This window comes from Segniliparus rotundus DSM 44985 (assembly GCF_000092825.1).
Classification (GTDB): Bacteria; Actinomycetota; Actinomycetes; order Mycobacteriales; family Mycobacteriaceae; genus Segniliparus; species Segniliparus rotundus.
Window position 1 is genome coordinate 667,774 of sequence record NC_014168.1, and the last position, 56,005, is coordinate 723,778.

The 56,005-nt window shown below is 64.1% G+C and carries 53 protein-coding genes, 1 tRNA gene, 3 rRNA genes and 1 pseudogene (2 of these 58 running past the window's edge); 36 read left to right on the plus strand and 22 right to left on the minus strand.

Annotation, left to right across the window (positions count from 1 at the left end):
* From SROT_RS03440 to rrf, 24 genes are all read left to right on the plus strand, one after another.
* Positions 1-658, plus strand: partial view of a homoserine dehydrogenase gene (locus SROT_RS03440; protein ID WP_013137620.1) — the final stretch only. Its footprint begins 758 nt before the window's first position; 658 of the gene's 1,416 nt are visible here — the last part of the coding sequence; its start codon lies beyond the left edge, outside the window; the stop codon is at positions 656-658.
* On the plus strand, positions 651-1,727 hold the full coding sequence (gene thrC / locus SROT_RS03445; RefSeq protein WP_013137621.1) for a threonine synthase: 1,077 nt from the start codon (positions 651-653) through the stop codon (positions 1,725-1,727). The genes SROT_RS03440 and thrC overlap by 8 nt, the downstream gene beginning before the upstream one ends.
* The gene (gene thrB, locus SROT_RS03450) at positions 1,720-2,655 is read left to right on the plus strand and encodes a homoserine kinase (protein WP_013137622.1); all 936 of its coding nucleotides are present in this window, start codon (positions 1,720-1,722) and stop codon (positions 2,653-2,655) included. The genes thrC and thrB overlap by 8 nt, the downstream gene beginning before the upstream one ends.
* 454 nt (positions 2,656-3,109) lie before the next feature.
* A complete protein-coding gene (rho, locus tag SROT_RS03455) occupies positions 3,110-4,954 on the plus strand; it encodes a transcription termination factor Rho (RefSeq protein WP_013137623.1) in 1,845 nt (614 codons plus the stop codon).
* Between the two features lie 187 nt (positions 4,955-5,141).
* Positions 5,142-5,354, plus strand: coding sequence for a 50S ribosomal protein L31 (gene rpmE / locus SROT_RS03460; protein ID WP_013137624.1), 213 nt, complete (start codon positions 5,142-5,144; stop codon positions 5,352-5,354).
* Between the two features lie 38 nt (positions 5,355-5,392).
* Positions 5,393-6,457: a peptide chain release factor 1 gene (prfA, locus tag SROT_RS03465; protein ID WP_013137625.1), complete on the plus strand. Its 1,065-nt coding sequence runs from the start codon at positions 5,393-5,395 to the stop codon at positions 6,455-6,457.
* Positions 6,458-6,471: 14 nt separating this feature from the next.
* A complete protein-coding gene (gene prmC / locus SROT_RS03470; protein WP_013137626.1) occupies positions 6,472-7,332 on the plus strand; it encodes a peptide chain release factor N(5)-glutamine methyltransferase in 861 nt (286 codons plus the stop codon).
* A complete protein-coding gene (locus SROT_RS03475; protein ID WP_013137627.1) occupies positions 7,329-7,973 on the plus strand; it encodes an L-threonylcarbamoyladenylate synthase in 645 nt (214 codons plus the stop codon). The genes prmC and SROT_RS03475 overlap by 4 nt, the downstream gene beginning before the upstream one ends.
* Before the next feature lie 129 nt (positions 7,974-8,102).
* Positions 8,103-9,236: an MraY family glycosyltransferase gene (locus SROT_RS03480; RefSeq protein ID WP_013137628.1), complete on the plus strand. Its 1,134-nt coding sequence runs from the start codon at positions 8,103-8,105 to the stop codon at positions 9,234-9,236.
* Positions 9,237-9,419: 183 nt separating this feature from the next.
* The gene (locus SROT_RS03485; protein WP_013137629.1) at positions 9,420-9,707 is read left to right on the plus strand and encodes an AtpZ/AtpI family protein; all 288 of its coding nucleotides are present in this window, start codon (positions 9,420-9,422) and stop codon (positions 9,705-9,707) included.
* Positions 9,704-10,150 (plus strand): ATP synthase subunit I, encoded by a 447-nt coding sequence (locus SROT_RS03490; RefSeq protein WP_013137630.1) that lies wholly within the window; start codon positions 9,704-9,706, stop codon positions 10,148-10,150. Before SROT_RS03485 ends, SROT_RS03490 begins: the two co-directional genes overlap by 4 nt.
* A complete protein-coding gene (gene atpB / locus SROT_RS03495; RefSeq protein WP_013137631.1) occupies positions 10,147-10,908 on the plus strand; it encodes a F0F1 ATP synthase subunit A in 762 nt (253 codons plus the stop codon). The genes SROT_RS03490 and atpB overlap by 4 nt, the downstream gene beginning before the upstream one ends.
* Before the next feature lie 106 nt (positions 10,909-11,014).
* Positions 11,015-11,290, plus strand: a complete 276-nt coding sequence (locus SROT_RS03500; RefSeq protein ID WP_013137632.1) for a F0F1 ATP synthase subunit C — start codon at positions 11,015-11,017, stop codon at positions 11,288-11,290.
* A 22-nt stretch (positions 11,291-11,312) separates the two neighbouring features.
* The gene (locus tag SROT_RS03505; protein ID WP_013137633.1) at positions 11,313-11,834 is read left to right on the plus strand and encodes a F0F1 ATP synthase subunit B; all 522 of its coding nucleotides are present in this window, start codon (positions 11,313-11,315) and stop codon (positions 11,832-11,834) included.
* 2 nt (positions 11,835-11,836) lie between these two features.
* A complete protein-coding gene (locus tag SROT_RS15490) occupies positions 11,837-12,361 on the plus strand; it encodes a F0F1 ATP synthase subunit B family protein (RefSeq protein WP_013137634.1) in 525 nt (174 codons plus the stop codon).
* Positions 12,358-13,206 (plus strand): F0F1 ATP synthase subunit delta, encoded by an 849-nt coding sequence (locus SROT_RS15495; protein WP_013137635.1) that lies wholly within the window; start codon positions 12,358-12,360, stop codon positions 13,204-13,206. The genes SROT_RS15490 and SROT_RS15495 overlap by 4 nt, the downstream gene beginning before the upstream one ends.
* Before the next feature lie 49 nt (positions 13,207-13,255).
* The gene (gene atpA, locus SROT_RS03515; RefSeq protein WP_013137636.1) at positions 13,256-14,887 is read left to right on the plus strand and encodes a F0F1 ATP synthase subunit alpha; all 1,632 of its coding nucleotides are present in this window, start codon (positions 13,256-13,258) and stop codon (positions 14,885-14,887) included.
* 3 nt (positions 14,888-14,890) lie between these two features.
* Positions 14,891-15,880 carry a F0F1 ATP synthase subunit gamma gene (locus SROT_RS03520; RefSeq protein ID WP_013137637.1) on the plus strand — a complete coding sequence of 330 codons (990 nt, stop codon included), beginning with the start codon at positions 14,891-14,893 and terminating at the stop codon, positions 15,878-15,880.
* Between the two features lie 6 nt (positions 15,881-15,886).
* Positions 15,887-17,335 carry a F0F1 ATP synthase subunit beta gene (gene atpD, locus SROT_RS03525; protein ID WP_013137638.1) on the plus strand — a complete coding sequence of 483 codons (1,449 nt, stop codon included), beginning with the start codon at positions 15,887-15,889 and terminating at the stop codon, positions 17,333-17,335.
* 6 nt (positions 17,336-17,341) lie between these two features.
* Positions 17,342-17,713: a F0F1 ATP synthase subunit epsilon gene (locus SROT_RS03530; protein WP_013137639.1), complete on the plus strand. Its 372-nt coding sequence runs from the start codon at positions 17,342-17,344 to the stop codon at positions 17,711-17,713.
* 38 nt (positions 17,714-17,751) lie between these two features.
* A complete protein-coding gene (murA, locus tag SROT_RS03535) occupies positions 17,752-19,023 on the plus strand; it encodes a UDP-N-acetylglucosamine 1-carboxyvinyltransferase (RefSeq protein ID WP_013137640.1) in 1,272 nt (423 codons plus the stop codon).
* A 491-nt stretch (positions 19,024-19,514) separates the two neighbouring features.
* Positions 19,515-21,030, plus strand: a 16S ribosomal RNA gene (locus SROT_RS03540).
* A gap of 374 nt (positions 21,031-21,404) precedes the next feature.
* Positions 21,405-24,479, plus strand: a 23S ribosomal RNA gene (locus tag SROT_RS03545).
* A 92-nt stretch (positions 24,480-24,571) separates the two neighbouring features.
* Positions 24,572-24,688: ribosomal RNA gene (gene rrf, locus SROT_RS03550) — 5S ribosomal RNA — on the plus strand.
* Together the 16S, 23S and 5S rRNA genes form the textbook arrangement of a ribosomal RNA operon.
* Positions 24,689-24,751: 63 nt before the next feature.
* Here rrf and SROT_RS03555 read toward each other — a convergent pair.
* Positions 24,752-25,378 carry a pyridoxamine 5'-phosphate oxidase family protein gene (locus tag SROT_RS03555; RefSeq protein WP_013137641.1) on the minus strand — a complete coding sequence of 209 codons (627 nt, stop codon included), beginning with the start codon at positions 25,376-25,378 and terminating at the stop codon, positions 24,752-24,754.
* 66 nt (positions 25,379-25,444) lie between these two features.
* Here SROT_RS03555 and SROT_RS03560 point away from each other — a divergent pair, with 66 nt between their 5' ends.
* Genes SROT_RS03560 through bsaP form a run of 4 tightly spaced genes read left to right on the plus strand, consistent with a single transcriptional unit; the run spans position 25,445 to position 28,666 of the window.
* Positions 25,445-26,596, plus strand: a complete 1,152-nt coding sequence (locus SROT_RS03560; RefSeq protein ID WP_013137642.1) for an 8-amino-7-oxononanoate synthase — start codon at positions 25,445-25,447, stop codon at positions 26,594-26,596.
* Entirely contained in the window at positions 26,584-27,321 is a 738-nt protein-coding gene (bioD, locus tag SROT_RS03565; protein ID WP_013137643.1) for a dethiobiotin synthase, read from the plus strand. Before SROT_RS03560 ends, bioD begins: the two co-directional genes overlap by 13 nt.
* Positions 27,318-28,343 carry a biotin synthase BioB gene (gene bioB / locus SROT_RS03570; RefSeq protein WP_013137644.1) on the plus strand — a complete coding sequence of 342 codons (1,026 nt, stop codon included), beginning with the start codon at positions 27,318-27,320 and terminating at the stop codon, positions 28,341-28,343. The genes bioD and bioB overlap by 4 nt, the downstream gene beginning before the upstream one ends.
* A gap of 47 nt (positions 28,344-28,390) precedes the next feature.
* Complete coding sequence (bsaP, locus tag SROT_RS03575) at positions 28,391-28,666, plus strand: biotin synthase auxiliary protein BsaP (protein WP_041407623.1); 276 nt, start codon at positions 28,391-28,393, stop codon at positions 28,664-28,666.
* Positions 28,667-29,172: 506 nt separating this feature from the next.
* Here bsaP and SROT_RS03580 read toward each other — a convergent pair.
* Positions 29,173-29,799: pseudogene (locus SROT_RS03580) on the minus strand (NUDIX hydrolase); the annotation flags it as partial.
* Positions 29,800-29,938: 139 nt separating this feature from the next.
* On the opposite strand from SROT_RS03580, the gene nadA reads away from it, so the two are divergent.
* Positions 29,939-31,012, plus strand: coding sequence for a quinolinate synthase NadA (gene nadA / locus SROT_RS03585; RefSeq protein ID WP_013137647.1), 1,074 nt, complete (start codon positions 29,939-29,941; stop codon positions 31,010-31,012).
* Positions 31,009-31,890, plus strand: coding sequence for a carboxylating nicotinate-nucleotide diphosphorylase (gene nadC / locus SROT_RS03590; RefSeq protein ID WP_013137648.1), 882 nt, complete (start codon positions 31,009-31,011; stop codon positions 31,888-31,890). Before nadA ends, nadC begins: the two co-directional genes overlap by 4 nt.
* A gap of 38 nt (positions 31,891-31,928) precedes the next feature.
* Here the strand turns inward: nadC and SROT_RS03595 are convergent, their stop codons facing one another.
* Both SROT_RS03595 and SROT_RS16360 read right to left on the minus strand, forming a co-directional pair.
* Positions 31,929-33,197, minus strand: coding sequence for a magnesium and cobalt transport protein CorA (locus SROT_RS03595; RefSeq protein WP_013137649.1), 1,269 nt, complete (start codon positions 33,195-33,197; stop codon positions 31,929-31,931).
* Positions 33,198-33,215: 18 nt separating this feature from the next.
* Positions 33,216-33,521 (minus strand): hypothetical protein, encoded by a 306-nt coding sequence (locus SROT_RS16360; protein WP_013137650.1) that lies wholly within the window; start codon positions 33,519-33,521, stop codon positions 33,216-33,218.
* A gap of 150 nt (positions 33,522-33,671) precedes the next feature.
* Between SROT_RS16360 and SROT_RS03600 the strand changes: the two genes are divergently transcribed.
* Positions 33,672-34,238, plus strand: coding sequence for a hypothetical protein (locus SROT_RS03600; protein WP_245535351.1), 567 nt, complete (start codon positions 33,672-33,674; stop codon positions 34,236-34,238).
* 34 nt (positions 34,239-34,272) lie between these two features.
* Here SROT_RS03600 and SROT_RS03605 read toward each other — a convergent pair whose 3' ends face one another.
* From SROT_RS03605 to SROT_RS03615, 3 genes are all read right to left on the minus strand, one after another.
* Positions 34,273-38,094: a multifunctional oxoglutarate decarboxylase/oxoglutarate dehydrogenase thiamine pyrophosphate-binding subunit/dihydrolipoyllysine-residue succinyltransferase subunit gene (locus tag SROT_RS03605; RefSeq protein WP_013137652.1), complete on the minus strand. Its 3,822-nt coding sequence runs from the start codon at positions 38,092-38,094 to the stop codon at positions 34,273-34,275.
* Positions 38,095-38,239: 145 nt separating this feature from the next.
* Positions 38,240-39,595 carry an FAD-binding oxidoreductase gene (locus SROT_RS03610; RefSeq protein ID WP_013137653.1) on the minus strand — a complete coding sequence of 452 codons (1,356 nt, stop codon included), beginning with the start codon at positions 39,593-39,595 and terminating at the stop codon, positions 38,240-38,242.
* Positions 39,596-39,745: 150 nt separating this feature from the next.
* The gene (locus SROT_RS03615; protein WP_013137654.1) at positions 39,746-41,122 is read right to left on the minus strand and encodes an FAD-binding oxidoreductase; all 1,377 of its coding nucleotides are present in this window, start codon (positions 41,120-41,122) and stop codon (positions 39,746-39,748) included.
* A 140-nt stretch (positions 41,123-41,262) separates the two neighbouring features.
* Here SROT_RS03615 and SROT_RS03620 point away from each other — a divergent pair, with 140 nt between their 5' ends.
* Positions 41,263-42,129, plus strand: coding sequence for an SDR family oxidoreductase (locus SROT_RS03620; RefSeq protein WP_013137655.1), 867 nt, complete (start codon positions 41,263-41,265; stop codon positions 42,127-42,129).
* A 254-nt stretch (positions 42,130-42,383) separates the two neighbouring features.
* A complete protein-coding gene (locus tag SROT_RS03625) occupies positions 42,384-43,253 on the plus strand; it encodes an SDR family oxidoreductase (RefSeq protein WP_013137656.1) in 870 nt (289 codons plus the stop codon).
* Positions 43,254-43,282: 29 nt separating this feature from the next.
* On the opposite strand, the gene SROT_RS03630 is transcribed toward SROT_RS03625, so the two are convergent.
* Positions 43,283-43,768 (minus strand): very short patch repair endonuclease, encoded by a 486-nt coding sequence (locus SROT_RS03630; protein WP_187288059.1) that lies wholly within the window; start codon positions 43,766-43,768, stop codon positions 43,283-43,285.
* A 71-nt stretch (positions 43,769-43,839) separates the two neighbouring features.
* Between SROT_RS03630 and SROT_RS03635 the strand changes: the two genes are divergently transcribed.
* On the plus strand, positions 43,840-45,420 hold the full coding sequence (locus tag SROT_RS03635; protein ID WP_013137658.1) for a helicase HerA-like domain-containing protein: 1,581 nt from the start codon (positions 43,840-43,842) through the stop codon (positions 45,418-45,420).
* A gap of 28 nt (positions 45,421-45,448) precedes the next feature.
* The gene (locus tag SROT_RS03640; RefSeq protein ID WP_013137659.1) at positions 45,449-45,913 is read left to right on the plus strand and encodes a hypothetical protein; all 465 of its coding nucleotides are present in this window, start codon (positions 45,449-45,451) and stop codon (positions 45,911-45,913) included.
* Between the two features lie 3 nt (positions 45,914-45,916).
* On the opposite strand, the gene SROT_RS03645 is transcribed toward SROT_RS03640, so the two are convergent.
* The 5 genes from SROT_RS03645 to SROT_RS03670 all read right to left on the minus strand — a co-directional run bounded on the left by SROT_RS03645 (position 45,917) and on the right by SROT_RS03670 (position 48,018).
* Positions 45,917-46,096 carry a hypothetical protein gene (locus tag SROT_RS03645; protein WP_041406885.1) on the minus strand — a complete coding sequence of 60 codons (180 nt, stop codon included), beginning with the start codon at positions 46,094-46,096 and terminating at the stop codon, positions 45,917-45,919.
* A 231-nt stretch (positions 46,097-46,327) separates the two neighbouring features.
* On the minus strand, positions 46,328-46,804 hold the full coding sequence (locus SROT_RS03650; RefSeq protein WP_013137661.1) for an SRPBCC family protein: 477 nt from the start codon (positions 46,802-46,804) through the stop codon (positions 46,328-46,330).
* A 156-nt stretch (positions 46,805-46,960) separates the two neighbouring features.
* Positions 46,961-47,036: transfer RNA gene (locus SROT_RS03655), tRNA-Arg, on the minus strand.
* Positions 46,987-47,343 (minus strand): helix-turn-helix transcriptional regulator, encoded by a 357-nt coding sequence (locus SROT_RS17405; RefSeq protein WP_083777907.1) that lies wholly within the window; start codon positions 47,341-47,343, stop codon positions 46,987-46,989. Before SROT_RS17405 ends, SROT_RS03655 begins: the two co-directional genes overlap by 50 nt.
* A gap of 354 nt (positions 47,344-47,697) precedes the next feature.
* On the minus strand, positions 47,698-48,018 hold the full coding sequence (locus SROT_RS03670) for a hypothetical protein (protein WP_148223327.1): 321 nt from the start codon (positions 48,016-48,018) through the stop codon (positions 47,698-47,700).
* Here SROT_RS03670 and SROT_RS03675 point away from each other — a divergent pair.
* A complete protein-coding gene (locus SROT_RS03675; protein ID WP_148223328.1) occupies positions 48,017-48,211 on the plus strand; it encodes a putative phage holin in 195 nt (64 codons plus the stop codon). The two genes, SROT_RS03670 and SROT_RS03675, sit on opposite strands and share 2 nt — an antisense overlap.
* Before the next feature lie 28 nt (positions 48,212-48,239).
* Here SROT_RS03675 and SROT_RS03680 read toward each other — a convergent pair whose 3' ends face one another.
* From SROT_RS03680 to eccA, 9 genes are all read right to left on the minus strand, one after another.
* A complete protein-coding gene (locus tag SROT_RS03680) occupies positions 48,240-48,419 on the minus strand; it encodes a Panacea domain-containing protein (protein ID WP_013137664.1) in 180 nt (59 codons plus the stop codon).
* A 180-nt stretch (positions 48,420-48,599) separates the two neighbouring features.
* Positions 48,600-48,839, minus strand: coding sequence for a hypothetical protein (locus tag SROT_RS03685; protein ID WP_013137665.1), 240 nt, complete (start codon positions 48,837-48,839; stop codon positions 48,600-48,602).
* A gap of 56 nt (positions 48,840-48,895) precedes the next feature.
* Complete coding sequence (locus SROT_RS03690) at positions 48,896-49,177, minus strand: hypothetical protein (RefSeq protein WP_013137666.1); 282 nt, start codon at positions 49,175-49,177, stop codon at positions 48,896-48,898.
* 19 nt (positions 49,178-49,196) lie between these two features.
* Complete coding sequence (locus tag SROT_RS03695) at positions 49,197-49,712, minus strand: hypothetical protein (RefSeq protein ID WP_013137667.1); 516 nt, start codon at positions 49,710-49,712, stop codon at positions 49,197-49,199.
* 32 nt (positions 49,713-49,744) lie between these two features.
* Positions 49,745-50,932: a type VII secretion target gene (locus SROT_RS16985; protein WP_013137668.1), complete on the minus strand. Its 1,188-nt coding sequence runs from the start codon at positions 50,930-50,932 to the stop codon at positions 49,745-49,747.
* 199 nt (positions 50,933-51,131) lie between these two features.
* Positions 51,132-51,734 (minus strand): DUF4352 domain-containing protein, encoded by a 603-nt coding sequence (locus SROT_RS03710; RefSeq protein ID WP_013137669.1) that lies wholly within the window; start codon positions 51,732-51,734, stop codon positions 51,132-51,134.
* Positions 51,735-51,817: 83 nt separating this feature from the next.
* On the minus strand, positions 51,818-52,681 hold the full coding sequence (locus tag SROT_RS03715; RefSeq protein WP_041406894.1) for a tyrosine-type recombinase/integrase: 864 nt from the start codon (positions 52,679-52,681) through the stop codon (positions 51,818-51,820).
* A 556-nt stretch (positions 52,682-53,237) separates the two neighbouring features.
* Positions 53,238-54,104: a cyclopropane mycolic acid synthase family methyltransferase gene (locus SROT_RS03720; protein ID WP_013137671.1), complete on the minus strand. Its 867-nt coding sequence runs from the start codon at positions 54,102-54,104 to the stop codon at positions 53,238-53,240.
* Positions 54,105-54,447: 343 nt separating this feature from the next.
* A protein-coding gene (gene eccA / locus SROT_RS03725) for a type VII secretion AAA-ATPase EccA (RefSeq protein WP_013137672.1) crosses the window boundary here: on the minus strand, positions 54,448-56,005 show its 3' portion. The gene runs 260 nt beyond the window's last position; 1,558 of the gene's 1,818 nt are visible here — the last part of the coding sequence; its start codon lies off the right edge, out of view; its stop codon occupies positions 54,448-54,450.

The window sequence follows — 56,005 nt, forward strand, 5'->3', positions numbered from 1 at the left end:
GCAGCTCGGCTACACGATCAAGTTGCTCTCCATGTCCGAGCGGGTGACTGGCGGCGACGGGCACGAGCGCGTCTCCGCCAGGGTGTACCCGGCGCTGGTGCCGCGCTCGCATCCCCTCGCGAGCGTCAACGGCGCGTACAACGCGGTCGTCGTGGAGGCGGTGAACGCGGGCAGGCTGATGTTTTACGGCCAAGGGGCTGGCGGGGCTCCCACCGCTTCTTCTGTCGCGGGCGACCTCGTCGCCGCCGCCCGGAACCTGGTGCTCGGGCGCGCGGTGGCCAGCGAGTCCACGTACGCGAAGCTGCCGATCGCCCCGATCAGCGATGTGGCCGCGCGGTATTTCGTGCGCATACGGGTGGACGACCGCCCCGGTGTGCTCGCCTCGGTCGCGGCCGTGTTCGCCAAACGGGACGTCAGCATCGCGACGGTCCTGCAGAAGGGCCTTCCTCGTGACGGCGGGCATGACGCTTCGGGAGGCTCTGACGCGTCTGCGCAGTCCGAGTCCGCCGCGGACGGGGCTTCGGGCGGAGCGGAGATCATCATCATCACCCACTCCGCGCTCGGCGGGGCGCTCTCCGAGACCGTGCGCGAGGTCGAGGGGCATCCAGCTGTGGTCGAGGTGGAAAGCGTCTTGCGATTGGAGTTCGAGAATGACTGACAAGGCGTGGCGCGGGCTGATCCACGCGTACCGGCAATGGCTGGACCTTGGCGCCGCGCAAGGCTCCGCCGCCGAGCCGGTGACGCTCTTCGAGGGCAACACCCCGCTGGTCCCGGCCCCTCGGATCGGCGAGCTCATCGGATGCGAGCTCTGGCTGAAAGTGGAGGGCGCGAACCCCACCGGGTCCTTCAAGGACCGGGGCATGACCGCCGCGGTGACCGACGCGGTGGCGCGCGGCCAGAAGGTGCTTTTGTGCGCCTCCACCGGCAACACGTCCGCCTCGGCCGCGGCGTACGCCGCACGGGCCGGTCTCGCCTGCGCCGTCCTCATCCCTGAGGGCAAGATCGCGGCGGGCAAGCTCGCCCAGGCGGTGGTGTACGGCGCGAAGATCATCCAGGTGCGCGGCAACTTCGACGACTGCCTGGAGCTCGCGCGCAAAACAGCCTCTTCGTTCCCGCATGTGGCATTGGTGAACTCCGTGAACCCGGTGCGCATCGAGGGCCAGAAAACGGCTGCTTTCGAGATCATGGACGTGCTTGGCCGGGCCCCGGACATCCACGCGTTGCCGGTCGGCAACGCCGGGAACATCACCGCGTACTGGCGCGGCTACAAGCAGTGGCATGAGGCCGGGGTGGTGTCGGCGGCGCCGAAGATGCTCGGCGTCCAAGCGGCGGGGGCCGCGCCGCTCGTCCACGGAGCCCCGGTCAAAGACCCGGAGACCATTGCGACGGCGATTCGGATCGGCGCCCCTGCCTCATGGGACGGCGCGCTCGCCGCGAAAGAGCAGTCGGGCGGCCAATTCCGGGCCGTGACCGACGAGGCGTTGTTGTCCGCGTACCAGCTCTTGGCCAGCAAGGAGGGCGTTTTCGTCGAGCCCGCCTCCGCGACGTCCGTCGCGGGGCTGCTCGCCGCGCGCGCGGACGGCTGGGCCCCGGAAGGCAGCCTCGTGGTCGCCACGGTGACCGGCAACGGCCTCAAGGACCCGGCCACCGCGCTCAACAGCATGCCGGAACTCAAAGCTATCGACGTGGACCCCGCGTTGGTGCTCAGCGAGCTCGGCCTTGACTGAGCGCGCTGCTGGCGCGCCGCTGCCCGTCGGCCTGTCCGCGACGGCGCGGGTGCCCGCCTCCAGCGCCAACCTCGGCTCTGGTTTCGACTCCCTCGCTGTGGCGCTCGCGATCTATGACCAGGTCTCCGCGACAGTGGCTCCTGACGGTCTGCGCGGCGAGGTCGTCGGCGAGGACGCGGATGTGCTCGCGGTCGACGAGACGCACCTGGTCGTGCGCGCCGTTCGCCGCGGCCTCGCGATGCGCGGGCGCAGCGCCGCCGGTCTTGTCCTGCGCTGCGACAACGCCGTCCCGCACGCCAGGGGCCTCGGCTCGTCCGCCACGGCTGTTGTGGCGGGCCTTGCCGTGGCGCAAGCGCTCGTCGCGAAGGCGGACGGGAATCCTGAACTCTTGGACCGTGCTGAGCTTGTGCGGCTCGCCGGGGAGTTCGAAGGGCACGCCGACAACGCGGCGGCGAGCGTGTTCGGCGGCGGCGTGGTGTCCTGGGTTGCGGACGACGGGCATTGCCGCGCCACGCAGATCCAGGTGTCTGCGCAGGTGAAGCCAGTGGTTTTCATTCCCCAGTCGCGGGGCGTGACGCATGTCTCGCGCGGTATCCTCCCGGATCTGGTGCCCCGCGCGGACGCGGTGGCGAATCTTTCGCGCAGCGCGCTCATGGTCGTGGCGCTCACCCGCGAGCCCGCGCTGCTTTTCGACGCGTCACAGGATTGGCTGCATCAGCCGCACAGGGCGGCCGAGCAGCCGGAAACCGCAGAGCTGGTGCGCTCATTGCGCGCGCGCGGCTTCGCCGCGATGGTGTCCGGGGCGGGGCCTTCTGTTTTGGCGTTGGCTGCAAGCGAAACCGAACTGCGCGCCCTTGCAGAGACGCCTGTCGGGCAGGGTTGGGAACGCCGGGAAATCCCACTCGCGCGGCCCGCTCAGGCCTGGTGATCCGCCGCAGGCCCGCAAGCTGTGGTTTTGGTTGTTCGCGCCACGAAAATTCTCACTGGTTTCCGCCGCGCCGGGGGTCTGTTGCGCGAGGGAGAAAACAGTCGGTATAGTTGGCCCCGTCCAGCAGGGATATTCTGCGTTGAGGCAGCGAGTATCAGTGTGCGATTGCGCTCAAGTCCATTGCCATTTCGTGAAAAAACTGCACTCATGGCATTGCATCAACGACTTCGTGCGGCGCATTCCCCGCAGGGCAAACAGTAAACGTAGGGAATCATCAACACGCAACGGCAGTTGGCGGCGTGAACGCGCCAGTCGCCGACCATGCCCGTTTTGCTCAAAGACGAGTGGGCGGTCTGTGATCTATGAGGGCTCTGCGCGCGATGAAAAGTTCAGACTCTGAAGAGACATGAGAAAAAGTTCAGACTCTGAAGAGAAATTAAGAAAGGATCAATCCGTGACCGATACGGATCTGATGACCGCTCCGGCCGCTGGCCCCAAGTTGAACACCATGGTCCTCGCCGAGCTGCGGGCGATCGCCTCCGGCTTAGGCCTGACGGGCATCTCCGGTATGCGAAAGGGCGAGCTCATCGAAGCGATCGAGGGCAAGCGGCGTGGCGCCGTGGCCGGGAAGCCCAAATCTCGCCCAGCCGACCAGGAGCCAGCCGCCCAGGAGCCGGCCGCCCAGCAGGCGTCCGCCGCGCCGGTGCAGGCAGCCGACAGGGCCGAGCGCAACGGCGCGGGACACGCCATCGCCAACGGGGCCGCCGCCGCGGAGAACAATCCCGCTGACAACAGCCGGGACGAGAACAACCGGGACGACAACAACGCCGAGCAGTCGGACGAGCGCCGCTCCTCCCGCAGCTCCCGCCGCCGCCGCTCTGGCGCGCGCCGTTCGGACCAGGAACACGACAACGCCGCCCCCGACGAAGCCGAGAAGGGCTCGCGCGAGCGGGAGAACGGGCATTCGGCTTCGGACGCCTCCGTCGCCCAGTCCTCTGCCCGCGCCGCGTACGCCGAGGCGGACGACGACGAGGAAGGCGGTCGGGGCCGCCGGGGCCGACGGTTCCGCGACCGCCGTCGCGGCCGGGGCGAGCGCGGCGAGAACGACGCTGTCGCCGCTCCGCGCGAGGACGACGTGCTCCAGCCCGTCGCGGGGATCTTGGACCTCATGGACAACTACGCTTTCTTGCGCACCTCCGGCTATGTGCCGGGCCAAGGCGACGTCTACGTTTCTATGAACATGATCCGCAAATACGGCCTTCGCCGGGGCGACGCGATCGTCGGCGCGGTGAAAGCCCCCAAGGACTCCGGTCAGTCGGGCGACGGCGGCAACAATCAGCGGCAGAAATTCAACCCTCTGGTGCGCATCGACTCGGTGAGCGGGATCGAGCCGGAGCGCGCCCTGCGCCGACCGGACTTCACCAAGCTCACGCCGCTGTACCCGAACCAGCGCCTGCGGCTTGAGACGACTCCGGACAAGCTCTCCACTCGCGTGATCGATTTGATCATGCCCATCGGCAAGGGGCAGCGCGCGCTCATCGTCGCGCCGCCCAAAGCGGGCAAGACCACGATCCTGCAGGACATCGCCAATGCCATCGCCCAGAACAACCCGGAGTGCTACCTCATGGTGGTCCTTGTGGACGAGCGCCCGGAGGAAGTCACCGACATGCAGCGCTCGGTGCGCGGCGAGGTGATCGCATCGACCTTCGACCGGCCGCCGAGCGATCACACGATGGTCGCCGAGCTCGCCATCGAACGGGCCAAACGGCTCGTGGAGCTCGGTCGGGACGTCGTGGTCCTGCTCGACTCCATCACCAGGCTCGGCCGCGCCTACAACAACGCCTCCCCGGCCTCGGGCCGCATTCTCTCCGGGGGCGTCGACGCCACAGCGCTCTACCCCCCGAAGCGGTTCCTCGGGGCCGCCCGCAACATCGAGAACGGCGGCTCGCTCACCATCATCGCCTCGGCGCTGGTGGAGACCGGATCGACCGGCGACACCGTCATTTACGAGGAGTTCAAAGGCACCGGCAACGCGGAGCTCAAACTCGACCGCAAGGTCGCGGAGCGCCGAGTGTTCCCCGCTGTGGACGTCAATCCCTCGAACACCCGCAAGGACGAGCTGCTGCTCGGCTCGGACGAGTTCCAGGTCGTGCACAAGCTGCGCAGGCTGCTCTCCGGCCTGGACACCCACCAGGCCATCGACCTGCTCATCTCGCAGTTGCGCAAGACCAAGTCCAACGTCGAGTTCCTGGTCCAAGTCTCCAAGACCGCCCCGGGGCAACTGGACCAAGACAACTAGACCAACACGACGAAGGGCGTGCCAGGCGGCGCTTTCCCCCGGCTTGGGCCCCGTCTGCCTGTTGCGCGCATTCGCTTTTCCGCGACCCGGTCCCTACACTGGAGCACCGGCCGCGCTCTGCGTGTTGCACACAATTCCCGTAAGTCGGCCCTGACAACGACCAGGGCCATAAAGACAAGGCTGAACCATGCAAGCTGGGATACATCCCAAGTATGTGCTGACCACCGTCATGTGCGGTTGCGGCAACACGTTCCAGACCCGCAGCACCGAGACCAAAGGCGCGATCAGCGTCGAGGTGTGCTCGGGCTGCCACCCGTTCTACACCGGCAAGCAGAAAATGCTGGACTCCGGCGGGCGCGTCGCCCGCTTCGAGTCCCGCTACGGCAAGCGAAGGAAGTAAGGCCCGATTTTCGCGTCGGCCTCTTTGCACCAGAAGCTATGAACAGTTCCCTCCCCGAGCTCATCGCCGAATACGAGAGCCTGCAGAAACGATGGGCAGACCCGTCGCTGCAGGACGACGTCTCGGCAGCGAAGAAGATCGGCAAGCGCGTCGCGGAGCTGGGTCCGGTGTACGAGGCGCACACGCAGCGCGAGGCCGCCCGCGCCGACCTCGCAGCGGCGCACGAGCTCGCAGAGCTCGACCCGGAGTTCGGAAGGGAAGAGGTCGAGCGGCTCACGGGCCGCATCCACGAGCTCGACGCGGCATTGGCCGAACTGCTCGCGCCCCGCGACCCGCACGACGGGGACGACGTGGTCCTCGAGGTGAAATCGGGCGCTGGCGGCGAGGAGTCCGCGCTGTTCGCCGGCGACCTCATGCGCATGTACACAAAGTTCGCAGAACGCCGCCGCTGGCGTGTCGAGGTGCTGAGCATGGCCGAATCGGACCTCGGCGGCGTCAAAGACGCGACGATTTCGATCAAGCGAACCGGAGGCGACCAGTCTCCCGCGAACGGCGTGTGGGCATGGCTCAAACACGAAGGCGGGGTGCACCGGGTGCAGCGCGTGCCTGCCACGGAGTCCCAGGGGCGCATCCACACCTCCGCCGCCGGAGTCCTCGCCTACCCAGAGCCGGAAGACGCCCCGGACATCGTCATCGACGAGACCGAGCTGCGCATCGACGTGTACCGTTCCTCCGGCAAAGGCGGGCAGGGCGTGAACACCACTGACTCGGCCGTTCGCATCACCCACCTGCCCACAGGGCTTGTCGTGACCTGCCAGAACGAGCGGTCGCAGCTGCAGAACAAAGCGAGGGCGATGGTCGTGCTGGCCGCGCGTCTCGAACAGCTCCGGGAAGAGAAGGCCGCCGCGGAAGCCGCGAGCGGCCGCAAAGAGCAGATCCGCACGGTGGACCGCTCCGAGCGGATTCGCACCTACAATTTCCCCGAGAACCGCATCACGGACCACCGGATCGGCTACAAGGCGAACAACTTGGACATGGTGCTTGAGGGAGATCTCGAAGCCATGCTCTCCGAGCTGCGCCTGAAGCTGAAAGCGGACGAGTAGGTACACTGCCGTCTGTGTCGAATCCTCTGCGCAACCAACTCAGGGAGGCAGAGCAAGCCCTCCGCCTCGCTGGCGTGCCGAGCCCCGAGCATGACGCGCGGGTTTTGGCCGCGCATGTCCTGGGCGTGAAACCTGGGTTCGTGTGGCAAGTCGCCTCGTTGTCCGAGGAGCAGCAGGAGCGTTTCGGCTGGTTGGTGCGGGAGCGTTCCCGCCGTGTGCCGTTGCAGCATTTGCTCGGCAAAGTTTTCTTCGCCTCTGTCGAAGTTTTCGTGGGGCCGGGCGTGTTCATCCCGAGGCCGGAGACCGAACAATTGCACGTCTGGGCGCTCGCCATGCTGCGCGCCCGGCTGTGGGAGATTCCCGAGCCAGTGGTCTTGGACCTGTGCTCCGGCTCCGGCTCGCTGGGCCTTTCCATCGCCCGCAGCGTCCCCGAGGCGAAGGTGGCGCTTGTGGAGAACGACCCCGAGGCGCTTGTGTGGACCCGCAGGAACGCGAACACGCCCGACGCGGACGTCGACGTTGTCGGGGGGGACGTGACCGACGTCGCGCTCCTCGCCGAGCGCAACGGCGCCGTGGACGTCATTGTCGCGAACCCGCCGTACGTCCCCGCGGGCACCCCCACCCCGCCAGAGGTCGCTGATTTCGACCCGCCGCAGGCCGTCTTCGCCGGCCCGGACGGGCTCGACGTCATCACCGGCCTCGTCGGCAACGTCGCCAGATGGCTCAAACCCGGCGGGGCGTTCGGGGTCGAACACGACGAGGGGCACGCGGACCAGGTCCGCGGCCTCTTCGCTCATGACGAGCGGTTCTGTGAAGTCAAAACCATGAACGACCTGTCCGGTCGTCCACGATTCGTGACGGGGAGGCGCGCATGAGCGTCCTGTATGACTGTTCAGCCGACCATGGCCGGGAAACCGGGGTCGGCGCGGCGACCGCCGCCGCGCAGGGCGGGCATCTCGTGGTGATGCCGACCGACACGGTCTACGGGCTGGGCTGCGACGCCTTCGACCAGGGCGCGGTCGCCGCGTTGTTGTCGGCGAAGGGCCGGGGCAGAGATATGCCGACCCCGGTGCTCATTGGCTCCTGGGCCACGGTCGAGGGGCTCGCCGCCACGGTCAGCGACCAAGCATGGCAGCTCATCCACGCGTTTTGGCCGGGGCCGCTTTCGTTGGTGCTGCCGGTCGCCCCGTCGCTCGCGTGGGACCTCGGGGAGACTCGGGGCACCGTCATGGTCCGGATGCCGCTGCACCCGGTGGCCCTGCAGGTCTTGGCCAAAGTCGGGCCGATGGCGGTGTCCAGCGCGAACCGTTCCGGGCAGCCTCCTGCGCGCACGGCGGCCGAGGCCAGGGAGCAGCTCGGCGACTCGGTGTCCGTGTATCTGGAATCCGGCCCGGCTCCGCTCGGCGAGCCATCGACGATCCTTGATCTGTCCTCTGGGGGGGAGCCGACGGTGCTGCGCCAGGGCGCGTTGTCGGTGCGGCAGATCACCGAGACGACGGGCGTCCCGGTGCATTGAGCCCCGTTTCGGGGCGAGGTTTCGCCTGGCGGGCCGAGCGTGGCGCATGGCGTGGCCGAAGTCGCAACCGCCGCCCGCGCCGACCGTGATTGCGCGGGGCGCAGGCCCGGACCGATAAAGTGCATAGCCATGTATCTCCTTGGCGTGCCGTATCGCGAGCTCGCCCTGGTCCTCCTCACGGCTGCCGTCGTCACGTATTTCTTGACTGGCGCTGTCGGCGCGGCCGCGGTCAGGGCTGGCGCGGTGCATGTGCCCAGGGAACGGGACATGCACCACGTCCCGACACCCCGGATGGGCGGGGTCGCGATGTACACGGCGATGGTTGCCGCGTTGCTGCTCGCCTCCCAGCTGCCCGCGCTCAAGCGCGGTTTCGCGTATTCGACCGATATGGCGGCAGTGATGGTCGCCGGCGGCGTCATCGTGCTGGTCGGGGCCATAGACGACCAATTCGAGCTGGACTGGGCGACCAAACTGGCCGGACAGCTGACCGCTGCGGCGGTGCTCGTGCTCCTCGGTTTGTCCTGGGAGTACCTCTACGTGCCGTTCAGCGATGTCGGGGTGGTGGTCCTCGACCGGCTCCAAGGCGGGCTCATCACGGCGGGCGTCACCGTCCTCGCGATCAACGCGATGAACTTCATCGACGGGCTCGACGGCCTCGCGGCGGGCCTTGGTTTCATTGTCAGCGCGGGCATTTGCCTCTTTTCCATCGGGCTTCTGCAGAAGCAAGGCGGGGACGTCGGCAGTTACCCGCCCGCGCTCATTTCCGCCGCGCTCGCGGGAACATGTCTCGGATTTCTCCCGCACAACTTCCATCCGGCGAAAATCTTCATGGGGGACTCGGGGGCGATGCTCATCGGCCTCATGTTGGCCGCGGGCGCGACCTCGGCCTCTGGCCGCATCACCCAAGCCGCGTTCGGCGCGACGGACGGCTATGTCCTTCTCGCGCCGCTCCTTTTGGTGGTGGCCACCTTGTTCGTGCCTTTCCTCGATGTCCTTTTGGCGGTGATCCGGCGGGTGCGGGCGGGTCAGAGCCCGTTCGGCACCACGGACAAACTGCACTTGCACCACCGGATGATCGCGCTCGGCCATAGTCATCCGCGCGCGGTGCTGGTCTTCTACCTGTGGGTTTGGGTGCTCACGTTTGGTGTGGTCGCGAGCACGCGTTTCCCGAGGCTCGCGGTCCTCGCGCTGACCTTGGCGGGTCTGTTGACCGCCGCGTTGGTCACGGGATGGCCCAAGCTCAAACGCCTGTCGGGGCGATGAACGAAACTACTACCATCCGTAGTTGGACAGTGGGTTTTCTGCTGTGGTAGGCTGCAGCGCGGCGAAGTTATAGCAGTTCAGCCGGTGTCGATCGACCCGGTTGGAGATGCGGAGGGGGCTTTGTCGCGCTCAAGCGGTCGCCCTGCCGCAGACTGTCGGACCGAAAGGAGCTGAAGCACAGAGATGGCCGCTTCAGCCCCGAGTTCGCGGGAATTGATCGGTCTTGGCGCTTCAGTCGCCGGATCGGTCATCCTGGGTTTGGCCGCCGGGTTTTTCTCCGACAAGGCGCTCGGCACGTCTCCGGCCCTTCTGTTCGTCGGCCTCCTCCTCGGCGTCCTCGGCGCGACGGCGGTGATCGCCCTGCGGGTCCGCCGGTTCGCCACAGCCGATGTGACGGCGGAGGAGCAGTCCGTCTCCGCTGCCCCCACAGGCTCTCAGGACGCCGAAAGCTCGCAGGAGGCGCTGAGTTGAGCGAACAGGCTTCGGCTCAGCAGAGCCCGCCCGAGGACGGGCAGGGGGACGACGGCTACCGGTTGCCCGAGATGTCGCTGAGCCTGCAATGGCCGATCATCATGTCGGTCGTTCTCGGCATGATCGCCATCGCCGCTGCCAAGGCAATAGGGCATCCGTTCGTCGGCCTCTACGCGTGCTTCGGCCTTTTCCTGGGGCTGGTCAACCTTTGGCTGGTCCAGCGCTCGGTGGCCAAGGTGACGGCCGAGGCCAATCCGAGCAAGCAGCTCATGGCCCTTTCTTCCTTCAAACGACTCGGCATCATTTCGCTTTTCGCGCTTGTGGTAGGGTTCCTCGACCGGCCGGACGGACTGGGAGTCTTCCTTGGCCTGGCGGTCTTCCAAGTCGTGTTCCTGCTCAACGCCATCGTGCCCGTTCTGAAAGGACTTCGCCAGCACTCATGACTGAACAGGTTCCTTTGGCCCAACACCATGTTCTTGCCGAGTCCTCCATCAAGGTCGGCGAGCACTGGAAGGCCGATCTCTTCGGCGTCTCTTTGAACCTCGACACGATTATCGCCACGGCCATCGCCGCTGTCATCGTGCTCGCCCTCGCTTTCTACCTGCGCGCCAAGGTGACCTCCGGCGTGCCGGGCGGCGTGCAGCTTTTCTTCGAGGCGATCACGGTCCAGATGCGCGGGCAGATCGAAAGCGCGATCGGCTTGAAAGTCGCCCCCTTCGTGCTGCCCCTGGCGGTCACGATCTTCGTCTTCATCCTCATTTCCAACTGGCTGTCCGTGCTGCCGGTGCAGGTCGGCGACGAGGAGCTGCTCAAGCCGCCCGCCTCCGACATCAATTACACGCTGGCCTTGGCGCTGTTCGTGTTCGTCTTCTACCATGTCGCCGGCGTGCGCCGCCGCGGCGGGCTCGGCCAGCACCTCAAGCAGGTTGTGAAAGGCCATTCGCCCATCCTCTTCCTCATCAACATCATCGAAGAGCTCGCCAAGCCGGTCTCCCTCTCGTTGCGTCTTTTCGGCAACATGTTCGCGGGCGGGATCATGGTGGCCCTGATCGCGATGTTCCCCTGGTACATCCAATGGGCTCCGAACGCGGTCTGGAAGCTTTTCGACTTGTTCGTCGGCCTGATCCAGGCATTCATCTTCGCCTTGCTCACAGTCTTGTACTTCAGCCAATCGATGGAGCTGGAGGACGAGCACCACTGACCACCCGGCGGCGAGGCGCCTCCTCGTCCCGAGGCGGTTTCGCTCACAAATGAAAGAAAAACCTACCGCGCAGCTCGCGCGGGGAATATGAGGAAAAGGAACACTCATGGCTGATGTGAATAGCGCGAACGCGACGATCACTGCTGGTGCTTTGATCGGCGGCGGCCTCATGCTCGGCGGCGGCGCGATGGGCGCTGCTATCGGCGACGGTCTGGCCGGTGGCCAGTTGATCGCCGGCGTCGCTCGGCAGCCGGAGGCGCAGGGAAGGCTCTTCACCCCGTTCTTCATCACGGTGGGTCTTTGCGAGGCGATGTACTTCATCAACCTCGCGTTCATGGCGTTCTTCGCCTTCGCCACCCCGGGCCTGATCCAGGCCAACTAAGCGAAATAGGACGCTGCGACCCATGATTCTGACGACTGCCTCTGTGCTCGCCGAAGGGGAGAAGAAGGATAACTTCCTCATCCCCAACGGAACCTTCCTTGTGGAGCTCGTCATCTTCATCCTCGTCCTCGCGGTCATCTGGAAATTCGTTGTGCCGCCGATTCAGACGGTGCTCCAGGACCGCGAGGCGCAGGCCGCGAAGACGAACGAGGACAACCACAAGGCCGCGCAGGCCCTGCAGGACGCGAAGCGGAAATACTCCGACGAGCTGGCCGGGGCGCGCGGCGAGGCGACCGCGATCAGGGACCAGGCGCGGGCCGAGGGGCAGAAAGTGCTCGCCGAGGCCCGAGCTGCGGCGCAGGCCGAAGCCGACCAGGCGCAAGCCCAGGCTGACAGCGAGCTGCGGGCTCAGGCCGATCGGGCGAGCGCCGAACTGAAGAGTTCGGTGAGGCCGTTGTCCGAGGAACTCGCGGACAAGGTGTTGGCTGACCGTGCCGCCGCGCAGCGGGCTGTCGCCGACCACGACTTCGCCGGGCGGAGCTGAATATGGAATTGCATTTCGAACCGGGTGTTTTCATCGGCCAGCTGATCGGTTTCGCGGTCATCGTTTTTGTGATCGTCAAATACGTTGCCCCGCCGGTCAAGTCCGTCATGGCGAAACAGCAGGACCAAGTGCGCCATCAAATCGCCGAGAGCGAGAAGGCCGCGGCCTTCCGCCAGCGCGCCGAGAAGGAGTACGCCGACGCGGTCTCGAAGGCGCGAGCCGAGGGCGAGCAGATGCGCGCGGAGGCGAAACAGGACACGGTGAAAATCCTCGCCGCGCTGCGCGAGCAGGCCGACTCCGAGGTCGCCCGGATCAAGCAGCACGGCCAGGAGCAGGTTGTCTTGCACCGGCAGTTATTGGTCCGCGAGCTTCGCGCGGAACTCGGAACCGCTGTGCATAGCGGGGCCGCTTCGCTCGTGCAGCAGCGTCTTTCGACGGACGAGGCCCGTTCCGCCAGCATTGACGCCTTCATCGTCGAGCTTGAGGCGTTTGCGGAAGGCGCGGCCGCTTCTGGAGGTGCCGCATGATCCACACGACCAGCGCTGTCCGTGCGACCAGCAGAAGCGCGTTTCAGTCGGTGAAACAGCAGTTCGACGCCCGTGCGGCGGGGTTGAGCTCGGACGAGCTGGGCGCCCTCTTCGAGGATCTTTCCCAGACGGCCATTCTGTTCTGGCAGAACCACGTTCTCCGGCATGCCGCCGCCGATCCCGGCCAAGGCGCCGAGGCCAAAACGGGACTGGTCGATTCCTTGCTCTCCGGCAAGGTCGGCGCCGCCGCCCTGGACGTGGTCCGTGCCGCAGTGCGCGAGGAATGGTCGAACGGTCGGGATCTCACGCTCGCTCTTCTGCAGCTGAGCAACCTGAGCTTGCTCATCGACGCCGAACGCGCAGGGCAGCTGGAGGAGGTCGAGGACGAACTGTTCCGTTTCGGGCGCCTGCTGGAGGCCAACGCAGAGCTGAACGGACATCTGAGCGACCGAGTGACTCCCGTGGACGCGCGCACTGGGCTCTTGGAACGGGTCATTTCCGGCAAGACCACCGCTGTCACCGCCAAATTACTGCGCCGCGCGGTGGTCTTCCACACTTTCGACCAAGACCACAGCCTGGACCGCACGGTCACCTTGCTCGCCGAGCTCGCGGCGAGCCGCAGAGGCGAGTCCGTCGCCCGTGTGGTGGCCGCGGTCGCGCCCACCGACGCGCAGATCTCCCGCCTGCAGGCAGTGCTCGGCAAGATCTACGGCCGGCCCATCTCCGTGCAGATCGACGTGGACCCCGACGTGCTCGGCGGCCTGCGGGTCGCCGTGGGCGACGAGGTGATCGACGGGACGATCGCCGCGAAGCTCGCCGCAGCGGCCAACGAGCTGCCGAACTAGTCCACCCGAACATCACGAACGCACAACAGGAAGTAAGGAACGCGAAGACATGGCAGAACTGACGATCTCCCCCGCAGAGATCCAGAGCGCGATCGAACAGTACGTCGCCTCTTTCACCCCCGAGTCGGCTCGTGAGGAGATCGGCGAGGTCATCGACACGAGCGACGGCATCGCGCACGTCAGCGGGCTTCCCTCGGTCATGACCAACGAGTTGTTGGAATTCCCCGGCGGTGTCCTCGGCGTCGCCTTGAACCTCGAAGAGGACGCGGTCGGCGTCGTCATCCTCGGCGACTTCGAAGGCATCGAGGCCGGCCAGCAGGTCAAGCGCACTGGCGACGTGCTCTCGGTCCCGGTCGGCGACGCGTTCCTCGGCAGGGTCGTGAACCCGCTCGGACAGCCCATCGACGGGCTCGGCGACATCGCCTCCGAGCAGAACCGCGTGCTTGAGCTCCAGGCAGCCTCAGTGCTCCAGCGCCAGCCGGTGGAGGAGTCTCTGGCGACCGGCATCACCGCCATTGACGCGATGACCGCGATCGGGCGGGGGCAGCGTCAGCTCATCATCGGCGACCGCAAGACCGGCAAGACCGCCGTCTGCATCGACGCGATCCTGAACCAGAAATCGAATTGGGAGAGCGGCGACCCGAGCAAGCAGGTGCGCTGCATCTACGTCGCCATCGGCCAGAAAGGCTCCACCATCGCAGGTGTGAAGACCGCTCTGGAAGAGGCTGGCGCGCTGGAGTACACCACCATCGTCGCCGCCCCGGCCTCGGACTCCGCCGGCTTCAAATGGCTGGCCCCGTACACCGGCTCGGCCATCGGCCAGCACTGGATGTACGCGGGCAAGCATGTGCTCATCGTGTTCGACGACCTCACCAAGCAGGCTGAGGCGTACCGCGCCATTTCCCTGCTGCTGCGCCGCCCGCCCGGCCGTGAGGCCTACCCCGGCGACGTCTTCTACTTGCACTCGCGCCTTTTGGAGCGTTGCGCGAAGCTCTCGGACGAGATGGGCGGCGGTTCGATGACGGGTCTCCCGATCATCGAGACCAAAGCGAACGACGTGTCCGCGTTCATCCCGACCAACGTCATCTCGATCACCGACGGCCAGGTCTTCCTCGAGTCCGACCTCTTCAACAAGGGCGTGCGCCCGGCGATCAACGTCGGCATCTCGGTCTCCCGTGTCGGCGGCGCCGCCCAGACGAAGGGCTTGAAGACAGTCTCCGGCTCGCTGCGGCTCGAGCTCGCGCAGTACCGCGAGCTCGAAGCCTTCGCCGCCTTCGCCTCGGATCTCGACGCCGCGTCCAAGGCGCAGCTCGAGCGCGGCGCCCGCTGGGTGGAGCTCCTCAAGCAGGACCAGTACTCCCCGGTGCCCGTGGAGGACCAGATCGTCTCCATCTACCTTGCGGGCGAAGGCCACTACGACTCGGTGCCTGTCGGCGACATCCGTCGCTTCAACGCCGAACTGCTCGAGTACCTGCACCAGCACGCGCAGGGGGTGTACTCCGCGATCGAGGGCGGCAAAGCCAAGCTCGACGGGGACCACGCCCGCGCGCTCGTCGAGGCGACGGTCAAGTTCAAACGCGGTTTCGTCGCCTCCGACGGCAGCAGCGTGGTGGACAAGACCGAGGTCGAGGCGCTCGGCCATGAAGACGCCGAGACGGTGACCGTCAAGAAGAAGGGTTGATCCATGCCGAGCATTCGTGAGCTCCGCTCGCGCATCAGGTCGGTCAACTCGACGAAGAAGATCACCAAGGCGCAGGAGCTGATCGCCACCTCCCGTATCACCAAGGCGCAGGCCCGAGTTGCCGCGTCCCGCCCGTACGCGGAGAAAATCACCGAGGTCCTCACCGCGTTGGCCAATGGTTCGGCTTCGTTGAGCCATCCGCTGCTGACGGAGCGCCCAGAGCCAAAACGCGCCGGCGTCCTTGTGGTGACCAGCGACCGTGGCATGTGCGGCGGTTACAACTCCAACGTCTTGAAAGAAGCGGAGGCGTTGTACTCGCTGCTGCGCCAGCAGGGCAAGACCCCCGTGGTCTTCGTGCTCGGCCAGAAGGGCGTCGGTTACTACAGGTTCCGCCACCGCGAAGTCGCGGGCTCATGGACCGGCTTCTCCCAGCAGCCGGATTACGACGACGCCGCTCGCGCGAGCGAGTACCTCGTGGATTTGTTCCTCGCTGGCTCGGGCAACGAGGTCTCCTCGCCCGACGGCTCGGCAACCATCGAAGGCGTTGACGAGCTGCACATCGTGTACACCCAGTTCGTCTCGATGCTCACACAGCGCCCCAAGGCCCGCCGGCTCGCGCCGCTCGAGGTGGAGTACTCGGACGAGGACGAGATCGCCAACTCGCCTTCGGCGAAAGCGGGCGAGGGCGCCGTGTCTTCTCACATACTGGGCGACACCACCGAGTACGAATTCGAGCCGGAGGCGGACGTGCTGCTGGCCTCCTTGCTGCCGAAGTACTTGAGCTCTCGCGTGTACGCCGCGTTGCTCGACTCGGCGGCGGCGGAGTCCGCCGCCCGCCGCACCGCGATGAAGGCCGCCACAGACAACGCGAGCGAATTGGCGAAGACGTTGACCCGCCAGGCGAACCAGCTCCGCCAGGCACAGATCACCCAAGAAATCAGTGAAATCGTCGGCGGCGCTGGCGCGTTGTCCGCCAGCGCAGGAAGAGGCTAAGAAGAAGTGACCGCAACGCTGCAATCCAACACGAACGAATCGGCGAAGACCGGAGCCGGGCGCGTCGTGCGCGTCATCGGCCCCGTCGTGGACGTGGAGTTCCCTCGGGACTCGGTGCCAGAGCTGTTCAACGCGCTGCACGCGGAGGTGACGCTCCCTTCTGTCGCCAAAACCCTGACGCTCGAGGTCGCCCAGCACCTCGGCGACAACATCGTGCGCACCATCTCCATGCAGCCGACGGACGGCCTGGTGCGAGGCGTCCCGGTGGCTGACACCGGCAAGCCCATTTCGGTCCCGGTCGGCGACGTGGTCAAGGGCCATGTGTTCAACGCCCTCGGCGACTGTCTCGACACGCCGGGCGCCGGGCGCGACGGCGAGCAGTGGGGCATTCACCGCAAGCCGCCCGCTTTCGACCAGCTCGAAGGCAAGACGGAAATTCTTGAGACCGGCATCAAGGTCATCGACCTGCTCACCCCGTACGTGAAGGGCGGCAAGATCGGCCTCTTCGGCGGCGCGGGCGTGGGCAAGACCGTGCTCATCCAGGAGATGATCACCCGTATCGCCCGCGAGTTCTCCGGCACTTCGGTGTTCGCCGGCGTCGGCGAGCGCACCCGTGAGGGCACCGACCTCAAGCTTGAGATGGAGGAGATGGGGGTTCTTCAGGACACCGCCCTCGTTTTCGGCCAGATGGACGAGCCGCCTGGCACCCGTATGCGGGTCGCGCTCTCCGCGCTGACCATGGCCGAGTACTTCCGCGATGTGCAGAACCAGGACGTGCTGCTCTTCATCGACAACATTTTCCGGTTCACCCAGGCGGGCTCGGAGGTTTCGACGCTGCTCGGACGTATGCCGTCGGCGGTGGGCTACCAGCCGACCCTCGCGGACGAAATGGGCCAGCTCCAGGAGCGCATCACCTCGACCCGAGGCCGCTCGATCACCTCGCTGCAGGCTATCTACGTGCCTGCAGACGACTACACCGACCCGGCTCCGGCGACCACCTTCGCGCACCTTGACGCGACCACGGAGCTTTCCCGCCCGATTTCCCAGTTGGGCATCTACCCCGCTGTGGACCCGCTGACCTCCACTTCCCGAATCTTGGAGGCTTCCATCGTCGGCGACGAGCACTTCCGAGTCGCCAACGAGGTCAAGCGCATCCTGCAGAAGTACAAAGAGCTCCAGGACATCATTGCCATCCTCGGCATGGACGAGCTTTCCGAGGAGGACAAGGTCCTCGTCGGCCGTGCTCGGCGGATCCAGAAATTCCTGGGCCAGAACTTCATCGTCGCTGAGAAGTTCACCGGCCAGCCCGGCTCCGTCGTGCCGTTGCGCGACACCATCGAGGCCTTCGACCGCGTCACCAAGGGCGAGTTCGACCATTACCCGGAGCAGGCGTTCAACAGCCTCGGCGGGTTGGACGACGTCGAGGCCGCCGCGAAGAAGCTCGCGAAGAAGTAGGAGCCGATGTCTGAGTTCACTGTCGAGCTGATCTCCGTCGAGGAGAAGTTCTGGAACGGTCCCGCCGTGGAAGTGCTCGCGCGCACCACGGTCGGCGAGATCGGCGTTCTGCCTGGGCACATCCCAGTGTTCGGGCAGCTCGCCGAGGGTTTCACGGTGACTATTGTCGATCCCGAGGGCGAACGGCATGTCGCGGCTGTGGACGGCGGCTTCATCTCGGTGACTCCGACTTTGGTCACGATCCTCGCGGAGGGCGCGCAATGGGCGAACGACGTCGATATCGCCGCGCAGGAGTCCGTCCTCGCCGCTGAGCCAGAAGGCACCCCGGCCTATCTGCGCGCGCAAGCGCGTTTGTCGGCCAAGGAACTCGCCGTCTGACGGCGTAGGCCATCCGCGGCCAGGTACGCTGTGACGCTGTGAGCGAGCACGATCAATATTTCCGGGTCGCCGGAGGAGCTCGCCTTGCGGGCGAGGTCCAGGTTGGCGGCGCGAAGAACAGCGTCTTGAAGCTCATGGCCGCGGCGCTGCTCGCCGAAGGCGTCACCACCATCCGCAACTGTCCGGACATTCTGGACGTCCCGCTCATGGCGGACGTGTTGCGCGGATTGGGTTGCCTCGTCGACTTCGTCGGGGACGTCGTCAGGATCGATGTGCCCGCCGAGCTGAAATTTCAAGCGGATTTCCCTGCGGTTCGGCAGTTCCGTGCTTCGGTGTGCGTCCTCGGGCCGTTGATCGCGCGATGTCAAAAAGCCGTCGTGGCGCTGCCCGGCGGCGACGCGATCGGCTCTCGCCCGCTCGACATGCATCAGGCGGGGTTGCGCAAACTCGGAGCGCGTTGCGCTATCGAACACGGCGAGGTGATCGCTGAGGCTGACGACCTGCACGGCGCCGAGATTCTTTTGGAGTTCCCTTCTGTCGGGGCGACCGAGAACATTCTCATGGCCGCTGTGCTGGCGAAGGGCCAGACGGTGATCGAGAACGTCGCGCGCGAGCCGGAGATCGTCGATCTTTGCGACATGCTGGGCAAAATGGGCGCGAAGATCGAGGGAGCAGGCACATCAGTCATCCGGGTCGAAGGCGTTGCACGGCTCGACCCGGTGGAGCACAGTGTGATCGGGGACCGGATCGTCGGGGCCACTTGGGGCATGGCCGCCGCGTTGACCGGGGGAGATGTGCAAGTGAACGGCGTGGACCCCGAGCATTTGCGAGTCGTGCTCGGAAAATTGCGCGATGTCGGCGCACATGTGGTTGAGGGGCCGAACAGCTTCCGGGTCCGACAGGACGAGCGTCCGCGCGGGGTGAACTACTCCACCTTGCCGTTCCCTGGTTTCCCCACCGACTTGCAGCCGATCGCGATCGCCCTTGCCGCGGTCTCGAACGGGGTCTCCATCATCACCGAGAATGTTTTCGAGGCCAGGTTCCGTTTCGTGGAAGAGATGATCCGGCTCGGCGCGGACGCGCACGCGGACGGCCATCACGCGGTTGTGCGTGGGGTGCCCCGGTTGTCGAGCGCCCCGGTGTGGGCCTCCGATATTCGCGCGGCCGCAGGTTTGGTGCTCGCCGGACTCGTCGCGGACGGGGTGACCGAAGTGCACGAGGTGCATCATGTGGATCGCGGATACCCGTTGTTCGTTGAGAATTTGAACAGGCTCGGCGCTGAGGTGCAACGGGTCGATTCTGGCCAATAAGCTTCTGACCTGCGGAGTTGACACTGTGAAACGTGCGGTGTACATTCATCAGGCCGGTGCGAAAGCCCCGAGCGGCCAGGAAGACGCCGACCTGGATTCTGAACTAAGCGAACATGATCTGAAGAGATCAGAAACGTGAGGGATCAGAGCGGGTTGACAAGCTCAACCAGACGGTGTAAGATGGACAAGTTGCCTTCGCGACAGTCTCACTGAGAACTGAAGCGGGCGGCGCGTGTTCTTTGAGAACTCAACAGTGTGTCGACGAATGTCAGTGCCAAATATTTGGTACGCGTGGTTCGTCCTCAATTATGAGGCGTTCCACGTAGTGACAAGCCATTCTCGAAGTTTACTTCGGGATTGGGTTCACGTCAATTTTTATAGCTAGTGAATTTGTTTCACGCTAGCGATCTGTGAGAACAGAAAAAAGTTTTCGACGACCGTGCTGTTTTCTAAATTTTTTAGATCAACGGCACAACTGTCGAGCTAAATCTTTCACGGAGAGTTTGATTCTGGCTCAGGACGAACGCTGGCGGCGTGCCTAACACATGCAAGTCGAACGGTAAGGCCCTTCGGGGTACACGAGTGGCGAACGGGTGAGTAACACGTGGGCAATCTGCCCTGCACTCTGGGATAAGCCTGGGAAACTGGGTCTAATACCGGATATGAGTCTCCACCGCATGGCGGAGACTGGAAAGTTTTTCGGTGCAGGATGAGCCCGCGGCCTATCAGCTAGTTGGTGGGGTAATGGCCTACCAAGGCGACGACGGGTAGCCGGCCTGAGAGGGTGATCGGCCACACTGGGACTGAGACACGGCCCAGACTCCTACGGGAGGCAGCAGTGGGGAATATTGCACAATGGGCGAAAGCCTGATGCAGCGACGCCGCGTGCGGGATGACGGCCTTCGGGTTGTAAACCGCTTTCAGCAGGGACGAAGCGCAAGTGACGGTACCTGCAAAAGAAGCACCGGCTAACTACGTGCCAGCAGCCGCGGTAATACGTAGGGTGCGAGCGTTGTTCGGAATTACTGGGCGTAAAGAGCTCGTAGGCGGACTGTCGCGTCGCCTGTGAAAGCCCGTGGCTCAACCACGGGTCTGCAGGCGATACGGGCAGACTAGAGTACTGCAGGGGAGACTGGAATTCCTGGTGTAGCGGTGGAATGCGCAGATATCAGGAGGAACACCGGTGGCGAAGGCGGGTCTCTGGGCAGTAACTGACGCTGAGGAGCGAAAGCGTGGGGAGCGAACAGGATTAGATACCCTGGTAGTCCACGCTGTAAACGGTGGGCGCTAGGTGTGGGTTTCCTTCCATGAAATCCGTGCCGTAGCTAACGCATTAAGCGCCCCGCCTGGGGAGTACGGCCGCAAGGCTAAAACTCAAAGAAATTGACGGGGGCCCGCACAAGCGGCGGAGCATGTGGATTAATTCGATGCAACGCGAAGAACCTTACCTGGGTTTGACATGGACTGGAAAGCCGTAGAGATACGGCCCCCCTTGTGGTCGGTTCACAGGTGGTGCATGGCTGTCGTCAGCTCGTGTCGTGAGATGTTGGGTTAAGTCCCGCAACGAGCGCAACCCTTGTCCTGTGTTGCCAGCGCGTAATGGCGGGGACTCTCAGGAAACTGCCGGGGTCAACTCGGAGGAAGGTGGGGACGACGTCAAGTCATCATGCCCCTTATGTCCAGGGCTTCACACATGCTACAATGGCGCGTACAGAGGGCAGCGATATCGCAAGGTGGAGCGAATCCCTTAAAGCGCGTCTCAGTTCGGATTGGGGTCTGCAACTCGACCCCATGAAGTCGGAGTCGCTAGTAATCGCAGATCAGCAACGCTGCGGTGAATACGTTCCCGGGCCTTGTACACACCGCCCGTCAAGTCACGAAAGTCGGTAACACCCGAAGCCGGTGGCCCAACCTTTTAGGAGGGAGCCGTCGAAGGTGGGATTGGCGATTGGGACTAAGTCGAAACAAGGTAGCCGTACCGGAAGGTGCGGCTGGATCACCTCCTTTCTAAGGAGCACATCTCCTTGAGTACCACTGCAAAGGCAGTTAGAGACAGCAATGTCTCAAGGGAAAAAGGCAGAGACCGCGCCCTTGTCGAATGTATAAGGGGCGGAAGCTCATGGATGGAACGCTGACTTCGTCGCCGATAGTTTGAAAACCCTCTCGTACCATGGGAATTCAGACTGGCGACTATATCGACACACTGTTGGGTCCTGAGAGAACATGCACGGTGCTTCATAGCACAGAACGACTCTCAGGCCATGAGATCGCCGGCTTTCCTAGGAAGGCCGAGGGAGCCAAATCCCGTCAGCGATCGTGTGGCGTGTTGTTTGAGAACTGCACAGTGGACGCGAGCATCTTGTATTTGCAAAGCAATTTTGTAGTAAGTATGCAAGGGCATACGGTGGATGCCTTGGGACCAAGAGCCGATGAAGGACGTAGAAGACTGCGATAAGCCTCGAGGAGCTGTCAATCAAGCCGAGATTCGAGGATTTCCGAATGGGGAAACCCGGCCATGACGAAACTCATGGTCACCGCCGCCTGAATATATAGGGCGGAGGGAGGAAACGTGGGGAAGTGAAACATCTCAGTACCCACAGGAAGAGAAAACAACCGTGATTCCGCGAGTAGTGGCGAGCGAAAGCGGAACAGGCCAAACCTTGTACGCGTGATAGCAGGTAAGCGTTGCGTGCGAGGGGTTGTGGGACCTCACTTGTCATTGTTACCTCAATGGCCAACAGTAAGAAAACATAGTGTTAGTGGAAGAGAGTTGGAACGCTCCATCACAGAGGGTGAGAATCCCGTACACGAAAACTCTATGTCTGTTGTGTGAGGCACCCAAGTAGCAGCGGGCCCGTGAAATCTGCTGTGAATCTGCCGGGACCACCCGGTAAGCCTAAATACTCCTTGGTCACCGATAGCGGACAAGTACCGTGAGGGAAAGGTGAAAAGTACCCCGAGAGGGGAGTGAAATAGACCTGAAACCGTATGCCTACAATCCGTCAGAGCCGCAAGGTGATGGCGTGCCTTTTGAAGAATGAGCCTGCGAGTTAGCGGCATGTGGCAAGGTTAACCCGGAGAGGGGCAGCCGTAGCGAAAGCGAGTCCTAATAGGGCGTAGAGTCGCATGTTCTAGACCCGAAGCGGAGTGATCTACCCATGGGCAGGGTGAAGCGAGGGTAAGACCTCGTGGAGGCCCGAACCCACTTCAGTTGAAAATGGAGGGGATGACCTGTGGGTAGGGGTGAAAGGCCAATCAAACTCCGTGATAGCTGGTTCTCCCCGAAATGCATATAGGTGCAGCGTCGCGTGTTTCTTACCGGAGGTAGAGCTACTGGATGGTCTAGGGGGCCCACAAGCTTACCGAAATCAGCCAAACTCCGAATGCCGGTAAGTGAGAGCGCGGCAGTGAGACTACGGGCGATAAGGTTCGTTAGTCGAGAGGGAAACAGCCCAGATCGCCGACTAAGGCCCCTAAGAGTGTGCTAAGTGGAAAAGGATGTGGATTCGCATAGACAACCAGGAGGTTGGCTTGGAAGCAGCCACCCTTTAAAGAGTGCGTAATAGCTCACTGGTCAAGTGATTCCGCGCCGACAATGTAGCGGGGCTCAAGCACACCGCCGAAGTCGCGGCATTCATACATCGTATGGATGGGTAGGGGAGCGTCGAATAGCCCTTGAAGCTGCGGAGTAATCCAGTGGTGGAGGCTATTCGAGTGAGAATGCAGGCATGAGTAGCGAAAGAAATGTGAGAAACATTTCCACCGTATGACTAAGGTTTCCTGGGCCAGGTTAATCCGCCCAGGGTTAGTCGGGACCTAAGGCGAGGCCGACAGGCGTAGTCGATGGACAACGGGTAGATATTCCCGTACCGACGTGAAACCGCCCCTGATGAATCCAGGGATACTAACTATCCCAAAGCGTGCGTTCCTTCGGGAGCAATCGTGGCGGCATAGGACCTGAACTGGTAGTAGTCAAGCGATGGGGTGACGCAGGAAGATAGCGGATCCAGTGAATGGTAGTACTGGTGTAAGCCCGTGGCCCGTGGTATAGGCAAATCCGTACCACACAAGGGTGAGAGGTGATGCATAGCCGATGAGGCGAATTTCGTGATTCTATGCTGCCGAGAAAAGCCTCTAGCGAGGTTTCACGTTGCCCGTACCCTAAACCGACACAGGTAGTCAGGTAGAGCATACCAAGGTGATCGAGATAACCGTGGTTAAGGAACTCGGCAAAATACCCCCGTAACTTCGGGAGAAGGGGGGCCATGTTTGGTGACCCAACTTGCTTGGCGAGCTGAATGTGGCCGCAGAGACCAGGGAGAAGCGACTGTTTACTAAAAACACAGGTCCGTGCGAAGTCGTAAGACGATGTATACGGACTGACGCCTGCCCGGTGCTGGAAGGTTAATAGGACCGGTTAGCCGCAAGGCGAAGCTGAGAATTGAAGCCCCAGTAAACGGCGGTGGTAACTCTAACCATCCTAAGGTAGCGAAATTCCTTGTCGGGTAAGTTCCGACCTGCACGAATGGCGTAACGACTTCTCTACTGTCTCAACCACGGACTCGGCGAAATTGCACTACGAGTAAAGATGCTCGTTACGCGCGGCAGGACGAATAGACCCCGGGACCTTCACTATAGCTTGGTATTGGTGTTTGGTTCGATTTGTGTAGGATAGGTGGGAGACTGTGAAGCAGGGACGCCAGTTCTTGTGGAGTCAACGTTGAAATACCACTCTGATCGTATTGAACATCTAACCTCGGACCATGAATCTGGTTCAGGAACAGTGCCTGGTGGGTAGTTTAACTGGGGCGGTTGCCTCCCAAAATGTAACGGAGGCGCCCAAAGGTTCCCTCAGCCTGGTTGGCAATCAGGTGTTGAGTGTAAGTGCACAAGGGAGCTTGACTGTGAGAGTGACAGCTCGAGCAGGGACGAAAGTCGGGACTAGTGATCCGGCACCGGCAAGTGGAAGCGGTGTCGCTCAACGGATAAAAGGTACCCCGGGGATAACAGGCTGATCTTCCCCAAGAGTCCATATCGACGGGATGGTTTGGCACCTCGATGTCGGCTCGTCGCATCCTGGGGTCGTAGTAGTTCCCAAGGGTTGGGCTGTTCGCCCATTAAAGCGGCACGCGAGCTGGGTTTAGAACGTCGTGAGACAGTTCGGTCTCTATCCGCCGCGCGCGTTAGAAACTTGAGAAAGGCTGTCCCTAGTACGAGAGGACCGGGACGGACGAACCTCTGGTGTGTCAGTTGTTCTGCCAAGAGCACCGCTGATTAGCCACGTTCGGAAGGGATAACCGCTGAAAGCATCTAAGCGGGAAGCTCGTTTCAAGATGAGGTTTCTCACCACCTTGAGTGGGTAAGGCCCCCGACAGATCATCGGGTTGATAGGCCGGAACTGGAAGCGTAGTAATACGTGCAGGTGACCGGTACTAATAGGCCGAGGGCTTACTACACACAAAATAATTGCGTCCACTGTGCGGTTCTGAGGCAGCACGCCTGAGACTCTTTTGACGAAGAGGCTCGGTCCAAGATAACCTCATAGAGTTACGGTGACAATAGCGAAGAGGAAACGCCCGGTCCCATTCCGAACCCGGAAGCTAAGCTCTTCAGCGCCGATGGTACTGCATGCGGGAGCGTGTGGGAGAGTAGGACATTGCCGTACAATTTTTCCAGAGTTATCTCTGAAGAAAAAGGGACCCGCTTCTGCGGGTCCCTTTTTCTTTTCTCATTCGTGGGTTCGTGTGCGCAAGCCCGAGGTTTGCTGGGGCGCGGCGCCTTTGGACAAGTCAGATCGTCGAAGCTCTAACGCTGGGAGCCCGTCGACACTGTGGGCGTTGCGCGTCGCCCAGTACTCTCGTGTCATGCCATCGGCCTCCTTGCGAGCGCCTGCCTTGTCCAGAATGTCGCGATCAGAGCGATAGTCCATAAGCGGAACCGACCAACCGCACGAGTCCGAGATTCGCGCCACGTCCACGACGATGATCGCGCGTTGCCCCGCTGTTTCGGATTTTGGGAAATGGGGTCGGAGCGTGTGGAACTCGGCGTCGTCCACAGTGACATGCCGTCCTGTGCCGTGCAGGCGCACGATGATCGGTTTCCCGTCAAAGGCGCAGAACATGATGACGATACGACCGTTCTCCCGAAGATGGGCGATGGTCTCAGCGCCGGACCCGGTGTAATCGAGATAGGCCACCTTGCGCTTATCGAGCACGGCGAAACAACCGCACATGCCTTTCGGCGACACGTTCACGATGCCGTCTGCGGCGAGCGGGGCAGTGCCGACGAAGAAAACTGGTTGCGCGAGAAGCCACGCGGCGAGCTTGCTGTCGATTTGCTCGTACACCTTGCCCATCGCGCCATTGTGCCTCCACATGCGTCTGAAGTTCAAGGGATTTCTTCTCGGCATACACTGAGGCGCATGCCGGAAATTGCGCGCACCTCGTTCCAAGACTGGCTCGAAGGGGCAGCCCGCCGCCGTGAGCAGTTGGGACTGCGCCGCATCATGACCCCCAAACGGGTGTGCGCGAGTCTCCTCGATTTCGCGTCCAACGATTATCTTGGCCTCTCCCAAGACCCGCGTGTGCTCGAAGGCGCGGCGATGGCGCTCAAAGAGCACGGCGCGGGGTCGACCGCTTCTCGCCTGGTCGCTGGGACCACAGAGCTGCACGAGTCGTTTGAGCGGCAGCTCGCGGCATTTTTCGGGACGGAGGCGGCGCTTGTGTTCTCCAGCGGATATCTCGCGAACCTTGCCGCAGTCTCCGCGCTGGGCGGCAGTGACGCGGTCATTGTTTCGGACGCGGGCGTGCATGCTTCTCTGATCGACGCGGGCAGGCTTTCGCGCTCCCGTGTCGTGGTCACTCCCTCAGGCTCGGTCGAGTCGGTGCGCGACGCGCTCGCCGCCCGTGCCGAGCCTCGCGCCTTGGTGGTCGTGGACTCCGTGTCCAGCGTCGACGGGAGTCTTGCGCCGCTCGTCGAGTTGCACAAACTATGCCAGGAGTTCGGCGCGGTGCTGATCGCGGACGAGGCGCACGCGCTCGGGGTGGTCGGCCCAGGAGGACGTGGGCACGCCTACGCGCAGGGCGTCGCGGGGCAGCCGGACGTGGTGCTCACCGCAACTCTGTCGAAGGCGCTGGGCGGCCAAGGCGGCGCTGTCCTCGCGAGCGGCGCGGTTCGGGAGCATTTGCTCAACAGCGCGCGCAGTTTTATTTTCGACACCGCCCTGGCTCCGCCGTGCGTCGGCGCTGCTGCTGCCGCGCTCGGCGTTCTGACCGCCGAACCCGCGCTGCCCGCAATGGTGCTCGAGCGCGCTCAGGAGCTCGCCGAACGCCTCGGCCTTGCCGAGCGTGCGCAGTCGAGCGTCCTCTCGACTGTCCTCGGCGATCCGAACGTCGCTGTCGCCGTCGCGGCGGCCTGCCGGGAAGAGGGCGTGCTCGTCGGGTGCTTCCGTCCGCCCTCGGTGCCGGAAGGCACGAGCCGAATCCGTTTCGCGGTCAAAGCGACGCATAGTTCGGCGGACGTCTGCCGTGCCGTTTCGGTGTTCTCGGAATCGAGGCGCGCGTGCCTGTCGTAGTCGTCACAGGAACGTCCACTGATGTGGGCAAGACGGTTGCCTCGGCCGCCTTGGCCGCTGTGGCGGCGAAGGCGGGCCAAAACGTGCTCCTCTGCAAACCGGTGCAGACCGGGCTGCGCGACGGCGAGCCGGGCGACGCCGATGAGGCGGCCCGCCTCTGCGGCGCGGAGGCGGTCGAGTTTGTCCGTTATGCCGATCCGCTGTCGCCAGTTGTCGCCGCGCGCCGCTGCGGTCGTCGGCTTTGGTCTTGCCAAGAGCTCGCCGACAAAGTCGAACAGCTCGCGCGGAGCAGATTTGTCGTCGTGGAAGGCGCTGGCGGCGTGTTGGTGCGCATCGGCTCGCAGAACGCGACCGTGCTCGACCTCGCAGCGCTTGTGCGTGCGCCAATGATCGTGGTGACCAGCGCCGAACTCGGCGCGCTCAACCATGCCGAGCTCACCGTGAACGCCATTCGCGCCGCCGGGGTCGAGGTCGCGGGCCTCGTCGTCGGCAGCTGGCCGCATGAGCCGCAGCTCGCGCATGTCACGAATCTTGACGCGTTCTTCGAGCACACCGGCGCGAAGACACTTGGAAAGATCCCTGCTCAAGCGGCCGCGCTTCGGCCAGATATGTTCCAATCCCAGGCTCCTGGGTGGTTCCTCGGCTCAGGGCTGCACAAGCTATGGCAAACTGGTTCCGCTGAAGAACAGAAAAATCGCGGGGGGCTGAAGGAGCGCACACAATGACCCAGGCACCAGCACGACCCACCAACCCGGACGCGCTGCTCGCAGGATGGCGCGAGCAGGTCTTGGAGCAGGGCGTGGGCTTGCACGAGTCCCAGGTGCTTGAAGCATTGGAATTCCCCGAGGAACGCATGGGCGAGTTGCTGCAGCTCGCCCATGAGGTGCGGATGCGCTGGTGCGGTCCGGAGGTCGAGGTGGAGAGCATCATCAGCCTCAAGACCGGCGGCTGCCCGGAGGACTGCCATTTCTGTTCGCAGTCTGGTTTGTTCGCCTCCCCGGTGCGTTCCGCTTGGCTGAACATCCCTTCCCTGGTCGAAGCGGCGAAGTCCACCGCCAAATCCGGCGCGACCGAATTCTGCATCGTCGCGGCGGTGCGCGGGCCGGACAAGCGGCTCATGTCGCAGGTCCGCGCAGGCATCGCCGCCATTCGCGCCGAGGTGGACATCAACGTCGCCTGTTCGCTCGGCATGCTCACCCAGGAGCAAGTGGACGAGCTCGCCGACATGGGCGTGCATCGTTACAACCACAACCTCGAGACCGCGCGCTCCTACTTCGACAAGGTCGTCACCACGCATACGTGGGAAGAGCGCTGGAGCACGTTGACCATGGTGCGCGAGGCGGGGATGGAGGTGTGCTGCGGCGGACTTCTGGGCATGGGCGAGAGCCTCGCGCAGCGCGCCGAGTTCGCGGCCCAGCTCGCGGAGCTCGAACCGGACGAGGTGCCGCTCAACTTCTTGATCCCGCAGCCGGGCACGCCGTTCGCCGATCTGCCCGTGGTCCCCGCGGAGGAGGCGTTGAAGTCGGTCGCGGCGTTCCGGCTCGCGCTGCCGAGGACGATCCTGCGCTTCGCCGGCGGTCGTGAGCTCACGCTCGGCGACCTCGGAGCCGAGCAGGGCATGCTCGGCGGGATCAACGCCATCATCGTCGGAAACTATTTGACGAACCTCGGTCGTCCGGTGGACGACGATTTGGACATGCTCGCGAACTTGAAGATGCCGATCAAGGCTCTCAATCAGACGATATGAGCGTGACGAGGCAGGAGGAGGGCGACCAGGCAGGCCCGGCGAGCGACATGGGCGCGGACGCCAAGCCGGGCCCTGTCGACGAGCCGAGGCTGTACAACATTTACACCGGGGCTCGTTTCGACGACGCAGAAGCTCCCGCGCTCTCGCCCAACGCCCGCGCCGGGGGGGAGCCGCCGAGGTTCTGCGGTCAGTGCGGGCGGCGTATGGTCGTGCAAGTGCATCCGCGCGGCTGGTCCGCGACGTGCTCTCGGCACGGGACGACTGACTCAGAAGCATGGGAGCGCGCCGCGCTGCGGCAGAAGCTGCATGAGGCGAACTCGTGAACGCGAAGAACGTGTGGCTTTTCGGCCGGGCGTTCGGCGTCCAGGCCGTTCTTGTTGTCGCCGGGGGATTGTTTTGGGCGGTGGCCGGGCCGACCGTCGGGCCCAAGCGTCTGCGCGGCGGAGCCGTTGTGCCGTCGCAGCCTGGCGAAGTGCGCCACGTGTTCGAGTCGTTCGCGCTTCTGGTCGGTGTGGAGTTCGTCGTCGGGGCCGCCGCGGCCTTTCTCGTCTGGCTCATCAGCAGGCCGGTGCGCGGGGTCGCATTGATCGGGACGGTTCTTGCGGGCGCATTCGTGGGCGCGCTCCTCGCCGCCCCGGTCGGCGGCGCAGCGCGGTCCCTCGTGTATCCGGGGCCTGGGCAAGGCCCAGGATCAGTCGGACAGGCGGCGGTCCGCCTCTCCGGGTCCGAGATCCATGTCGCGGTCACCGCGTGCCTCCTCGGCGCCGCTGTCGTGCTCTTCCTCGCCGCTTCCGCCACGCCGACGCTCGGCTCCCGCTCGGGGCTTGAGCGCCGGCGGCCGCAAGACCGCGAACTCGTCGGTGACTCGCAATTCGCGTTCGGCGAACCGGTACACCGTGGCTGGGCGCCCGCCGGACTTGACACAGCGGCCAGTCGGCACGAGCACGCCGCGGCGCCCGAGCACGCGAGCGAGGTTGGTGGCGTCCACAGGACGCTCTAACGCGGCGCTGTAGATGTCGCGCAGTGTGGAGAGCGCGAATTCTGTCGGGGCGAGCGCGAACGCGATATTCGTGTACGAGAGTTTCGCCGCGAGCCTGGACAGCGCCGCTGCCACGATGTGCTTGTGGTCGAAGCTGAGCTCTGGCAGGGCGGCGGCGGGGAACCAGGCGGTGTCCGGGGGCAGCGCGGGGTCGGCAGTGGTGGGCACCAGGCCGAGGAACGTGGTCGCGACGACTCGCTCTGTTGGCATGCGCGCCGGGTCGGAGAACACGCTGAGTTGTTCGAGGTGCGCGATTTCTTGGACGTCGACTTTTTCCGCGAGCTGGCGGCGGGCGCTTGTCTCGACGTCCTCCTGGCAGCCGAGCGTCCCCCCTGGCAGGGACCATTTCCCGGCTTCGGGGGCGAGTCCTCTTTCCCAGAGCAGCACATGCATCTGCTGATAACGGTGTTGTAGCACTGTGACGAGGACCTCGTGCCGGGTGCTATGATAGTAGCTCTGCACTTTTCGATTATAGGTCGAAAAGTGGGGAGCCCGACAACAGCGCCGCGATCCTCCGCCGAGACGGGACATGGACGCGAAGCGAGAAGGAGCACGCATGGCCACAACGCTCAGCCCCCGCCTCGAACGGCTCGACTCTCCGCTCCGAGCGGCGGTTGCGGACGGCCCCGACGGCTATTGCGGCGTCGCGCCAGACGAGCATTGGGCCGAGGAAGTGCGTCGCCTCCTCGCGCTCCGGGGCGCGACCCTGCTCGCGCACAACTACCAGCTTCCGGAGATTCAAGACATCGCCGACCATGTCGGAGACTCCCTCGCGCTCTCCAGGATCGCGGCCTCAGCCCCCGAGGAGACCATCGTGTTCTGCGGCGTGCACTTCATGGCGGAAACCGCGAAGATCCTCAGCCCGGACAAGGCCGTGCTCCTTCCCGACGAGCGCGCCGGCTGTTCGCTGGCCGACTCGATCACCGCGGACGAGCTGCGGGCGTGGCGCGAGGAGCACCCTGACGCTGTGGTGGTCTCCTACGTGAACACCACAGCGCAGGTCAAGGCGCTCACCGACATCTGCTGCACTTCTTCCAACGCGGTCGAAGTGGTGGCTTCCATCCCCGCCGACCGGACGGTCCTCTTCCTGCCCGACCAATTCCTCGGCGCGCATGTGCGCCGGGAGACTGGGCGACAGAATCTCCATGTGTGGGCAGGGGAGTGCCATGTCCACGCGGGGATCAACGGCGAGGAACTCGCCGCCCAAGCGCGGCGCAACCCGCACGCCGAGCTGTTCGTGCACCCCGAATGCGGCTGCGCCACCTCGGCGTTGTACTTGGCGGGCGAGGGGGCGGTGCCCAAGGAGCGGGTCAAGATCCTCTCCACGGGCGGCATGCTGGACGCTGCTCGGGAATTGGGGGCGGCCCGCGCCACGCTCTCGCGGTCCGTGCTCGTGGCGACCGAGGTCGGCATGCTGCACCAGCTGCGCAACGCCGCCCCAGAGGTGGACTTCCAGCCGGTGAACGACCGAGCCAGCTGCCAGTACATGAAGCGGATCAACGCCGCCGCGCTGATCCGCTGCCTCGCAGACGGGCTTGACGAGGTGTTCGTCGAGCCCGACATAGCGGACCGGGCTCGGGCGAGCGTGAGCCGGATGATCGAGATCGGCAACCCCGGCTCGGGCGAATGATGGGCCTGCAACTGAACCAGGCCCAGCGCGAGGCCGCTGTGGCCGCAGTGCGCGCCGCGCTCGCCGAAGACCTCGCCTATGGCCCCGACGCGACGACGCTCGCGACCGTGGACCCATCGCGCGTCGGAACAGCTGAGGTCGTGGCACGCGAACCTGGTGTGCTCGCCGGGGCGCAGGTCGCGGTCCTCGTGTTGGACGAGGTGCTCGGGCCGCAGGGGCACACGCTGCGCGTCGGCAAAGCGGACGGCGACCGGATCGCGCCGGGCGACTCGGCGCTGTCGGTGACCGCGCCGTTGCAAGGCATCCTGACCGCCGAGCGGACGCTCTTGAATTTCCTCTGCCACTTGTCGGGCGTCGCCACCGCCACCGCGCAGTGGGCCGATCAGCTCACGGGCACGCGCGCGGCAGTGCGCGACACCCGCAAGACATTGCCCGGTCTGCGTCTTTTACAGAAACATGCTGTCCTCTGCGGCGGCGGGGCGAACCATCGCATGGGCCTCGGCGACGCAGCGCTCGTCAAAGACAACCATGTCGCGGCGGCAGGTTCGGCGAGCGAAGCGCTGCGCCGGGTGCGGGCCCGCTTCCCCCAGCTCGCGGTCGAAGTCGAAGTCGACACACTCGCCCAGCTCGCAGAGATCCTCGACGAAGGGGCAGAACTCGTCCTCCTCGACAATTTCGACGTGGAAACCACGAGAAAAGCCGTGGCGCTGCGCGACGCGCGCTCCCCGACGACGCTGCTGGAATCCTCCGGCGGGCTCACGCTCGCAACAGCGCGCGCCTACGCCGAGACCGGAGTGGATTTTCTCGCCGTCGGGGCGCTCACCCACTCGGCCAAGGCGTTGGACCTCGGTTTGGACCTCAGCGAGCAGGGGCCCTGACCGCCCCGGTCCGCGCGCCCAGACTCGTCCTGCCGTGCTCAGAGCCATTTGCTGCGGCGGAAGCCGATGAACAGGCCCAGGCTGATGGCGCCCATGACTGCGAGGGCCACGAAATACCCGTAATGCCAGTGCAGCTCGGGCATGTTTTCGAAGTTCATGCCGTAGATGCCTGCGACCAGGGTCGAAACGGCGAAGATCGCCGCCCATGACGTGATTTTGCGCATGTCGGTGTTCTGTTGGACGCTTATTTTGCCCAGAGCGGCTTGGACAAGCGAACTCAGCGCCTCGTCAAAGCTCGACACCTGCTCCGCGACGACCGTGTGGTGGTCCAGGACGTCCCGGAAATAGCGGCGGACTTCTTTCGGGACGGTGACCGTGAGCGTCACATCAGGATGCGCGAGGCGGGCAAGCGCGGAGGAAAGCGGGTTCACTGCTCGCTTCAGCTCCATGACTTCGCGTTTGAGCAAATAGATCAGCTCGATCTCGGTGCCCGCCCCCGGCGTGAAAATGGATGTCTCCATCGCGTCCACGTCGAGTTCCACCGCCTCTGTGACCGCCATGTACCCGTCCACGATGTGGTCGGCGACACTGTGCATGACCACGAGCGGGCCGAGGGCCAATTTCGCCGTCTGCCCCTCAAGGTATCTGCGCACGCCGGTGAGCTCGCCATGCCCGCCGTGGCGGACGGTCACGATGAAATCGCGGCCGACGAAGAGAATGATCTCGCCGGATTCCACGATCTCTTTCGCCTGCGAGATGGATTCGTGGGCGACGTACTTCACGGTCTTGAGCACAAGCTCGAACATGTCGTCGTACTGTTCCAGCTTTGGCCGTTGATGGGCGTGCACAGCGTCTTCCATCATCAGTTCGTGCAGGCCGAAGACCTCGCCGACCGCGCGCATCTGCTCTTCGTCAGGCTCGAAGAGCCCGATCCAGGCGAAGCGAGGCTTGGGCGGTTCCTCGCTGTCTTGCGGCTGTGGCGCGCGCACTTGCGCGAGCGCTTGCGCGGGCGTGGGCGCGCCAGGCTGGCGGACTCCGTCAACATAGACGGCGCAGTCCACGACAGGCTTGGCTGTTCGATGCGACTGTTTCTTCACAGCGGTGTTCTGCGATGCGGGGGAGAACCCCAAAACGGAGAGCGGGGTCGCGAGCGGCGAGGGCGCCGACTCCGCCGTGCCGAGCAGGCGGGCAAGAGGTTTGCGCCGTAATTTTTGGTCCTCCGACTCCAGCGATCCGAGGTCGGAGGCCGGCGCAGGCCGAAGGCTTTGACGGGGGCCCGTGAGGCCCCGGGGGTCTGAGGGGGTCATTCGTGCTCCTTGGTCTGTTCATATGCGGATGTCATCGTCAATACCTCGCGCGATCGGGATTTTCCCGCGCGCAGCGGCGGTATCGAGAGGTTTTCGGCGCCATACAGTGAGCAACAGCTTCCACGCGGTCAGAGCGAGGGGCCTGTCTGCGGTTTCATCCGAGCACACGCCGGAGAGATGTTCCCCGGCGCGTGCGACCCGGCGATCCGCACGCGCGACGTGCTGGCCCAATGCGGATTCGGGCGTCGCCGCGAGCGCCGCCCCTTGTTCCGCCAACAGTCGAAGCGACTGCTCGGGTCTGAGAAGAGACGCTGACGAGGTCATAGCGAACTCCTTCCGACGTGCGATGGCCACGTCCAAACTAGCACTGATCCACGAGCGGGAGGACTATGCTGTTCCGATATGGGCCCGACTGTGATGACGACGTGGCTGGCTGGCGCGTGGACAAAGTCGCATTGGTGTCAAAGATTTTTAGTGGCCTGCTCGCTGATCGGCGCGGCGATTCTGTGGGTCGATGTGCGCGCGCAGGCTCCGCGTGTGGTGGTCGGCGGCGGCACGGAAATCGCTTCGCAGATCCTCGCCCGGCTCTATGTCGGCACGCTCAATTCTGTCGCGGTGCCCGCTGTGCTCGCCGCGGAGGGCAGGGCGACGTGGTCCGAGCGCCTGTCAGCGGTCGATTCGGGGGCGTGGGCGGTGAGCGCGGAAGAGGCGCAGGGCCTGCTCGCGGCGCTCAATCCGCGTGTGCGTCCGGACCACAATGTTTTCACCCTCTCGGGTCAGCTCGCCGGTCAGCTGCCAGAAGGTCTCGATATCAGCGATATCACGCCGAACGGGAGTATCGCGGTGTACCGCATCGGCTCGCTCACCTACAAGCACAGCAAGGGGTTGGGCCTGTTGGCGGATCAGCTCAACGCGGCCGAACTCGCGTCCCTGGTCCGTGCCGTGGCGGCAGGCGCGGACATGGACGCGACCACAAGCCGTTGGCTTGTGGCGCACAACTTCAACAAGACCGACCGGGAGAAGTTGGAGGACCAGCTCTAGCGGGGTGGTCGTGTTGAAGTCAGGCGAGCGTCCGTCAGGCGAACGCTTGGCGCAAAAGCTCTTGCTGCTCGACTTCGTGCACCTTGGCCGACCCAGACGACGGGGCGCTCATCGCCCGCCGGGAAACCCTGGTCAGTTTCGGCAGCACGTCCGGCAAGAGTTCCGGCAGCGCGAGGCCGAGGTGCGGCCAAGCCCCCTGGTTCGCGGGCTCTTCCTGCGCCCACCGGAAGTCTGTTGCGTTCGGGTAGCGCTGCAACGCGGCTCGCAAGCGTTTGACCGGCTCCGGGTACAGCTGCTCGATGCGGATGATCGCAATGTCTTCGCGATGGTCGGCGGCCTTGTGGTCGGCCAGCTGCCAATACAGCTTGCCGCTGGTGAGGATCACGGTGCGGACTTTCTCCGCAGCCGCGTCCGTTGTGGTCGTCGGGTCGTCGAGCACGGAGAGGAACTTGCTGTCGGTGAAGTCTTCGACCGAGGAGACGGCCTTTTTGTTGCGCAACATCGACTTGGGCGTGAACACCACGAGCGGTCGGGTGATGCCGTCCAGACTGTGCCTGCGCAGCAGGTGGAAGTAGCTCGCCGGGGTGGAAGGGTGCGCCACGGTCATCGAGTTCTCCGCGCACAGGGACAGATATCGCTCGATGCGGCCGGAGCTGTGGTCGGGGCCTTGGCCCTCTTGGCCGTGGGGGAGCAGGAGCACCACGTCGGAGCGCTGCCCCCACTTCGCTTCACCGGAGGATATGTACTCGTCGATGATGGACTGGGCTCCGTTGGCGAAATCGCCGAACTGTGCCTCCCACAGGGTGAGCGTGTTCGGGTTCGCGAGCGAGTACCCGTACTCGAAGCCCATGATGGCGTATTCGGAGAGCGGCGAGTCGTACGCCTGGAAGCTCGCTCCGGAGCCCACCTCTGCGGCGAGCTTCGCGAGAGGATCGAACAACGCCCCCGTGCGTCGGTCGATGAGAATGGCGTGGCGTTGGCTGAACGTGCCTCGGCGGCAGTCCTGCCCGGACAGCCGGACCCCGCGGCCCTCAAGGATGAGCGAGCCGAAAGCGAGCAGTTCCGCAGTGGCCCAATCGACATTGCCCGAGCGGGTCATCTCGCGTCTGCGCTCATTGACCGGGAACACCTTCGGGTGCGGGGTGAAGTCCTCGGGAATGTCCACCAAAGCGTCCCCGACACGTTCGAGTGTTTCTTTGGACACGGCGGTGACCAGCGAGTTCGGCACTTGCTGGTCCGATTCCACCGAATGGCTCGGCGCGGGCGGAATCCGCTCAAGCTCCTTGACCTCGTTGAACACCCGCTCCAACTGGCCCTGGTAGTCGCGCAGGGCGTCGTCGGCCTCTTTGATGGTGATGTCGCCACGACCGATCAAGGCCTCGGTGTACCCCTTGCGCACCGAGCGTTTGTTCTCGATCACGTCGTACATGGTCGGTTGTGTCATCGAAGGGTCGTCGCCCTCGTTGTGGCCGCGTTGGCGGTAGCAGACCAGGTCGATGACGACATCGCGGTGGAACCGCTCGCGGAAGTCGACGGCGAGCTGCGCGACCCACACGGCGGCTTCGGGGTCGTCCCCGTTCACATGGAAGATCGGGGCTCCGACAGTTTTCGCCACATCGGTGCAATAGACGCTGGAGCGGCCGTTGTCCGGCGAGGTGGTGAAGGCGATCTGGTTGTTCACCACGATATGGACCGTGCCGCCGATGTTGTACCCGGTCAGCCCGGACATGTTCAGGGTCTCGGCGACCACGCCTTGGCCGGCGAACGCGCCGTCGCCGTGCAGAGCGAGGGCCATGACCGGGAACTGGCGTTTCGCCTCGTCGGATTCCTCGTTGGTGTCGCCCTCGGCGTTTTTGAGCAGATCCTGTTTGCCTCGCACGATGCCCGCGAGCACCGGGTCGACGGCCTCGAGATGGCTCGGGTTGGCGGTCAACGACACCTTGATCTCGTTGTCGCCGAACATCTGGAAATACGTGCCTTCGGCGCCGAGGTGGTATTTCACATCGCCGGAGCCGTGGTAGAGGCTCGGGTCCAGGTTGCCCTCGAACTCGTTGAAGATCAGCCGGTAGGGCTTGCCCACGATGTTGGCGAGCACGTTGAGCCTGCCTCGGTGGGGCATGCCGATGACCACTTCGGCCAGGGAGTGCTCTGCCGCGCGGTCGATGATGGCGTCCATCATCGGGATCGTCGTCTCAGCGCCTTCGAGCGAGAAGCGCTTCTGGCCGATGTACTTGGTGTGCAGGAAGTTCTCGAATGACTCTGCCGCGTTGAGCTTCGAGAGGATGTACTTCTGCATGTTGACGTTCGGCTTCTGCTGGCGGGCCTCGACCTGTTGTTGCAACCACTCCCGCTGTTCGGGCTCAAGGATGTGGTTGTACTCCACGCCGACGTGGCGGCAGTACGAGTCGCGCAGCACCGAGAGCACATCGCGCAGCTTCATGCGCTCCTTGCCCTGGAATCCGCCGACGTTGAAGGTGCGGTCGAGGTCCCACAAGGTCAGGTTGTGGTTGAGCACGTCGAGGTCGGGATGCTGGCCGGTCTTGCGCTGCTGGTTGAACAGCAACGGGTCGGTGTCGGCCATGAGGTGCCCGCGCGAGCGGTACGCGGCGATGATTTCGAGCACACGGGTGGATTTGTCCACGCCGTGCTCGACAATGTCCGAGCGCCAGCGGATCGGCTCGTAAGGGATGCGCAGCGCGGCGTAGATCTCGTCGTAGAACGCGTCGGAGATGAGCAGTTCGTGGATGGTGCGCAGGAAGTCGCCGGACTCGGCGCCTTGGATGATCCGGTGGTCGTAGGTCGAGGTCAGGGTGATGAGCTTGCCCACGCCGATGTCCGCGATGCGCTCCTCGCTCGCGCCTTGGAACTCCGCCGGGTACTCCATGGCCCCCACGCCGATGATGGCGCCTTGGCCTGCCATGAGCCGAGGCACGGAGTGGACGGTGCCGATGGTGCCGGGATTGGTCAAAGAGATGGTCACCCCGGCGTAGTCCTCGGTGCCGAGCTTGCCTTCCCGGCCGCGGCGGACCACGTCCTCGTAGGCGGCGATGAACTGGCCGAAGCCGAATTCCTCACATTGCTTGATCGCGGGGACCACCAGGGTCCGTTTGCCGTCTTTGCCCACGGTGTCGATGGCAATGCCGAGGTTGATATGGGCGGGGGTGACCAGTTGGGGCTTGCCGTCCGCTTCGGCGAAATGCCGGTTCATCCCTGGGAACTTCTTGACCGCCTGCACCAGGGCGTAGCCGATGAGGTGGGTGAAGGAGATCTTGCCGCCTCGGGTGCGGTTCATGTGGTTGTTGATGACGATGCGGTTGTCGATCATCGCCTTGGCCGGGATTTGCCGCACGCTTGTGGCAGTGGGGACCCCGAGCGAGGCGGTCATGTTCTTCGCGACAGCCGCCGCGATGCCTTTGAGCGGCGTGCTCTCGTCGTTCTCTGGGAACGGCGCGGACGCGGGTTTCGCCGTGCCCGCGGGGGCGGAGGTCGGGTTCGCCGGGGCCTTGGGTTGCGCGGCAGGAGCAGGTTTCGGCGCGGGCGCCGCGGCGGGGGGTTTCGCCGCCGCGGGCTGCTGGTCGGCGGCGCGGGCATGCCCGCCGCCGTTCGACGCGCTCTTGGGAGGGGCGCTGGGCGGCTGGTTGCTGGGCGGCTGAGGCGCGGCTGCCGGGGCTTGGCGCCGTGCCGTCGCGCTCGCTGCCTTGTCAGAGGCGTTGGAGACCGGGTCCATCGTGGAGTGGTAGTCCGTCAAGAACTCATGCCAGCTCGGGTCAACTGAGTCCGGATTCTGCTTGAAGCGGTGGTACATCTCCTCCACAAGCCACGAGTTCTGTCCGAAATCGACGGTGGTCTCACTCACAGAGCTCTCGCTCACTTTCCCTCTTGCGCGGTGCCTTCGACCGGAACGAGACTCCCGGTCCTTCCACCGGCCCTGCGGCCGGAGCGCCCTTCAGAATACTCTTCTTTCTGAGAGGCCGGTGAGGACGTGGCAGGTCTGCCGTCGATCATGCAATTGCCGTGGGGAAGAGCACAGCGGGGTTCAAGTAGCCATCCGGGTCGAAGGCGCGTTTGACGGAGCGCATCGCGGCGATCTCCTCGGGGCTGCGCGCAAGGGGGAGGTAGTCGCGTTTGAGGCTGCCGAGGCCGTGCTCGGAGCTGATGTTGCCGCCGTGCCGTGCGATCAACGCGAGCATCGGCTCGAAAACGCGGCTGGCGTCCGGGCACCGCAACACGTTCAAATGCAAATTCCCGTCGCCGATGTGGCCGAAGAGGATCGGGACCGCCTGCGGAGCTTGCGCCGCGAGGAGTTCTTTTGCTTCGTCTGCGAACGAGGGGATGGACGCGAAGTTCAGCGACAGGTCGAATTTCGCCGGAGCCCCGAAGAGCCGGGTGACCTCTGCGAAAGACTCGCGGACCTGCCAGAGCCGGTTGCGCCCCGCAGAGTCCTGGCTGATCGCGGGCTCATCGGCCGCGTCGAAGCCTGCGAGCAATTCGGCGAGTTCGACCAGCTGCTCCCGTTCGCCCGCGAGTTCGACCAACAGCAGCCACTCGGCGCGCACCGGGCAGGAGAGCCCGAGGTGCTGCGCGGCGAGGGCGACGCCTTCGCCGTCGAGAAGTTCGAGCGCGTCGATCCCCTCGGTGGCGCGCAGGCTGGTCGCGGCGTGGACGAGATCCCCGAGAGCGGAAAAACCGACGAGAGCGGCCACCCGGTGCCTCGGGCGCGGGCGCAGCACGACTTCCACGGCGGTGACCACGCCCAGCACGCCCTCGCTGCCCGCGAACAGGGAGACGAGGTCCAGGCCGCTGCGGTCGTCTGGCACTTTCGGAAAACGCTCGATGATCGATCCGTCCGGCAGCACCGCCTCGAGTCCGCGCAGCTGCGCGCTGGTGCGCCCGTAGCGGACGGTGTGCAGGCCGCCCGCGTTCGTCGCGACCATGCCGCCGATGGTCGCGCTGTCGCGCGCCGAGAGGTCCACCCCGAAGAGCAGGCCGTGCGCGGCCGCGAGCTCCCGCAGCGCGTTGAGCTTGGTTCCGGCCCCGACTCGGACGCTTTTGTGCGTCCTGTCGACTTCGCCGATGTCGGCGAGCCGGGAAGTGGACAGCAACACGTCCTCGTGGCGGGGCACGGTGCCCGACACCAAAGAGGTGCCCCCGCCGTGGATGGTGACCGGGGCGCCTGCGGCGCGGCACACGTTCAACACCTCGGCGACTTGCTCCCGGTCCCCAGGGCGCACGACAGCCCTGGCCGCCCCTGTGTCCCGGCCCGTCCAATCGGTCGACCAGCCGGCGAGCACATCCGGATCGGTCAGGACATGCGCAGTGCCAACGATGGATTCGAGCTTGGACTCCAGCGAGGACATCTCGCAGATAGTACGCGCTGCCAGGAGGTGAGAAAAGCCATGTTGAAAAGGAGTTACGCATGAGGCTTGTGTGATCGCGAAGGCCCTCGCGCGGCAGGTTTCGGCCCTGTTTCCCGCCTGCGGCTCGGGTGTTGGGGAGCCCTCGGGTTTTTAGAAGATCACGCCAGGGTTCAAAATCCCCGTGGGGTCGAGCGCGGCTTTGATGCGCCCCCCCAGATCCATCGCCGCGGGCCCGATCTGGTCGGGCAGCCAGGCTTTTTTCAGCCGCCCGACGCCGTGCTCGCCGGTGATCGTGCCGTCCAGCGCGATGGCGAGGTCCATGATTTCGCCGAACGCGCGCTCGGCGCGCAGGGTTTCGTCCTTGTCCGTCGGATCGTGGACGATCAGCGGATGGGTGTTCCCGTCCCCCGCGTGCGCGATGACGGCGATGGACACCTGGTTCGCTTCTGCGATGGCCTGCACGCCGTCGATCAAATCGGGCAGCTTGGGAATCGGCACGCCCACGTCTTCCAACAAGAGGTGGCCGAGCCGTTCCACTGCGGGGATCGCGGCCCGCCGGGCGACGACAAACGCCTCCCCCTCCTCGGGATCGGTGGTGACGAAGACTTCCGTCGCCCCGGAGCGGCTCACGATCTCCGAGATCAGCGATATCTCGATTCCAGCCGCCTCGCCCGGCGCGTCGGATTGGACGACCAACATCGCCGCCGCCTCCCGGTCCAACCCCATGCGGAGCATGTCTTCGACCGCGTTGATCGTTGCGCGGTCCATGAATTCGAGCATGGCGGGGCGGAGCTTGCTGCATATCGCGAGCACCGCTTCGCTTGCCTTTCGCACTTCGTGGAACGTCGCGACCAGGGTGCTCGGTTTGGGTTGCGGCGGCAGCAGCCGCAGGGTCGCTTCGGTGAAGACGCCCAACGTCCCTTCGCTGCCGACGAAGAGCTTGAGCAGTGACAGCCCCGCGGTGTCTTTGATCCTCGGCCCCCCGAGGCGCAGCACCTCGCCATCTGCGAGAACCACCTCAAGGCCCAGGACATAATCTGTGGTCACGCCGTATTTCACGCAGCACAGCCCGCCTGCGTTCGTGGCGATGTTCCCGCCGATGCTGCAGAATTCGTAGGAGGAGGGGTCGGGCGGGTACCACAGGCCGTGCTCGGCCGCCGCGGCTTTGACCTCGGCGTTCATCAAGCCGGGGCCGACGATGGCCACTCGGGTGACTGGGTCCACGACGATATCGCGCATTCGTTCGGTGGAAAGCACGAGGCAGCCGTCAACAGCTGTGGACCCCCCGGACAGGCTGGACCCCGCGCCCCTGGGGACGACGGCGACCTGGTGCTTGTTCGCCCAGTGCAGAATCCGGCTCACTTCCTCGGTGTTCGCTGGGCGGGCGAGCGCGAAGGGGGATCCGGCGGCGGGGTCCTCCGCCCGGTCTCGGCGGTACGCCTCAAGGATGTCGGGATCGGCGGCGATTGTGCTTTCGGGGAGCTGCGCCACGAGTTCGGCGAGGGCGGAGTCCGGGGGAGTGGCCATGCTCCCTTCCTACACCAAGACCGCAGGCAGGTCGCGCCGTGCGCCTGATGTGATAGATGTCATGGAACACGGTTATACTTCAATACGGCGTTGATCGTGCCCGGCAGGTGTCGGGCACGAAGATGAGAAAGGACTCCCGTATGGCTCGGAATCTGCGGAATTTGCGCGGGAAGGTCGTTTTGATTACTGGTGGCGCGCAGGGGATTGGGCGTAAGACCGCGGAGGCGTTCGTGGCGCAGGGCGCGAAGGTCGCGATTGGGGATTTGGACGTCGATCTGGCGAAGAAGGCGGCGGACGAGATCGGCGGGGATGTTTTGGCTTTGCCGTTGGACGTCTCGGACTACGACCAGTTCGCGAAGTTCATTGAGGACGCGGAGAAGGCGTTGGGGCCGATTGACGTGTTGGTGAACAACGCGGGGGTGATGATTGTCGGGGACATTGTGGACGAGCCGCAGCGGGTGACCGACAAGCAGTTGATGATTGATTTGAACTCGGTGATCTTCGGCAGCAGGGAGGCCGCGAAGCGTTTCGTGCCCCGTCGGTGCGGGCACATCATCAACATCGCCTCCATCGCCGGAAAGGTCGGACTGCCCGGCTTGTCCTCGTACAACGCGGCGAAGTACGGCGTGGTCGGTTTCTCCGAGGCGTTGCGCGGCGAGCTCAGACCGTACGGCGTCGAAGTCACCGTCATCATGCCCGCTTTCATCCAGACCGGGCTCATCGACGGCCTGGACACGGAGAACAGCCTGATCCTCAAAGCTGTTCCGCCGCAGCCCCCGGAGCGGGTCGCCGAAGCGATTGTGAAAGCGGCCGCCGGCCGGGGCATGAACCATTGGGTGCCGGGCTGGGTCACTGTGCTCGACCCGATTCTCGCCGCCCTGCGTTGGTCGCCCAGGCTCACGGTCGCGGCCACCAAGGCGCTCGGTTTGAGCGAACTCATGTCCGGCGGCGCGAAGTCGGCCGCCCGCAAGGCGTACATCGAGCGCACCACCGGCCAAGCGCAATAGACTCGCCCGGGCGGCGGAGCCGCTGGGGCGGCCGACTTCGCGCCGCTGATCTCCGCCCGCGCCGTCGCCTGGTTTCGCCTTGAAATTTTTTGACCGATATGATGACAGGGGATTGGGCGCGAATCGCCCTTTTCGACGGCCAAAATTTCGAGAGATCTCCTGCAGTTGGGCGATCCGCGCGTTTGGTTCGGCAGTCGGCTTTGGCCCCACCTGGCTCTGGCCGGATGGAAACACATGTGAGAAAGGACTCCCGTATGGCTCGGAATCTGCGGAATTTGCGCGGGAAGGTCGTTTTGATTACTGGTGGCGCGCAGGGGATTGGGCGTAAGACCGCGGAGGCGTTCGTGGCGCAGGGCGCGAAGGTCGCGATTGGGGATTTGGACGTCGATCTGGCGAAGAAGGCGGCGGACGAGATCGGCGGGGATGTTTTGGCTTTGCCGTTGGACGTCTCGGACTACGACCAGTTCGCGAAGTTCATTGAGGACGCGGAGAAGGCGTTGGGGCCGATTGACGTGTTGGTGAACAACGCGGGGGTGATGATTGTCGGGGACATTGTGGACGAGCCGCAGCGGGTGACCGACAAGCAGTTGATGATTGATTTGAACTCGGTGATCTTCGGCAGCAGGGAGGCCGCGAAGCGTTTCGTGCCCCGTCGGTGCGGGCACATCATCAACATCGCCTCGCTCGCGGGCAAAATCGGCGTCCCCGGCTTGTCCTCGTACAACGCGGCGAAGTACGGCGTGGTCGGTTTCTCCGAGGCGTTGCGCGGCGAGCTCAGACCGTACGGCGTCGAAGTCACCACGATCATGCCGCTCTTCATCCAGACCGCGCTCATCGACGGCCTGGACTTCTCCAGAAGCCTGCTCTTGAAGATCATCCCGCCGCAGCCGGTGGAGAAGGTCGCGAACGCTATCGTGCACTCGGCCGCCGGCCGGGGCAAAAATCAGTTCGTCCCCGGATGGACCTTGGTCTTCGACCCGCTCCTCGCCCTGTTGCGGTGGGCTCCGCGCCTGATGGTCGCGTTCACCAAGATCTTGGGGCTGAGCGATATTTTGACTGGCGGCAAGGTGAACACCTCGGCCCGCAAGGCGTACATCGAGCGCACCACCGGCCAAGCGCAATAAACCGCTCGCGCGGACGCCAGCGGCTCGTGTCATTCACACGGTTCCGCGGGCCGCTGGCGCGGCTGCGGCCGTCGCCGTGCCACCGCCTCGGCGACGCGCAGCGCCACCTCTTGGAGATCATCGTGCTCCCATGCGACGACCACTTCCCATCCCTCGGCCTCGAGCGCCGCGAGCTTCGCCGCGTCTCTCGCTTGATTGCGTGCGATCTTCGCCGACCAGTACGGGGCGTTGCTGCTCGGGGGACGGTAATGCTGCGGACAGCCATGCCAAAAGCAACCATGGATTTCCACAGCGACTTTCGCGGGCCCGAAAACGATGTCCACGCTCCGCCGCCGGTCGGCAAGCGGTTTCGCGGCCACTCGATATCGCAGTCCCTGCGCCCACAGCAACCTGCGAAGTTTAAGCTCGGGGGAAGTGTCGCGGCTCCGATTGCTCAGCATGGATCGGCGGGTCGCGGCACTGGTGGCCCAGCTGCCGTCCGGCACCGTCTCTTCCAGCGTTCGGCGCCGCGCCATAGAGGACATCATAATCGTGTCCGAACGCCTGAAACACGAACCGCACGTTTGCAACACGAAAGGACGCACCGATGAGCGAAACTGGAGCCGAGCCGATCCCTGCCGCCCAGGAAATCGCCGCCGGCTATACGACAGAGGGTCTTTCCCTCCAGCTCGGCACGGTGGTCGTGGACGGCGCAACAGACCCTGCCGCCTCGGTGAACCTGCCGCTCGCGACCCTGAACCGGCACGGGCTCGTCGCGGGGTCCACCGGGTCTGGCAAGACAAAGACGCTGCAGCTCATCGCCGAGCAACTGTCGGCGAACGGGGTGCCGGTGGTCATGGCCGATGTGAAGGGCGACCTCTCCGGCCTCGCCCTGCCGGGCAAAGAAGGGGACAAGATCGCCCAACGCGCCGAGCAGACCAAAGACGACTGGACCGCGACCGCGTTCCCGACGGAATTCGTCTCGCTCGGCGCCAACGGGACCGGTGTGCCCGTGCGGGGCACAGTCGCCAGCTTCGGCCCAATCCTGCTCGCCAAGATTCTCGGGCTGAATGAAACCCAAGAGTCTTCGCTCGGCCTCATCTTCCGGTGGGCGAAGGACAAGAATCTCGACCTCGTCGACCTCAAAGACCTCAGGGCCGTGATCGGCCACCTCACGGGCGATTCGGGCAAGGCCGAGCTGAAAGCCCTCGGCGGTGTGTCCTCCGCGAGCGCCGGCGTCATCCTGCGCGCCGTGGCGAACCTGGAGGGCGACGGCGGCGATGTGTTCTTCGGCGAGCCGGAGATCGACGTGAACGACCTGCAACGCATCGCTCCCGACGGGCGCGGCGTCATCACCCTGTTCGAGCTCGGCGACCAGTCCGCCCGGCCGGTGCTTTTCTCCACCTTTCTGATGTGGGTGCTCTCCCGCCTCTTCCAAACTCTGCCGGAGATCGGCGACGTCGAGAAGCCCAAGCTGGTGTTCATCCTCGACGAGGCGCATCTGCTCTTCGCCGACGCGTCGAAGGCTTTCGTTTCCCAGATCGAGCAGACGGTCAAGCTCATCCGCTCGAAGGGCGTCTCGGTGATCTTCTGCACACAGCTGCCGACGGACATCCCCAACGAGGTCCTTTCCCAGCTCGGCGCGCGGGTGCAGCATGCGCTTCGCGCGTTCACCCCGGAGGACCAGAAGGCCCTCGCCCGGACCGCGAAGACCTATCCGACGAGCAAGGTGTACGACATCCAATCGGCTCTCACCTCGGCCGGAATCGGCGAGGCGATCGTCACCGTGCTTTCCGAGACCGGGTCCCCGACCCCCGTGGCGTGGACGCGCCTGCGGGCTCCGCGCTCGTTCATGGGCGCGATCGGCGCCGACGCGATCCGAGGCTCCGCCCAGCACAGCGCGCTGTGGGCCAAATACGCCCAGGCACAAGACCGCCCGTCCGCGTACGAGGCGCTCAACCAGCCGCCCGCGCCAGCGGCTCCCGAAACGGCTCCGCAAAGCGAGGACTCCGCGCCAGCGGCCCCGAAACCAGAGCGCGCGCAGAAAGCCGCGCGGGCGGAGAAGGAGGAGCCGGGTTTTGTCGAGAAAGTGATGGAGAACCAGGCTGTGAAGGGCTTCATGCGCAACCTCGGCTCGACATTGGGCCGAGAGATCAGCAAGTCTCTTTTCGGCAAACGCAGACGCTGAAGCCGGATATGCCGAGTACGCTGGAACGGTGACCGCCGGCGACATCACTTGGGGGGAGATGTGGGCCGAAGAAGAGCGGCAGCGGCAAGCGGCCGCTGGGTCCGCATGGGGCGCAGAGCCATGGCGCCAGCAGCTTGCCGCAGACGGGCTTCTCGGCGATGCGGAGGCCGAGCCGGGGCTCACACTGGCCTCGGAGCCGTATTTCGGCGGGCAAGCTCCGCATCATCCGGAGCCCCAGCCGTATTTCGAGTACAGCGCCGATCCCGTGGAGGCCGAGGCACAGGCGCAGCCCCCTGCGCTCCGGGTCACCCTGCCTGCCGCGCCGCCGCGGCCAAGGCCGCGCGACGTGGACGATGAGCCTGTGGAAGGTCTTGACGAACTCGACTGGCAGGCGCCGCCGCCCCCCGCGACGGAGCCCCAGCCTTCGCAGCAAGACCGCACATGGGAAAGCACCTGGGCAGACGGCATCTACAAACCCCGGCACGCCACATGAGCCTCATGCCGAGCGCGGCGCCCTGTGGCGACGGCGGTCGTAGAAGTCGGCTCCGCTGACTATTCCTGAGGCCAGCGCCAGGGTGACCGCTCCTATCGCCGCTGCGGCCACGCCCCACGCATCGCGCCCCGATGCGAACGAGACGAGCATGAGCCCGAGCGAAGCGATGATGAGCAACGCCATGCAACGGCACGTCAGGCATACCAGTTGACGGGGTAACGCTCGATCGGCGGGCGGATTGCGGAGGCTCATGGGGGTGTTCCTTTCCTACGCCACCCACGCTCCCTGATTGTAGCGCAGATCACAACAGTTTCGGTGTGAGGGCGCCGCTCGGCCGGAACAGGTGTGTCCCGTTTTGGGATGCGTTAGTCGCGACGGTTGCCCATGGCTTGGCGCGAGCGGTGGGTTTGGGCGTCAGGCGCGCGTGGGTTTTTCCAGCAGGTCCGCGATCCTGTCCAGCGTTTGCCGCATGTTGCGCTCGGTGGCACGGGCCATCTGTCGGACCTTGCGTTTGGTGAGCACGCTCTCATGAGTGATGTCCCAGGTCTCCCTGACAAGGACGCCGTTGTCGGCAGGAAGGATCTCATAACGCCATATCCGGCCTCCCACCAAGAGGCCAAGCGGCCCCGAAGCGCGGGGCTGCCATGCGATCTCCCGATTCGGCTCGAACGCGACCACTGTGTTGACCATCGAGTACGAAAAGCCCATCCGCATGGACATGCCGAACTTCGCGCCGAGAAAAAGCCGCTGAGAAGCGCCCTTCGCGCCGACCACAGTCCCCGAGCCGTCAAAATCCTTATGCCGGTTCGCGTCGGCCAGCAGGTCGAAAACGTCGCTCGCCTCCGCGTCGATAACGCGCTCCACCGAGACCACATCAGACTCATATGCCATGTTGTCACCGTACGCGCATTTCGCCCTGCAGGAGAACTCGGGGAATGCCCTGAAGCCAAGCTCTCCCGCGACCTGGCCGAAGCCCTGGGCAAATGTTGGATCGTCCGATTTCGCGCCCCGCCTGTGGCTTTGCGCAACTCTGTGAGCCGCGAATATTGGTGCACCCGAAGGGACTCGAACCCCTAACCTTCTGATCCGTAGTCAGATGCTCTATCCATTGAGCTACGGGTGCTGGCCGGGTCAGTGTACACGTCAGCCCCGTTATTTGGCGAATCGGGGCCGTCCGGGGACGCGGGCGTGCTTCCGGTCTCGATCCATGAGAGGCGCACACCGGTCGCCAGCGCCCACGCCTTGAGGAGCACCGGGCGGGGGACCGACTTGCCAGCCTCCGAGTTGTTCACCGATCTGATGCTGACACCAATGTGTTCGGCCAGCTCGCCTTGGTTCAGCCCCGCGTATTCGCGGGCGAGGCGCAGCCGTTGGGGCAGGTTGATCTCGGGGATTGCTCCCGACTCGTAGTAGTCGTGCGCTCTGGTCATGGACACAACTGTATTATTTGGTGCATAACTAGTCAAGAAAAAATGAAAATCAGAATGGAATTTTTATTCCTAATAAATTGATAACTTCTTAATTAAGAAGTATTGTGATAATCATACCGACCGCACAAGGGCCTATTACCGCAGCTCAAGCGGCAAGAATCTCGGGCATCTCCAAACGAACGCTCACGGCAGCCTGCCTCAGGGGAGGCCTTAAAGCAGAGAAGCTGCAAGGGGCCACGGGCGCATATGTCATTGACCTGGACGACTTCAAGCACTACATGCTCACCAAATACGGAGTAACCATCAACCTTCCCGCCGAGATGCAGAGCGCGTGAGGGGGCGGGGGTGAAGAAACTAAGAGCCCTGTTGGGGCGATTCAAGGGCGGCGAGGCGGGTTTCGAGGTCGATGACTCGTCCTTCGAGCTGGATGACGGCGTTGAGCAGGATGCCGAATTCCGCGCCCACGAGCGCTATATTCTTCGCGGTGTCCTCGGCGTTCCCGGCCTTGACTTGGACGTTCTCCAGCGAAATGTTCTCGATGGCGTTCAGCAGGAGGCGCTTCGCCTCGGCGGTGACTGTGAATTGGGCGGGGATGTCGGCGGCGGCGATCTCGCGCCAGCTTTTCGCGTCGGTGGTGTTCACCGTCTTGTACTGGCGCCAAGCCCTGGGTTTCATGAACCGCGCCGGTCGGGCCGTGCTGTGGGTGTTGGCCGCGTTGTCGGCGGTGTTGACGCAGAACACCCTCAGCGCGTGGACCGAGCAAGCCTATCCGGGCAGAGATGTTGTGCACACTGTGCTGTACGGGGCGTTGCTGTTCGCGTTGGCGCGGTTGATCGGCACCGCAGCCGGGTACCGCAAGAAACACTGAGGCTCCCCTGATCCGCCCTCCGCGAGGATCACGGCTCCTGCTGGCCGAACGCGGGCCACGCCTGCATCTGCTCGGGGAACAGGGGGGTTCCGTGCGCGACAAGGTGCCACGCTTGGCAGTAATACAAGAGGCAGTGGAGTTTTTCCGGCTCGACCTCCCCGCCGAGCCGGTCGATGATGTGCTGCGCGACATCGACCGCACTTGCCACCGTCAGCTCCTCGCATAGAACGTTGTCTTACTCTACTTGCTCGGGTCGTTGATCGCGCCTGTCTGAGGCCCCGCGCCACAATCTGATCCGGCCGCGTGCCCACCCCTCATCATCGGGGCACCCGCCCCCCTTTTTTCCTGTAGCCGTTATGCGGTGACAATAGCCAGAGCGCGTCTTGTCTCAGTGGTGCAGGATTGATAAGAACGCGCTGGGGATGCTGATGTAAAAGACAGGCCAGCCGAAGCAGAAGACCATGCCGGCCAGTGAAGCCGCCATGACACCTCTCCCAACGTTGCGCCACCTCTCATCGACTCTGAACAGGTAGACGCCCACTCCGAGCGAGGCAAGGAGGATGAACCCGAATTTTGATTCGAGGGTGAATCCCAAGACCACGAGGACAACGCTGGCGACGATCAACACCAGGAAGCTAATCGGGCTGTTCGATGAAAGTGTTGCGTGATCCTCTCGTTGGCTTTTCAAAATGTCACGTTCTCTCTCAGCACGGCGAGCACGACTGGCACGATGAGGCAGCCTATGGCTGCTCCGCCCCATCGGGGGGTTCTCCATATCAGGGGCAGCAGCAGCGCTGCGCACGCCATGACCGAGCAGGTCATGATGAGCGCGGGGCGTTCGCTGGCCGCTTCATGTGGAAGGAAGTAGCCGATGATCGAATACAGGATTTCGCAAACCGCTGTGATAATTGGCGCGCTCCACGTCGCAGCCGCCCACGAGATGGCAGGGAGTTTGATGGATGGCATCAGATGTTTCCGTTGAGGGCTATGACGCTTCGAAGTAGTTCACCACAAGGGTGTTCGACTTGGGGTAGAGGAATCCATGGGCTTGTTTGTGCGATAGAGGGTTCGCGGTGTTGATGTAGCTGTCAAGTTCGTCGCTCGTTTCTGCTTTTCCGGGGGGAAGCAGGCCGCGAAGCTCGCTCTTGATCTTTGGTGTTTCTTGCCGGGGGGAGTCTCCGAGCTGTTTTGCGAGGTTCTGCGTGATGTCGGGGGTCAGTCGGATTACCGCGTCAAGCCAGTAAGCGCCGGGGCCAGGAACCCGTGGGTCTCCGTAGTACCCGCCTGCCCATGTGGCCGTGTAGTCGTCTCCGATGTTCCGCAATCGTTTTTTGAGGGGTTCGAGGTCATGGCGGATCTCGCCTTTCCACTTTTTATCGGGGTCGTCTTGCTGCTGATCCTGAGATTTCGCGGCGGTGCTGTTGGTGCTGGGTGGCCTGCTGGCGCAGCCAGCGCTCCCAAGAGTGATGAGCGCGACCGCTATAGCTGTGAACTGTCTCATCAACGAGCCTTTCTCGTGTGGGATTCGGAGCGTCAACGTGGCTGGCTGGGCTCGTTCTCAGGGTCACGGGAGCGTTCGGGTTCCGAACCGCTTGAGACGGTTGCGTTCGGCGCCTCCCCGAGGGTCCAGGTGACCGTTCGTGTCAACTCGCCGCTGGTGTCAAACGGCTTTGCCCACCCGATCTCCTCGAACCTGCCGTTGACGCTATCGGGGGTGCCCGAGTCCATGTCCGCCGCCCCGCCTTTGTTGAAGTTGTAGCGGTCTTCAGCGTGGACTGTCACTTCCATCGTCACTTGGTTGCCGTCCACCCGCACATCGGCGCTCGCCCATTGGTAGTACGCGCCAATGGTCTTTTTCCAGTCCTCGGTGGCCGGGTAGTGGCCTTCGGCGTTCACGCCCCCGGTCATGGAGAACGAAGTGTTGCCGTTTCTCACGAGGCTTTCGGCCGCGCGTTGGGCTTCTGCGATCTTCTCGTTCACGTTCGCCCTGATGCTGGAATCTTCTTTGTACGCGGTTTCGTAGTCGAACTTCATCGGCGTTCCGCTGTTCTCCCGAAAGTGCGAGTACATCCGGGTTGCGTCGTCCAAATCGGGACGCAATAGTTTCGCGCCTTCGTTCATGGCCCCCCACTTCGCCCAAGAAGCCTCGTCCGCGAGGTTGGATTCCTTCGAACCGTACTCGTAAGAGTCGTCCAAGAGTCCGGTCATATCCGGTCGTTGCGGCGATCCTACGTGGTATTCAGCGTCTTTATGGGCGCTTCCCGGCATCGGCCCTTGGTCTCCTCGTCCTCTCGAAGGGTCTCCGGGCCTGTCGGGGTCTTTGCCGTCTAGAGGGCCTTCTTTGAACGGCTCGAATTTGTCCGCTTCGCTTTTGACGCTGTCGAGTTGGTCGCCGAGTTCTTCAGCGAGGTGTTGGTCTGCTGCGAGTTCGGCGGCGTTGAGGTCATCGGTGGTCTCGTACTCTAGTGCGGATTCGCGGGTTGCTTCGGCGTGCGCGTGCAAGGCTGCCGCGACCTCGTGGGCGTTGATGTGCTGGTTGGTGATCGCGGCTGTGAACGCTGCGGCGAACGGGGCTCCGACCGGGCCGAGGGCGGTCATCATCATGCCTTGGAACACGCTCGGGTCGAACGCGATGGTGCCGTCGAGCATGAGCGCCATCTGTTCGGTCTGCTCGGCATGCGCGAGCATGGCCTCCTGGTCGGCGTTCAACGGCTGGCCCACGATCCTCCTTTACTCGGCGCAAAGCCGGTGTGGACTCTAACATCCCCGTGGGACTCCAAAAACACTCAGGCTGCATTCGGGAAAGTGTTCTAAAGGGTTGCTGCTGGGACTCTTTAGGTTCATGCCGCTGCTGCTTCGGATACGGCGCGGACACCCGTGTTGGTCATGAGGGTTCAGGGGCGTGCGGCCCGCCCATTGGTTAAGGGGTGAGTGAGACTTTCGCGCCGCCCGAGTACGCCGAGTCGTGGAGGTCTATTTCCTTCGGTTGCGCGTCTTTCGGCATGTCGTACACGACTTTCGCGGTGACGATGTTGCCGGGGTTGATGTTGTCCCACACGGGGATGTCCGATCCGCCGAGGGCGATCTGAGCTTCTGTGTCAGGCTCGAATCGTCTGCCTTGCTGGTCGAAGAGCTTTTGGTTGGACGGCGAGAAGGACTGCGGTTGCCCGCTCGTGTTCTGCACGGTCATGGTCACGACGACGAATTGGCCTTGTGCTTTTTTCGCGAGATAGGGGTTGTCTCCGACTTGGGAGAGTCCTGCTTTCACGTCTGTCACGGTGAATTCGAATTTGCCGTCGCGCACATGGTCGTTCAGCTTCGCGGATGACTTCTGCGGGGCTTGCCCAGACGCTTCCGGCTTGTCTTTGGAATCTTTGCTCACGGCGAAGATAGAAACCGGGACGCAGCATCCGAGGATGAGGAGACCGCCGACGATCCAAGGCCACTTGCGAGTTTTCTTCGCGGGCGGTTGTTGCTGCGGGTAGCCGGGTTGAGCTGGGTTGTTCGGGTCTTGGTTGTACATCGTTGTACTCCTTTCTGAGGTCGAACTGTAAACGATCATGCCGTGTGCCACAGATCCGGGGGCCTATGCGTCGATAAGCGAGGTCACGCGGAGGTCTTCGCCTCACGATCTGAGTTATATTGGTCGAGCGACAGGATTGCTTGGCGTTTCCTCTTGTCCGCTATGAGCGTGTAGCCCCTCGTAGTGTTGGGCGACTTGTGGCGCATGAGGTCTTGGACGACGGCGAGGTCTGCGCCACGGTCGGACAGCTCGGTTCCGTACCAGTGCCTCAGCGAGTGCGGGGTGCCTTTGACCTTGGCCCGACGCATCGCCAGACTGATGACTTGCGAGACGGATTTGCTGTCCACATGTCCCCCGTTAGGTGGTGGGAACCAGAAGCCTTGAGCTGGCATCTTCTTGGCGAGTTCCGCGATGAGCGGGTGCAGGGGGAGCGTCTTGGTTCTGTTGCCTTTGCCGTTCACGACGAGGAAACGCGAGTCCACGATGTCTTCGCCCCGGATTTTCGCTATCTCAGCGACCCGGAGCTCTTGGCAGGCTGCGAGCAAGACTCTTGCTCGTGTGGTCGGCTGCATGCGGCAGTCGGCGAGGAGGCGGGCGAGTCCGTCGCTTGAGACGGGCCGGGGATCTCGTTCGGGGTGCCGCACGGCTGCGATCTTGACCATCGGGTCGTCGGACCTGTGGTCTTGGAATTGGAGCCACTTGAACCATGCGCGCAGATGCGTCGTGTATGTGGCGACGGTGGCGGTTGACCATTCGGGGTGTTGCGCGATCCACCGCTTAATGTCGATGACTTGGGCGTGCGCGGGCTGCACTCCGGTGTCTTTGTGGAACTTGCTAACGAACCGGACGCGCTCGGAGATAGTTGTCTCTTCGCGGCGTTGGATAGTCATGTCGGTCTGCCAGTCTTCGAGCAGCATTGTTTCCCCCCGAATGAAATTTCCTTCCATGTCGCAGATCATGGCATGAGTCACACCAGGCGCAATTGGCGCGTCTGACCTTGTTATCACCCCTTTGCCGCTCGGTGACATTGCGGGACTTGCCCGCCCGCCCTGAACCAGAGTGAGGCGGGTCATGCCGCCACGTCCTGTCGAACAGGAGAAAGAGATTTGCGGGAGAAACGCACTACTGGTCCGTAGTCAGATGCTCTATCCGTTGAGCTACGGGTGCTGGCCGCTCGGATGGCTTGCCATGCGAGCCATCCGGTAATACGGTATGAGCCGCCTACACGCCAATTTGGTACGACGACGTGCCGTTTTGCCATCCTGGGGTATGGGTGTCACGAGCTGCCCGAGCAGCGCGGACTGTGGGGTCCGTTCCTCAGTCCGCGCGGCTCGGGCGAGATGGAAACAACGGCCCTGTGCGCCGCGCCCGCGAAGGCTCAAGGACGAACGCGACGGACAAGCCGCCCGCCGATGAATCCTTTTCCTGCGGTGCGATTCCCGATTCCAACCAGGTTTCGCGTGCCGAGCGGCTTGGCGGCGGGCGGCCCTTGCGCCGAGAGGCTTACTTGACGAGGGTGAATTGGACGACGTCGAGCATGCGCTCACGGAATCCTATGGCGGATCCGGTGAGGTATTTGATGTAGATGTCGTAAACTTTTTGCCCCGCGAGTGCGATGGCCTTGTCTTTGTTGGCTTCGAGGTTGGCGCGCCAAATGTCGAGGGTTCGGGCGTAGTTCAGCGAGAGGGCGTGTTCGCGTTCGAGCGTGAAACCGCCGTTGGCCGAGTATTCGCGGACGATCTCGGGACTTGGGAGCTGGCCGCCGGGGAAGATCACCTTCGAGATGAACAGGATGAACCGCAGCCGCTCGGAGGTCATGTTCACACCGCGTTTTGCGAGTTCGTGCACATGGAAAGAGACGATGGTGTGCAACAACAAGCGCCCATGCTCGGGGAGGACTTGGTGGGCTTTGGCGAAGAACGCCTCGTAACGTTCGCGCCGAAAGTGCTCAAACGCGCCGATGGACACGATCCGGTCCACGGGTTGGTCGAACTCCTCCCAACCTTGCAGCCTGACCTCTGCGCTGCGCCCGTTCGGGTTGTGCAGATTTTCCAGCTCTTTCGCGACATGCTCGGACTGGTGCTTGCTGAGGGTGAGGCCGATGACGTTCACGTCGTATTTCTCGACTGCGCGTTTGACCGTGGCGCCCCAGCCGCAGCCGACGTCGAGCAGGGTCATGCCCGGTTCCAAGCCAAGTTTGCCCAGCGCGAGATCGATTTTCGCGTACTGCGCCTCTTCCAGAGTCATGTCTTCACGCTCGAAGTAGGCGCAGCTGTAGGTGCGTGAGGGGTCGAGGAACAAGAAGAAGAACTCGTCAGAGAGGTCGTAATGCGCTTGAACGTCGTCGAAATAGGGCTTCAAACTGGACATTGCCAAAGTCATCCTTACGAAATTGCCGTTGCTGCTCTCTGATTCGCTCATGCGCGAACGAGGAGCTTGGGAATCTGAAACCGAGCATGAAGGCTCAGCACGCAGGGATACTATCGAGCAAAGGGCGACGGACAACCCTTTGTTACAGCATCGTAATAAAAGAAAATGCATCCGCAGAGAAAGAAAATGCATCCGCAGAGAAAAAACGTCGGCCGCACGAGCGTCGGGGACCCTGAGAGGACTACGGCGGCGACCAGCCGTCCTTTTCGGCTCTGCGCTCAGAAGGGCTGCGCCGGCGCCCCTGTCGGCAAGCTGTGGAAATGGGGTTCGGCGACAGACGCGCTCATGTTTTTTCGCTCAACCCGAGCCCGCGCAAAAGGATCGCCTCGGCGTTGCGGACGTCCTCGACGGTGATGGTCATCAGCTGCTCGTCGGTGAAGTCGTCCACGTTGTCCGTGTGGTCGAGCCGGTGTTCGCGTTCTTCTTCAGAGCGTTCGACCAAGTTCCGCACGAAGCGGCCGTTCCCGGCGATGTCGATGCTGGGGCGCGGTGTTCCGTTATGGTCGGGCGTGGTGCTGTTGGCGAGCCTGCCGAGCACGCCTGCGAGCTCCACCTGGGCCTCGTCGTCAAACAGGCTGTCCCTGGAATGCGCCAGCCGGACGGCGATCTCCACCAGCTCGTCAGGGGTGTACGAGGGGAACGCGATGGAACGGGTGAAACGTGAGCGCAGGCCTTCGTTCGCGCTGAGGAACAGGTCGAGTTCGGCGCGGTAACCGGCGATGATGACGACCAAACGGTCCCGGTCGTTCTCCATCCTGGCGAGGAGCGTGTCGATCGCGACCAGGCCGAAGTCGTTTTTCGCGCCGGTGGACACAAGCGAATAGGCCTCGTCGAGAAAGAGCACGCCGTCGAGGGCGCTGTCGATGACGGCGTTGGTTTTCGCCTCTGTCTCACCGATGTGCTGGCCGACCAGGTCGGGCCGGTGGACCTCGCGGATGGTCTCTTTCTTGAGCAGCCCGAGTCCGCAGTACATTTTCGCGACCACTCTGGCGATCGTGGTCTTCCCGGTGCCGGGAGGGCCTGCGAAGACCAGGTGGTGCGCGCGCTGTCCGACGGCGAGCCCGCGCTCCTGTCGGCGCAACGCCATCGCCACACTGCTTTTCAGCCGCGCGACTTGGTCCTTCACTTCGTCAAGGCCGATGAATTGGTCGAGTTCCTGTTCGGCGATGTCGAGGAGCGCGGCTTTGCGTTCCGCCGCCGCGGGATCGATGTGCTCGTGCTCGTCCGGCTCGGTTTCCGGGTCCCACGGGTCGGTGCGGGCGTTGATCCGCGCCGCCGTGGTCGTGGGCAGGCCGAAGCTCGCGTCGCCGAGCGCCTGCTCGGCCTGCGCGTTGCCAGGGTCTGAGGCGTACAGCTCGTGGAGGGCTTCGAGCGCGCCGTCCTCGTCGTCGAGCGCGCGCAAGCACAGCGCCCGTGCCAACGCTCCGTCGGCGGCCGCGGCCGCGATCGGGCCTTGGGGCTCGTCCAGGTGCGACAGCGCGGGGGAGTGCATGCCGAGGCGGGCGAGGGCGATGCCGAGCGCGATCCGGGCGGCGTGCTTGGAAGTCGGGTCGAGATCTTTCGCCGGATTCTCGGCATTGGCGTTGTTCTCGGCGACCGTCGGGGTCAACAAGGCGACCACGTCGGGCCAGCGGGCGGCGTGGTAGCAGATTGCGGCGGTCAGCCAGCGCGCGTCGAATCTGCCGGGCTGCTCCTGCAGCACGGCAGCGGCGATCTCATGCGCCTTGCCGAGGTCCCCCTGCGCTGCTGTCGCAGCGGCGAGCGCGAGACGGAACCCGGCCGGTTCTGCTGCGCGCAGTTGCAAGTAAAGGCCTGACTCGTAGCGGAAGCCCAGCGCTTCG

What these genes read in the sequence shown, in the direction of transcription:
- SROT_RS03695 (WP_013137667.1), bottom strand. Translation starts at nt 49,712, where the DNA reads ATGAGACAGTTCACAGCTATAGCGGTCGCGCTCATCACTCTTGGGAGC.
- SROT_RS03520 (WP_013137637.1), top strand. Translation starts at nt 14,891, where the DNA reads ATGCCGAGCATTCGTGAGCTCCGCTCGCGCATCAGGTCGGTCAACTCG.
- SROT_RS03615 (WP_013137654.1), bottom strand. Translation starts at nt 41,122, where the DNA reads ATGGCCACTCCCCCGGACTCCGCCCTCGCCGAACTCGTGGCGCAGCTC.
- SROT_RS03505 (WP_013137633.1), top strand. Translation starts at nt 11,313, where the DNA reads ATGATTCTGACGACTGCCTCTGTGCTCGCCGAAGGGGAGAAGAAGGAT.
- SROT_RS17405 (WP_083777907.1), bottom strand. Translation starts at nt 47,343, where the DNA reads ATGACCAGAGCGCACGACTACTACGAGTCGGGAGCAATCCCCGAGATC.
- SROT_RS03635 (WP_013137658.1), top strand. Translation starts at nt 43,840, where the DNA reads ATGAGCGAAACTGGAGCCGAGCCGATCCCTGCCGCCCAGGAAATCGCC.
- SROT_RS15490 (WP_013137634.1), top strand. Translation starts at nt 11,837, where the DNA reads ATGGAATTGCATTTCGAACCGGGTGTTTTCATCGGCCAGCTGATCGGT.
- SROT_RS03475 (WP_013137627.1), top strand. Translation starts at nt 7,329, where the DNA reads ATGAGCGTCCTGTATGACTGTTCAGCCGACCATGGCCGGGAAACCGGG.
- bsaP (WP_041407623.1), top strand. Translation starts at nt 28,391, where the DNA reads ATGGGCGCGGACGCCAAGCCGGGCCCTGTCGACGAGCCGAGGCTGTAC.
- nadA (WP_013137647.1), top strand. Translation starts at nt 29,939, where the DNA reads ATGGCCACAACGCTCAGCCCCCGCCTCGAACGGCTCGACTCTCCGCTC.
- SROT_RS03720 (WP_013137671.1), bottom strand. Translation starts at nt 54,104, where the DNA reads ATGTCCAGTTTGAAGCCCTATTTCGACGACGTTCAAGCGCATTACGAC.
- SROT_RS03710 (WP_013137669.1), bottom strand. Translation starts at nt 51,734, where the DNA reads ATGTACAACCAAGACCCGAACAACCCAGCTCAACCCGGCTACCCGCAG.
- SROT_RS03560 (WP_013137642.1), top strand. Translation starts at nt 25,445, where the DNA reads ATGCCGGAAATTGCGCGCACCTCGTTCCAAGACTGGCTCGAAGGGGCA.
- SROT_RS03480 (WP_013137628.1), top strand. Translation starts at nt 8,103, where the DNA reads ATGTATCTCCTTGGCGTGCCGTATCGCGAGCTCGCCCTGGTCCTCCTC.
- SROT_RS03715 (WP_041406894.1), bottom strand. Translation starts at nt 52,681, where the DNA reads ATGGAAGGAAATTTCATTCGGGGGGAAACAATGCTGCTCGAAGACTGG.
- SROT_RS03670 (WP_148223327.1), bottom strand. Translation starts at nt 48,018, where the DNA reads ATGAAACCCAGGGCTTGGCGCCAGTACAAGACGGTGAACACCACCGAC.
- SROT_RS03675 (WP_148223328.1), top strand. Translation starts at nt 48,017, where the DNA reads ATGAACCGCGCCGGTCGGGCCGTGCTGTGGGTGTTGGCCGCGTTGTCG.
- SROT_RS03610 (WP_013137653.1), bottom strand. Translation starts at nt 39,595, where the DNA reads ATGTCCTCGCTGGAGTCCAAGCTCGAATCCATCGTTGGCACTGCGCAT.
- SROT_RS03595 (WP_013137649.1), bottom strand. Translation starts at nt 33,197, where the DNA reads ATGACCCCCTCAGACCCCCGGGGCCTCACGGGCCCCCGTCAAAGCCTT.
- atpB (WP_013137631.1), top strand. Translation starts at nt 10,147, where the DNA reads ATGACTGAACAGGTTCCTTTGGCCCAACACCATGTTCTTGCCGAGTCC.
- SROT_RS03620 (WP_013137655.1), top strand. Translation starts at nt 41,263, where the DNA reads ATGGCTCGGAATCTGCGGAATTTGCGCGGGAAGGTCGTTTTGATTACT.
- SROT_RS16360 (WP_013137650.1), bottom strand. Translation starts at nt 33,521, where the DNA reads ATGACCTCGTCAGCGTCTCTTCTCAGACCCGAGCAGTCGCTTCGACTG.
- SROT_RS03555 (WP_013137641.1), bottom strand. Translation starts at nt 25,378, where the DNA reads ATGGGCAAGGTGTACGAGCAAATCGACAGCAAGCTCGCCGCGTGGCTT.
- SROT_RS03650 (WP_013137661.1), bottom strand. Translation starts at nt 46,804, where the DNA reads ATGGCATATGAGTCTGATGTGGTCTCGGTGGAGCGCGTTATCGACGCG.
- atpA (WP_013137636.1), top strand. Translation starts at nt 13,256, where the DNA reads ATGGCAGAACTGACGATCTCCCCCGCAGAGATCCAGAGCGCGATCGAA.
- SROT_RS03500 (WP_013137632.1), top strand. Translation starts at nt 11,015, where the DNA reads ATGGCTGATGTGAATAGCGCGAACGCGACGATCACTGCTGGTGCTTTG.
- thrC (WP_013137621.1), top strand. Translation starts at nt 651, where the DNA reads ATGACTGACAAGGCGTGGCGCGGGCTGATCCACGCGTACCGGCAATGG.
- SROT_RS03530 (WP_013137639.1), top strand. Translation starts at nt 17,342, where the DNA reads ATGTCTGAGTTCACTGTCGAGCTGATCTCCGTCGAGGAGAAGTTCTGG.
- SROT_RS15495 (WP_013137635.1), top strand. Translation starts at nt 12,358, where the DNA reads ATGATCCACACGACCAGCGCTGTCCGTGCGACCAGCAGAAGCGCGTTT.
- SROT_RS03630 (WP_187288059.1), bottom strand. Translation starts at nt 43,768, where the DNA reads ATGGCGCGGCGCCGAACGCTGGAAGAGACGGTGCCGGACGGCAGCTGG.
- SROT_RS03625 (WP_013137656.1), top strand. Translation starts at nt 42,384, where the DNA reads ATGGCTCGGAATCTGCGGAATTTGCGCGGGAAGGTCGTTTTGATTACT.
- prfA (WP_013137625.1), top strand. Translation starts at nt 5,393, where the DNA reads ATGAACAGTTCCCTCCCCGAGCTCATCGCCGAATACGAGAGCCTGCAG.
- rpmE (WP_013137624.1), top strand. Translation starts at nt 5,142, where the DNA reads ATGCAAGCTGGGATACATCCCAAGTATGTGCTGACCACCGTCATGTGC.
- SROT_RS03690 (WP_013137666.1), bottom strand. Translation starts at nt 49,177, where the DNA reads ATGCCATCCATCAAACTCCCTGCCATCTCGTGGGCGGCTGCGACGTGG.
- nadC (WP_013137648.1), top strand. Translation starts at nt 31,009, where the DNA reads ATGATGGGCCTGCAACTGAACCAGGCCCAGCGCGAGGCCGCTGTGGCC.
- SROT_RS03645 (WP_041406885.1), bottom strand. Translation starts at nt 46,096, where the DNA reads ATGGCGTTGCTCATCATCGCTTCGCTCGGGCTCATGCTCGTCTCGTTC.
- bioB (WP_013137644.1), top strand. Translation starts at nt 27,318, where the DNA reads ATGACCCAGGCACCAGCACGACCCACCAACCCGGACGCGCTGCTCGCA.
- SROT_RS03485 (WP_013137629.1), top strand. Translation starts at nt 9,420, where the DNA reads ATGGCCGCTTCAGCCCCGAGTTCGCGGGAATTGATCGGTCTTGGCGCT.